This window comes from Streptomyces nojiriensis (assembly GCF_017639205.1).
In the GTDB taxonomy this organism is placed as follows: domain Bacteria; phylum Actinomycetota; class Actinomycetes; order Streptomycetales; family Streptomycetaceae; genus Streptomyces; species Streptomyces nojiriensis.
Window position 1 is genome coordinate 4,357,665 of record NZ_CP071139.1, and the last position, 53,977, is coordinate 4,411,641.

62 protein-coding genes and 1 tRNA gene (2 of these 63 only partly in view) are annotated in these 53,977 nt (G+C 72.0%); 26 read left to right on the forward strand and 37 right to left on the reverse strand.

Translation table 11 applies throughout. The features are described from left to right. The 9 genes from JYK04_RS20195 to JYK04_RS20235 form a co-directional block, all read left to right on the forward strand. Positions 1-147 carry the 3' end of a hypothetical protein gene (locus JYK04_RS20195; protein ID WP_189734947.1) on the forward strand. Its footprint begins 1,968 nt before the window's first position, so 147 of the gene's 2,115 nt are visible here — the last part of the coding sequence; its start codon lies beyond the left edge, outside the window; the stop codon is at positions 145-147. 185 nt (positions 148-332) lie between these two features. Beyond that, positions 333-815 carry a hypothetical protein gene (locus JYK04_RS20200; RefSeq protein WP_373297379.1) on the forward strand — a complete coding sequence of 161 codons (483 nt, stop codon included), beginning with the start codon at positions 333-335 and terminating at the stop codon, positions 813-815. 11 nt (positions 816-826) lie between these two features. Beyond that, on the forward strand, positions 827-1,000 hold the full coding sequence (locus JYK04_RS20205) for a hypothetical protein (protein WP_189734945.1): 174 nt from the start codon (positions 827-829) through the stop codon (positions 998-1,000). Between the two features lie 79 nt (positions 1,001-1,079). Continuing rightward, positions 1,080-1,772: a class I SAM-dependent methyltransferase gene (locus JYK04_RS20210; RefSeq protein ID WP_189734943.1), complete on the forward strand. Its 693-nt coding sequence runs from the start codon at positions 1,080-1,082 to the stop codon at positions 1,770-1,772. Next, positions 1,769-2,407: a DNA cytosine methyltransferase gene (locus JYK04_RS20215; RefSeq protein ID WP_189734941.1), complete on the forward strand. Its 639-nt coding sequence runs from the start codon at positions 1,769-1,771 to the stop codon at positions 2,405-2,407. The genes JYK04_RS20210 and JYK04_RS20215 overlap by 4 nt, the downstream gene beginning before the upstream one ends. Next, entirely contained in the window at positions 2,404-3,330 is a 927-nt protein-coding gene (locus tag JYK04_RS20220; protein WP_189734939.1) for a bifunctional DNA primase/polymerase, read from the forward strand. The genes JYK04_RS20215 and JYK04_RS20220 overlap by 4 nt, the downstream gene beginning before the upstream one ends. A 346-nt stretch (positions 3,331-3,676) precedes the next feature. Continuing rightward, on the forward strand, positions 3,677-4,930 hold the full coding sequence (locus JYK04_RS20225; RefSeq protein ID WP_189734937.1) for a DUF3631 domain-containing protein: 1,254 nt from the start codon (positions 3,677-3,679) through the stop codon (positions 4,928-4,930). Between the two features lie 177 nt (positions 4,931-5,107). Then, the gene (locus JYK04_RS20230) at positions 5,108-5,308 is read left to right on the forward strand and encodes a helix-turn-helix domain-containing protein (RefSeq protein ID WP_030823314.1); all 201 of its coding nucleotides are present in this window, start codon (positions 5,108-5,110) and stop codon (positions 5,306-5,308) included. A 75-nt stretch (positions 5,309-5,383) separates the two neighbouring features. Then, positions 5,384-6,805 carry a tyrosine-type recombinase/integrase gene (locus tag JYK04_RS20235; protein ID WP_189734935.1) on the forward strand — a complete coding sequence of 474 codons (1,422 nt, stop codon included), beginning with the start codon at positions 5,384-5,386 and terminating at the stop codon, positions 6,803-6,805. A gap of 46 nt (positions 6,806-6,851) precedes the next feature. Here the strand turns inward: JYK04_RS20235 and JYK04_RS20240 are convergent. After that, positions 6,852-6,926 (reverse strand) — tRNA-Thr (locus JYK04_RS20240). 124 nt (positions 6,927-7,050) lie between these two features. After that, a complete protein-coding gene (locus JYK04_RS20245; protein ID WP_189734933.1) occupies positions 7,051-7,731 on the reverse strand; it encodes a hypothetical protein in 681 nt (226 codons plus the stop codon). 184 nt (positions 7,732-7,915) lie between these two features. Here JYK04_RS20245 and JYK04_RS20250 point away from each other — a divergent pair, with 184 nt between their 5' ends. From JYK04_RS20250 to JYK04_RS20260, 3 genes are all read left to right on the forward strand, one after another. After that, positions 7,916-9,004 carry an ABC transporter ATP-binding protein gene (locus JYK04_RS20250; RefSeq protein WP_189734931.1) on the forward strand — a complete coding sequence of 363 codons (1,089 nt, stop codon included), beginning with the start codon at positions 7,916-7,918 and terminating at the stop codon, positions 9,002-9,004. A gap of 234 nt (positions 9,005-9,238) precedes the next feature. After that, positions 9,239-9,652, forward strand: a complete 414-nt coding sequence (locus JYK04_RS20255; protein ID WP_189734929.1) for a hypothetical protein — start codon at positions 9,239-9,241, stop codon at positions 9,650-9,652. Positions 9,653-9,680: 28 nt separating this feature from the next. Then, positions 9,681-10,448, forward strand: coding sequence for a nucleotidyltransferase family protein (locus JYK04_RS20260; RefSeq protein WP_189734927.1), 768 nt, complete (start codon positions 9,681-9,683; stop codon positions 10,446-10,448). A 122-nt stretch (positions 10,449-10,570) separates the two neighbouring features. On the opposite strand, the gene JYK04_RS20265 is transcribed toward JYK04_RS20260, so the two are convergent. The 6 genes from JYK04_RS20265 to JYK04_RS20290 form a co-directional block, all read right to left on the reverse strand. Then, positions 10,571-12,097, reverse strand: a complete 1,527-nt coding sequence (locus JYK04_RS20265; RefSeq protein WP_189734925.1) for a DoxX family protein — start codon at positions 12,095-12,097, stop codon at positions 10,571-10,573. Positions 12,098-12,276: 179 nt separating this feature from the next. After that, on the reverse strand, positions 12,277-13,248 hold the full coding sequence (gene rlmB / locus JYK04_RS20270; protein ID WP_189734923.1) for a 23S rRNA (guanosine(2251)-2'-O)-methyltransferase RlmB: 972 nt from the start codon (positions 13,246-13,248) through the stop codon (positions 12,277-12,279). A 95-nt stretch (positions 13,249-13,343) separates the two neighbouring features. Further along, on the reverse strand, positions 13,344-14,750 hold the full coding sequence (gene cysS / locus JYK04_RS20275) for a cysteine--tRNA ligase (RefSeq protein WP_189734921.1): 1,407 nt from the start codon (positions 14,748-14,750) through the stop codon (positions 13,344-13,346). Between the two features lie 94 nt (positions 14,751-14,844). After that, a complete protein-coding gene (gene ispF / locus JYK04_RS20280; RefSeq protein WP_189734919.1) occupies positions 14,845-15,357 on the reverse strand; it encodes a 2-C-methyl-D-erythritol 2,4-cyclodiphosphate synthase in 513 nt (170 codons plus the stop codon). After that, the gene (gene ispD, locus JYK04_RS20285) at positions 15,347-16,093 is read right to left on the reverse strand and encodes a 2-C-methyl-D-erythritol 4-phosphate cytidylyltransferase (protein WP_189734917.1); all 747 of its coding nucleotides are present in this window, start codon (positions 16,091-16,093) and stop codon (positions 15,347-15,349) included. Before ispD ends, ispF begins: the two co-directional genes overlap by 11 nt. A 271-nt stretch (positions 16,094-16,364) precedes the next feature. Then, positions 16,365-16,847, reverse strand: coding sequence for a CarD family transcriptional regulator (locus JYK04_RS20290; protein ID WP_003953493.1), 483 nt, complete (start codon positions 16,845-16,847; stop codon positions 16,365-16,367). A 590-nt stretch (positions 16,848-17,437) separates the two neighbouring features. On the opposite strand from JYK04_RS20290, the gene JYK04_RS20295 reads away from it, so the two are divergent. Further along, positions 17,438-18,130, forward strand: a complete 693-nt coding sequence (locus JYK04_RS20295; protein WP_189734915.1) for a DUF461 domain-containing protein — start codon at positions 17,438-17,440, stop codon at positions 18,128-18,130. Between the two features lie 74 nt (positions 18,131-18,204). On the opposite strand, the gene phoP is transcribed toward JYK04_RS20295, so the two are convergent. Both phoP and phoR read right to left on the reverse strand, forming a co-directional pair. Beyond that, on the reverse strand, positions 18,205-18,876 hold the full coding sequence (gene phoP, locus JYK04_RS20300; protein WP_465270536.1) for a two-component system response regulator PhoP: 672 nt from the start codon (positions 18,874-18,876) through the stop codon (positions 18,205-18,207). 50 nt (positions 18,877-18,926) lie between these two features. Then, a complete protein-coding gene (gene phoR / locus JYK04_RS20305) occupies positions 18,927-20,126 on the reverse strand; it encodes a two-component system sensor histidine kinase PhoR (RefSeq protein WP_189734913.1) in 1,200 nt (399 codons plus the stop codon). A 217-nt stretch (positions 20,127-20,343) separates the two neighbouring features. Here phoR and phoU point away from each other — a divergent pair, with 217 nt between their 5' ends. The 3 genes from phoU (at position 20,344) to JYK04_RS20320 (ending at position 21,969) form a co-directional block, all read left to right on the forward strand. Then, complete coding sequence (gene phoU / locus JYK04_RS20310) at positions 20,344-21,021, forward strand: phosphate signaling complex protein PhoU (RefSeq protein ID WP_030009600.1); 678 nt, start codon at positions 20,344-20,346, stop codon at positions 21,019-21,021. 168 nt (positions 21,022-21,189) lie between these two features. Further along, a complete protein-coding gene (locus tag JYK04_RS20315) occupies positions 21,190-21,339 on the forward strand; it encodes a hypothetical protein (RefSeq protein WP_189734911.1) in 150 nt (49 codons plus the stop codon). A gap of 162 nt (positions 21,340-21,501) precedes the next feature. Beyond that, complete coding sequence (locus tag JYK04_RS20320) at positions 21,502-21,969, forward strand: hypothetical protein (RefSeq protein ID WP_189734909.1); 468 nt, start codon at positions 21,502-21,504, stop codon at positions 21,967-21,969. 196 nt (positions 21,970-22,165) lie between these two features. Here the strand turns inward: JYK04_RS20320 and JYK04_RS20325 are convergent, their stop codons facing one another. Then, positions 22,166-22,723: a TetR/AcrR family transcriptional regulator gene (locus JYK04_RS20325; RefSeq protein ID WP_189734908.1), complete on the reverse strand. Its 558-nt coding sequence runs from the start codon at positions 22,721-22,723 to the stop codon at positions 22,166-22,168. Between the two features lie 96 nt (positions 22,724-22,819). On the opposite strand from JYK04_RS20325, the gene JYK04_RS20330 reads away from it, so the two are divergent. After that, positions 22,820-23,407, forward strand: coding sequence for a DUF2867 domain-containing protein (locus tag JYK04_RS20330; RefSeq protein WP_189734906.1), 588 nt, complete (start codon positions 22,820-22,822; stop codon positions 23,405-23,407). Between the two features lie 300 nt (positions 23,408-23,707). After that, positions 23,708-24,229 carry a hypothetical protein gene (locus JYK04_RS20335; protein WP_189734905.1) on the forward strand — a complete coding sequence of 174 codons (522 nt, stop codon included), beginning with the start codon at positions 23,708-23,710 and terminating at the stop codon, positions 24,227-24,229. Between the two features lie 9 nt (positions 24,230-24,238). Here the strand turns inward: JYK04_RS20335 and JYK04_RS20340 are convergent, their stop codons facing one another. Beyond that, complete coding sequence (locus JYK04_RS20340; RefSeq protein WP_030728436.1) at positions 24,239-25,000, reverse strand: phosphoglyceromutase; 762 nt, start codon at positions 24,998-25,000, stop codon at positions 24,239-24,241. Positions 25,001-25,153: 153 nt separating this feature from the next. Between JYK04_RS20340 and JYK04_RS20345 the strand changes: the two genes are divergently transcribed. Then, complete coding sequence (locus JYK04_RS20345; RefSeq protein ID WP_189734903.1) at positions 25,154-26,452, forward strand: MDR family MFS transporter; 1,299 nt, start codon at positions 25,154-25,156, stop codon at positions 26,450-26,452. Positions 26,453-26,457: 5 nt separating this feature from the next. Here JYK04_RS20345 and JYK04_RS20350 read toward each other — a convergent pair whose 3' ends face one another. The 3 genes from JYK04_RS20350 to mshA all read right to left on the reverse strand — a co-directional run bounded on the left by JYK04_RS20350 (position 26,458) and on the right by mshA (position 29,246). Beyond that, the gene (locus JYK04_RS20350; RefSeq protein ID WP_189734901.1) at positions 26,458-27,291 is read right to left on the reverse strand and encodes a DUF4396 domain-containing protein; all 834 of its coding nucleotides are present in this window, start codon (positions 27,289-27,291) and stop codon (positions 26,458-26,460) included. Positions 27,292-27,364: 73 nt separating this feature from the next. After that, positions 27,365-27,883: a type III secretion system chaperone family protein gene (locus tag JYK04_RS20355; RefSeq protein ID WP_189734899.1), complete on the reverse strand. Its 519-nt coding sequence runs from the start codon at positions 27,881-27,883 to the stop codon at positions 27,365-27,367. After that, positions 27,876-29,246, reverse strand: a complete 1,371-nt coding sequence (mshA, locus tag JYK04_RS20360; RefSeq protein ID WP_189734897.1) for a D-inositol-3-phosphate glycosyltransferase — start codon at positions 29,244-29,246, stop codon at positions 27,876-27,878. The genes JYK04_RS20355 and mshA overlap by 8 nt, the downstream gene beginning before the upstream one ends. Before the next feature lie 230 nt (positions 29,247-29,476). Between mshA and JYK04_RS20365 the strand changes: the two genes are divergently transcribed. The 3 genes from JYK04_RS20365 (at position 29,477) to JYK04_RS20375 (ending at position 33,406) form a co-directional block, all read left to right on the forward strand. Further along, entirely contained in the window at positions 29,477-30,298 is an 822-nt protein-coding gene (locus tag JYK04_RS20365; protein WP_189734895.1) for a class I SAM-dependent methyltransferase, read from the forward strand. Between the two features lie 262 nt (positions 30,299-30,560). Continuing rightward, the gene (locus JYK04_RS20370; RefSeq protein ID WP_229875074.1) at positions 30,561-31,610 is read left to right on the forward strand and encodes a C40 family peptidase; all 1,050 of its coding nucleotides are present in this window, start codon (positions 30,561-30,563) and stop codon (positions 31,608-31,610) included. A gap of 443 nt (positions 31,611-32,053) precedes the next feature. Next, complete coding sequence (locus JYK04_RS20375; protein ID WP_189734891.1) at positions 32,054-33,406, forward strand: PP2C family protein-serine/threonine phosphatase; 1,353 nt, start codon at positions 32,054-32,056, stop codon at positions 33,404-33,406. A 43-nt stretch (positions 33,407-33,449) separates the two neighbouring features. Here the strand turns inward: JYK04_RS20375 and JYK04_RS20380 are convergent, their stop codons facing one another. The 8 genes from JYK04_RS20380 to JYK04_RS20415 form a co-directional block, all read right to left on the reverse strand. Continuing rightward, entirely contained in the window at positions 33,450-33,788 is a 339-nt protein-coding gene (locus JYK04_RS20380) for a DUF2516 family protein (protein WP_189734889.1), read from the reverse strand. 141 nt (positions 33,789-33,929) lie between these two features. Beyond that, a complete protein-coding gene (locus JYK04_RS20385) occupies positions 33,930-34,469 on the reverse strand; it encodes a hypothetical protein (RefSeq protein WP_189734887.1) in 540 nt (179 codons plus the stop codon). 23 nt (positions 34,470-34,492) lie between these two features. Further along, positions 34,493-34,876, reverse strand: coding sequence for a helix-turn-helix domain-containing protein (locus JYK04_RS20390; protein ID WP_189734885.1), 384 nt, complete (start codon positions 34,874-34,876; stop codon positions 34,493-34,495). Between the two features lie 82 nt (positions 34,877-34,958). After that, the gene (locus tag JYK04_RS20395; RefSeq protein WP_189734884.1) at positions 34,959-35,552 is read right to left on the reverse strand and encodes a hypothetical protein; all 594 of its coding nucleotides are present in this window, start codon (positions 35,550-35,552) and stop codon (positions 34,959-34,961) included. Between the two features lie 56 nt (positions 35,553-35,608). After that, positions 35,609-36,049 (reverse strand): hypothetical protein, encoded by a 441-nt coding sequence (locus tag JYK04_RS20400; protein WP_189734882.1) that lies wholly within the window; start codon positions 36,047-36,049, stop codon positions 35,609-35,611. Between the two features lie 20 nt (positions 36,050-36,069). Continuing rightward, on the reverse strand, positions 36,070-36,831 hold the full coding sequence (locus JYK04_RS20405; RefSeq protein WP_229875072.1) for a putative protein N(5)-glutamine methyltransferase: 762 nt from the start codon (positions 36,829-36,831) through the stop codon (positions 36,070-36,072). Positions 36,832-36,909: 78 nt separating this feature from the next. Beyond that, complete coding sequence (locus tag JYK04_RS20410; RefSeq protein WP_189734879.1) at positions 36,910-38,154, reverse strand: GNAT family N-acetyltransferase; 1,245 nt, start codon at positions 38,152-38,154, stop codon at positions 36,910-36,912. 46 nt (positions 38,155-38,200) lie between these two features. After that, the gene (locus JYK04_RS20415; protein ID WP_189734877.1) at positions 38,201-38,776 is read right to left on the reverse strand and encodes an RsiG family protein; all 576 of its coding nucleotides are present in this window, start codon (positions 38,774-38,776) and stop codon (positions 38,201-38,203) included. Between the two features lie 136 nt (positions 38,777-38,912). On the opposite strand from JYK04_RS20415, the gene dtd reads away from it, so the two are divergent. Beyond that, entirely contained in the window at positions 38,913-39,338 is a 426-nt protein-coding gene (gene dtd, locus JYK04_RS20420) for a D-aminoacyl-tRNA deacylase (RefSeq protein ID WP_030011201.1), read from the forward strand. A 5-nt stretch (positions 39,339-39,343) separates the two neighbouring features. Here dtd and ygfZ read toward each other — a convergent pair whose 3' ends face one another. The 13 genes from ygfZ to JYK04_RS20480 all read right to left on the reverse strand — a co-directional run bounded on the left by ygfZ (position 39,344) and on the right by JYK04_RS20480 (position 49,186). Beyond that, entirely contained in the window at positions 39,344-40,318 is a 975-nt protein-coding gene (ygfZ, locus tag JYK04_RS20425) for a CAF17-like 4Fe-4S cluster assembly/insertion protein YgfZ (RefSeq protein WP_189734875.1), read from the reverse strand. 21 nt (positions 40,319-40,339) lie between these two features. After that, a complete protein-coding gene (locus JYK04_RS20430) occupies positions 40,340-40,795 on the reverse strand; it encodes a Fur family transcriptional regulator (RefSeq protein ID WP_229875071.1) in 456 nt (151 codons plus the stop codon). 93 nt (positions 40,796-40,888) lie between these two features. Then, on the reverse strand, positions 40,889-41,461 hold the full coding sequence (locus tag JYK04_RS20435; RefSeq protein WP_030011198.1) for a heme-binding beta-barrel domain-containing protein: 573 nt from the start codon (positions 41,459-41,461) through the stop codon (positions 40,889-40,891). A 295-nt stretch (positions 41,462-41,756) separates the two neighbouring features. Continuing rightward, complete coding sequence (locus tag JYK04_RS20440; protein WP_229875070.1) at positions 41,757-42,767, reverse strand: hypothetical protein; 1,011 nt, start codon at positions 42,765-42,767, stop codon at positions 41,757-41,759. Beyond that, positions 42,764-43,663 (reverse strand): hypothetical protein, encoded by a 900-nt coding sequence (locus tag JYK04_RS20445; RefSeq protein ID WP_229875069.1) that lies wholly within the window; start codon positions 43,661-43,663, stop codon positions 42,764-42,766. The genes JYK04_RS20440 and JYK04_RS20445 overlap by 4 nt, the downstream gene beginning before the upstream one ends. After that, positions 43,660-44,448: a hypothetical protein gene (locus JYK04_RS20450; RefSeq protein ID WP_229875068.1), complete on the reverse strand. Its 789-nt coding sequence runs from the start codon at positions 44,446-44,448 to the stop codon at positions 43,660-43,662. The genes JYK04_RS20445 and JYK04_RS20450 overlap by 4 nt, the downstream gene beginning before the upstream one ends. 113 nt (positions 44,449-44,561) lie before the next feature. Next, on the reverse strand, positions 44,562-44,825 hold the full coding sequence (locus JYK04_RS20455) for a DUF3099 domain-containing protein (RefSeq protein ID WP_030011782.1): 264 nt from the start codon (positions 44,823-44,825) through the stop codon (positions 44,562-44,564). Positions 44,826-44,992: 167 nt separating this feature from the next. Further along, positions 44,993-45,283: a DUF1416 domain-containing protein gene (locus JYK04_RS20460; RefSeq protein WP_030030422.1), complete on the reverse strand. Its 291-nt coding sequence runs from the start codon at positions 45,281-45,283 to the stop codon at positions 44,993-44,995. A gap of 65 nt (positions 45,284-45,348) precedes the next feature. After that, positions 45,349-46,194, reverse strand: coding sequence for a sulfurtransferase (locus JYK04_RS20465; protein WP_189734873.1), 846 nt, complete (start codon positions 46,192-46,194; stop codon positions 45,349-45,351). A 184-nt stretch (positions 46,195-46,378) separates the two neighbouring features. Beyond that, positions 46,379-46,468, reverse strand: a complete 90-nt coding sequence (locus tag JYK04_RS42410; protein ID WP_350875872.1) for an Ms5788A family Cys-rich leader peptide — start codon at positions 46,466-46,468, stop codon at positions 46,379-46,381. Positions 46,469-46,623: 155 nt separating this feature from the next. Beyond that, positions 46,624-47,340: an LmeA family phospholipid-binding protein gene (locus tag JYK04_RS20470; protein ID WP_189734871.1), complete on the reverse strand. Its 717-nt coding sequence runs from the start codon at positions 47,338-47,340 to the stop codon at positions 46,624-46,626. 63 nt (positions 47,341-47,403) lie between these two features. Further along, entirely contained in the window at positions 47,404-48,921 is a 1,518-nt protein-coding gene (locus JYK04_RS20475) for a hypothetical protein (protein WP_229875067.1), read from the reverse strand. Between the two features lie 10 nt (positions 48,922-48,931). Further along, on the reverse strand, positions 48,932-49,186 hold the full coding sequence (locus tag JYK04_RS20480; RefSeq protein WP_030011762.1) for a MoaD/ThiS family protein: 255 nt from the start codon (positions 49,184-49,186) through the stop codon (positions 48,932-48,934). A gap of 460 nt (positions 49,187-49,646) precedes the next feature. On the opposite strand from JYK04_RS20480, the gene JYK04_RS20485 reads away from it, so the two are divergent. Beyond that, positions 49,647-50,432, forward strand: a complete 786-nt coding sequence (locus JYK04_RS20485; protein WP_189734869.1) for a response regulator transcription factor — start codon at positions 49,647-49,649, stop codon at positions 50,430-50,432. 77 nt (positions 50,433-50,509) lie between these two features. Then, complete coding sequence (locus JYK04_RS20490) at positions 50,510-51,532, forward strand: LacI family DNA-binding transcriptional regulator (protein ID WP_189734867.1); 1,023 nt, start codon at positions 50,510-50,512, stop codon at positions 51,530-51,532. Between the two features lie 7 nt (positions 51,533-51,539). On the opposite strand, the gene JYK04_RS20495 is transcribed toward JYK04_RS20490, so the two are convergent. Next, positions 51,540-52,589: a DNA polymerase III subunit beta family protein gene (locus JYK04_RS20495; RefSeq protein WP_189734865.1), complete on the reverse strand. Its 1,050-nt coding sequence runs from the start codon at positions 52,587-52,589 to the stop codon at positions 51,540-51,542. Between the two features lie 141 nt (positions 52,590-52,730). On the opposite strand from JYK04_RS20495, the gene JYK04_RS20500 reads away from it, so the two are divergent. Continuing rightward, positions 52,731-53,977: the 5' portion of a S1C family serine protease gene (locus JYK04_RS20500; RefSeq protein ID WP_189734864.1), read on the forward strand. It continues 25 nt past the right edge of the window; 1,247 of the gene's 1,272 nt are visible here — the first part of the coding sequence; its start codon is at positions 52,731-52,733; its stop codon lies off the right edge, out of view.

Below are 53,977 nucleotides of genomic sequence, written 5' to 3' on the forward strand. Positions count from 1 at the left end.
CTCGACCGGTACGGGACCACCCGACAGACCGTCGCCGGATGGCTCAAGACCTGGACCGAGGACGGCACGGCGGTCCGGATCGGGACCGGCACCAAGACCCGCTACGTCCACCGCCAGCACGCCCCCGACGGCCCCTCCGAGGGCTGACCTTGTCGCTTGTCGCCTGCCCCTGGCAGAAGCCCGCTCCGACTCTTCTGAGGGCTTGGAAACGGCTTCTGACCTGGGAGGCGACAAGCGACAAGACAAGACAAGCGACAAGCCAGACGACAAGCCAGCTAGGACCACACCTAAACGTCCAGGTGTGGTCCTCGCGCTTACCAGGGAGCCCAGTCGTGCATGAGCCCACCCGCACGAGCACCCCCCAGCCCGCCCGCTACGGCGACCCGATCCTCTACCCGACCGCCGTCCAGCAGCCCCAGATGCTGCCCGCCGAACTCCCGCCCGGAGTCGAAATGGTCACCCTCCCCGGCGGCTACCGCACCCTCGCCTACACCCAGCCCACCCCGCCCGCAGCCGGTCCGGCCGTGCAACCGATCCCGGCGTGGGCCAAGACCACCGCACTCCTCGCCCCGACCGTCGGCGGCGGGATCGCCGCAGCCGGATTCGGGATCTCCTACGCCGCCCCGGGACTGATCGCCATGACCGAAGCCCTCTGGGCCGCCCTCACCCTCATCGCCGCCGGCACCCTCGCCCCACTCCTCCTCCGCGCCGGGCGCGGGACCGAACGGAGCACAGTGCCGGTCCAGCACATCACCCAGAACATCAGCGCCTCCGGGATGTTCGGCCGCGCCACCGGCACCCTCAACCACCGCTGAAAGGACCGCCCATGTACCGGAACCTCCTGTCGGAGCGCGTCTCCGACGCCGCCGCACTCCTCACCGGCAAACACACCGTCCGCTGCCCCTACTCGGGATGCGGCGTCTCCGTCCGCTACCGCCACGTCACCCCCGACGAGGCCAAACGGCTGACCGAGCTCGTCATCGACCACTCCCGCCACTGAACACAGCGAGGGCGGCCCCGTCTCGGCAAAGTCCGGGCCGCCCTCATCCAGCAGTTGCACTGAACTGGAGGACTCCAGCATGACCCACACCGCCGACATCCGGCGAGACCACAACCCCGACCGGCCGTTACTCCTGGACGCGTTCTGCTGCCAGGGCGGCGCCGGCATGGGCTACCACCGGGCCGGATTCGACGTGACCGGCGTCGACATTACGGCTCAGCCCCGCTACCCGCTCGGCTTCCACCAGGGCGAGGCGCTCGACTTCATCCGCGCGTTCGGGGAGGGCTTCGACTTCATCCACGCCTCCCCGCCCTGCCAGCGCTACAGCCGGGCCCAGAAGATCCAGGGCCGCCCCCACCCCGACCTCATCGCCCCTCTCCGGGAAGCCCTTCAGGCCACCGGCCGGCCGTGGGTGATCGAGAACGTCGAGGAAGCCGCCCCCGAGCTGCGGAACCCCGTGGCGATGTGCGCGGCAGTCTTCGGGATGCGGACCTACCGCCACCGCCTCTTCGAGACCGGCGGCGGCTTCACCTTCACCCCGCCCGCCCACCAGGCCCACACCGTCCCGCTCACCAAGATGGGCCGCCCGCGCCGGGCCGGAGAGTTCGCCCACTACGTCGGCAACTTCCCCGGCGTCGCCGAAGCCCGCACCGACATGGGCGTCCCCTGGATGAACCGCGACGGGATCCGCGAATGCGTCCCCCCGGCCTACACCCAGCACATCGGCCGCCAGGCCCTCGCCTTCCTCAACACACAGGCGGTGGCCGCATGAGCGCGCCCGCGATGGTGCTGCCGCTGCGGCGGCCGAACGGCCTGCGCGTGCTGGACCTGTGCTGCGGCGCCGGCGGACTGTCCATGGGCTACCACCTCGCCGGATTCGACGTCACCGGCGTCGACAACCGGCCCCAGCCGAACTACCCCTTCACCTTTCACCAAGCCGACGCCCTCACGTTCCCCCTCGACGGCTTCGACCTCATCCACGCCTCCTGGCCCTGCCAGCACTTCGCCCGCGTCACCGCCTGGCGCGGCGACCGCACCCAGCACCCCGACCTCCTCACCCCCGGCCGCGAACGGCTCCAGGCGTCCGGGATCCCATGGGTCATCGAGAACGTCCCCGAAGCACCCCTGCGGCCGGACTACCTGCTGTGCGGGTCGCAGTTCGGCCTCAACGTCCGCCGCCACCGCACCTTCGAAACCTCCTGGGGCGGCGGCGGAGACCTCCTCCCGCCCTGCTGGCACCACAAGAAGCTGCTGGCCTTCGAGCACAAGGGCGAACGCGCCTACGCCGACGCCATGGGCTGCACCTGGATGAACAAGACCGAAGCCCGCCAGGCCGTCCCCCCCGCCTACACCCACTGGATCGCCACCCAGCACCTCACCCACACCCGGCAGGAGGAAGCCGCATGAACGACCTGCCCGGTCTTGATCTGCCCGGTCTCGAACTCCTCGCCCACGCCATCGACACCGCCCAGCACGGCTGGCACGTCTTCCCCCTGCGCCCCCAGGACAAGCGGCCCGCCGGCCACCCCGAACGCTCCTGCCCCGGCACCGGCCGCTGCACCACCGGCCACCGCACCCCCGAGCAGCGGGCAACGACCGACCCGGACCTGATCGCCGCCGCGTGGACCCACGCGCCGTACAACGTCGGGATCGCGACCGGCCCGTCCGGGCTGCTCGTCGTCGACCTCGACATGCTCAAGCCGACAGACAAGGAGGGAACGCCTGACGGCGTAACGGCCTTTGAGGCGCTCTGCGAGCGCGCCGGACAGGCCGTCCCCACCACCTACCGCGTGCGGACCGCCCGTGGCGGGCGGCACCTGTACTTCACCCAGCCCGACGGGGCCCGGCTCGGCAACACCGCCGGACGTCTCGGGAAGCACATCGACACCCGGGGCTGGGGCGGGTACGTCGTCGCCCCCGGCAGCAGCACCCCGGACGGCTCCTACACGGTGCTGGACAGCATCAGCCCCATCCCACTCCCCGGATGGCTCGCCAACGCGCTGACGGCCCGGCCCAAGTCCGTCCGGGACGTTCCGATGCCCCTGAGCGTGAAGGGGTCCCGGTACGCGAAAGCGGCCGTCGACAACGAAGTACGGAACGTCGCCCATGCCGGGGATGGGACCCGCAACGACACGCTGCTCAGGGCCGCGAGGGCTCTGGGACGGTTCGTCGCGTCGGGCGACCTGACCCGCGCGGAGGTTGAGCAGGCTCTTAGAAGCGCAGCGGCGGGCAACGCCACCGAGTCGGAGCGCTACTACGACGACGTCATCACCCGAGGTCTGAACTGGTCGATCGCCAACAACCCCACCAGCGGCCGGCGCGCGGCATGACCGCCCCGCCCCCCGCTCCCTCTAAGAGCCCTCTCGACCAACGTGTCGCTGAGGACGCCAAACAGCCGCCGACACAGCAGGTGGCAGGCGCGCTGAAGGTCGTCGCCGAAGGCGTCCCTTCATCTGTTCGCCCTGACCCGCACACCGACGACGGGCGCCGGCCCGTCGCCTGGCTCCACATCGTCGCTCCCGGTCGCGGCGTCACCCCGTCCGTCCGGTCGTGGTGCGCGTGCGGACGGGACCTGTTCGCCGCAGGGCAGCGCCGTGCGCTCGCCCTGATCGAGGACCACGTCCAGCACCGCTCCCTCTGCCCCTTGCTCATTTCTCAGGAAGGGAAGGCCGCCTGATGAGCGACCACAAGCCCCAGGCCGCACCCATCGACGGAGCCGGTCTGCTCGACGAGGTGGAAGCCTTCCACCGGCGGTTCAACATTTTCCCGCGCGAGGCCGCCTACGTTGCCGTGACGCTGTGGGACGCGCACGCGCACCTGCTCGACGCCTTCGACGCCACCCCCCGCATCGCGTTCCTCTCCCCGGAGCCGGGGTCCGGCAAGAGCCGTGCTCTGGACGTGATCGAGACCCTCGTGCCCAACTCCATGGCAGCGGTGGACGCTTCTCAGTCCGCGCTGTTCCGGTCCGTCGCCGGGATCGAGGGAGAACGGCCCACGATCCTCTTCGACGAGATCGACACCATCTTCGGTCCCAAGGCCGCGGGCGATGAGAACCTGCGGAAGTTCCTCAATGCCGGTCACACCCGGGGCCGGAAGATGTACCGGTGCGTGGGGGACGGCGCGAACCAGACCGTGGAGGGCTTCCCGGCCTACTGCGCCGTCGCCCTCGCGGGTCTCGGCTCCCTGCCCGACACCGTCTTCACCCGCTCCGTCATCATCCGGATGCGCAAGAAGGCCCCCAACGAGAAGTGCGAGCCCTGGCGGGAGCGCATCCACAAGAAGCAGGGTCACGCTCTGCGCGACCGGCTCTTCGCCTGGGCCGAATCCGTCCGAAAGCAGGTCACCGGGTCCTGGCCGACCATGCCCGACGGGATCACCGACCGGCCGGCGGACGTGTGGGAACCGCTCCTCTCCGTCGCCGAAGCCGCGGGCGGTGACTGGCCCGAGCGGGCCCGTGACGCCTGCCTGGAACTGGTCACCGCCGCCAAGGAGAACGACGCCTCCTCCCTCGGTATCCGCCTGCTGACCGACCTGCGCGACCACGTCTTCCGCGGCCAGGAGCGGATGCCGACCGCGACCATCCTCGAATGCCTCCTCCGCATGGACGACGCCCCCTGGGCCGACCTGGACGGCAAGCCCCTCACCTCCCGCGTCCTGTCCCAGATGCTCGGCCAGTACGTCACCGCCGCCAACAAGCCCATCAAGCCCCGCGGGATCCGAGTCGGCTCCGCCACCCCCAAGGGCTACTACGCCGACGACCTGGCCGACGCCTGGGCCCGCTACTGCCCCCCGCACCCCCAGAAGTCCGCAACAGCCGCCACATCCGCCACACCGCAGGTCAGCGGGGGTGAATCTGTGGCGGAACCCCTCCCCGGCATCCGCCACACGCCCCACCAGACCGCCACACCGCAGCCCGCCGGCGTCGCCTGAACCACCCCTGATCGGTGCCGCCACATCCCGCGTGTTGCGGCACCGATCCGCCACAAAAACCGGATCCGCCACAAACCCGCGCCCCTGACCAGCGCTGTTGCGGCGTGGCGGCTGTTGCGGATCCCCAGAAGGGGGCCGGAGTCAGGCCCGCACTCGATCACCAAGGAGATATGAGCAGTGACCACCGCAGCACAGTCCTCCTCCCCCGTCCTCTGCACCGTGAAGGACGCCGTCGTACTGCTCCGGCTCGGCCGCTCCACCATCTACGAGCTGATGGCCTCCGGCGAGCTGCCCTTCATCAAGCTCGGCCGGGCCCGCCGCATCAAGCGGGCGGACATCGACGCGTTCGTCGCCCAACTCCCGCCGCAGTCGGTCTGATCTCAGCCCCGTCCACAGGCGGCCCCGGGAGCTTCCCGGGGCCGCCTGCCGCCTGCAGGGAACATCGAGGAGCCCATGAGCACCCGTAAGCCGAATATGGAGTCGTCCATCTACCTTGGCAGTGACGGGTGGTGGCACGGCCGCGTCACGATGGGCGTGAAGCCCGACGGCGGACCGGACCGCCGGCACCGCCGGGCGAAGACCGAGGCCGCCGTCACCAAGAAGGTCCGCGAGCTGGAGAAGCTGCGCGACGAGGGCCGGGCCGTGAAGGCCGGGCGCAAGCCGACCGTCGCACAGTGGATGGACACGTACCTGACGACGATCGCGAGCCTGAAGCTGAAGCCGCGGTCCCTGGACGACTACTGGTCGAAGACCCGCAACGACATCATCCCCGGGGTCGGCAAGCACCGCCTCGACAAGCTCGCGCCCGAGCATCTGGAGGCCATGTACGCGGTCATGCTCGACGAGGGCCACGCCCCGTCGCACGTGGTCAAGGTGCACCGCATCCTGTCCCGGGCCCTGAAGATCGCCCACCGCCGCCGGATCATCAACGAGAACGTCGCCACCCTCGTGGACCCCCCGTCCGTGGACGAGACGGAGGCGAACCCGTTCTCGCGGGACGAGTCGAAGGCCTTTCTCGCCGCCGCCGCGCAGCGCCCCACGTTCATGCGGTGGGCGATCGGGGTCGGCATGGGATTCCGGCAAGGTGAGGCCCTGGGCCTGCGCTGGTCGTACGTCGACCTGGAGCACGGGCTGTTCCATCCCGCCTGGCAGCTCCAGCGGCTCACCTGGAAGCACGGGTGCCGGGACGCACGCGCCTGCGGAGCCCGGCTCCATCGGTTCGAGCCGTGCCCGCCCGAGTGCTCGACGCACAGGAACTACGTCCGCGGCTGTCCGGCGCCGTGCCCGAAGACCTGCCGCCGGCACGCGAGCGCCTGCCCCGAGCGAAAGGGCGGAGGCCTGGCCTTCACCCGGCCCAAGACGAAGAAGAGCCAGAACCCCGTGCCGATCCCGCCGCCTTTCCTGCCCTATCTCCTGGAGCACAGGGCGAGGCAGGAAGAGCAGCGGCGGAGGGCCGGGGAGCTGTGGGAGGAGTGCGACGCCGTATTTACGCGCGAGGACGGCCGGCCTTTGGATCCGCGGGCGGACTGGGCGGAATTCAAGGAGCTGCTCGCCGAGGCCGGGATCAGCGACCGGCGCCAGCACGACGGGAGCCGTCACACGGCGGGGACGATCCTGAACGAGCTGGGGGTGGACATGCCCACCATCATGGAGATCCTCCGGCACACCCAGATCAGTCAGACGCGCCGGTACGTGAAGGGGCGCTCCGAGCTGTCCCGCGAGGCGATGCGGCGGATGGGCGAGGCCTTCATGCCGGGCCCCGTGCCCGGCCGCGCGGCGACTCCCGAACCTGGCCCCGGACCCCTGTCTGAGACCAGAACTGAGACAGAGAGCACCCGCGCGGCGCGGGCCCGGCGTCGCCGCAAGATTCGCTGAAACGAAAAATCCCAGCTCAGAACAGATCTGGGCTGGGAGTCCGGTGGGCCCCCTGTCGGATTCGAACCGACGACCTACGCATTACAAGTGCGTTGCTCTGGCCGGACTGAGCTAAGGAGGCACGGCATGCCCGCGTGTACTGCGTGCGAAGCCGCCATCACTCTACACAGCACGCGATTCCCCGGGCCATCGCATTGAACCCGCCCGAGTGGGTGCCGGCACGCGCGTTCCGCAGGCCGCTCCGCTCAGCCCCGGGCCGGATATCCGGCCCGGGCCGCGGTCTCCACCACGGCGGACGGTTCCGCCCGCGGGTTCAGGGTCTTGACCACCGCCTCCGTGAGGGGGCGCAGGGCGAACACGTGGCGGACCGCTTCGAGGTCGACGTCGCGCTCGTAGTAGCCCTGGGCGAAGTCCACGTACGCCTCGGGGGTGCCGGCCGCCAGGACCCGGAAGAGGAAGCCCGTGCCGTCGCCGTCGTCGTCGGGGATCTCCACCGGCCCGGCCCGCCATGCGGTGTCGGAGTTCTCCCGCCAGAAGACCACGGTGGCCGTCAGCACGTCGTCGTCGCAGAAGGCCGGCTCCGCGAGCAGCGGCCGGAAGACCTCCGGCAGGGTGTCCACGAGGCCGGGCCACAGGGCCATGTCGTCGTTCGTGTAGGGACTCATCCAGGACTCGTGGTCGAAGCCCCGGCCGAAGACCCCGTCGGGCGTGAAGAGGATCGTGTACTCGTCGCCGGCACCGTTGGTCATCAGCGCGGCCTCGACGCCCGGCCCCCATGCGGGGTCGTAGTCGAAGTAGCTGCCGCCCCGGCGGCCCATCACGGCGTCCAGGGCCGCCAGAGCCCGGCAGCGGTCGCGCAGGACCGGGACGTCTGGGAGCACCGTGATCAGTTCGTGTACGTCGCGGGGATCATGCGTGGCGTTCATGCACGCCATCCAAGCAGTGGGTTCCGACAGATCGCACAGACTTCGATGTCACCTCCGTGCGGTGCTGACAGGAGCCGTCCGGGCGGGTAGCGTCGGGCGGAAAGTCCACTCGGTGGACTAGACCCATTCTTCCTTCCACTCGGATCGTCCGGCACGTTCCTGCCGGTAGAAGGGATTCATCACCATGGCTTCTGTCACTTTCGACAAGGCGACCCGGCTGTACCCCGGCGGCGACAAGCCCGCCGTCGACCAGCTCGAGCTGGAGATCCAGGACGGCGAGTTCCTCGTCCTCGTCGGCCCGTCCGGCTGCGGCAAGTCCACCTCGCTGCGCATGCTGGCCGGCCTGGAGGACGTCAACGGCGGCGCCATCCGCATCGGTGACCGCGACGTCACGCACCTGCCGCCCAAGGACCGGGACATCGCGATGGTGTTCCAGAACTACGCGCTCTACCCGCACATGTCCGTCGCCGACAACATGGGCTTCGCGCTCAAGATCGCCGGCGAGGACAAGGCCACCATCCGCAAGAAGGTGGAGGACGCGGCGAAGATGCTCGACCTCACCCAGTACCTCGACCGGAAGCCGAAGGCGCTCTCCGGCGGTCAGCGCCAGCGCGTCGCCATGGGCCGCGCCATCGTGCGCAAGCCGCAGGTGTTCCTCATGGACGAGCCGCTGTCGAACCTCGACGCCAAGCTCCGCGTCTCCACCCGCACGCAGATCGCCGCGCTCCAGCGCGACCTCGGCATCACCACGGTCTACGTCACCCACGACCAGGTCGAGGCCATGACGATGGGCGACCGCGTGGCCGTTCTGAAGGACGGGCTGCTCCAGCAGGTCGACACCCCGCGCAACATGTACGACCGCCCCGCGAACCTCTTCGTCGCCGGCTTCATCGGCTCGCCGGCCATGAACCTGGTCGAGGTCCCGATCACCGACGGCGGTGTGAAGTTCGGCGACAGCGTCGTCCCGGTGTCCCGCGAGGCGCTGTCCGCGGCGGCCGACGCGGGCGACCGCACCGTCACGGTCGGCGTCCGCCCGGAGCACTTCGACGTCGCCGAGACGGGCGGTCTGACCATGGTCGTGAACGTCGTCGAGGAGCTCGGCGCCGACGGCTACGTCTACGGCTCCACGACCTCCGCCGGGGGCTCTCAGGACCTCGTGGTCCGCGTGGGCGGCCGCCAGGTCCCGGAGAAGGGCTCCAGCCTCCACGTGGTGCCCCGCGCGGACGAGATCCACGTCTTCTCGACCTCCTCCGGCGAGCGGCTGTCCGACTAGCGGGTCCCGCAGTTCCCGTAGGTTTCGCGGTCGTTGGAGGGGCGTCCCGTCAAGGGGCGCCCCTTCGGCGTCCGTTGCCCGTGCGCCGCCCGTCCGGGACCGCGGACGGAACTCCGGCAGACCGGGCCATTCGGCCCCAACCGTCAACCCTTAATTCGAAAAACCACGTCGAACCATCCCCCGACAGGGTGACTAAATGTCGCCAAATCTTCACCGAGCGCTACTCTCGCCCTCGTGACCCACACTGCCCGCCGTATCGGCCGTTCCCTCGCCCTGGTCCTGCCCGTCGTCCTGGTCCTGTCCGGGACCCTCGCGGTCACCATGGTCCCCTGGGCGGACACTTCGTCCTCCCAGATCCTGACCGCCTCCGCCGAGGACGTCTCCGTCCCCGCGAAGCCGCGTGCCGCGCACGAGGTGTTGCGCGATCAGCTCGTCGGCGAGCTGCAGCAGGGCGGGCGGCCGGACGACGTCCTGACCCACCTCCAGCAGGAGGTCGACCGGCGGCCGTCGCTCGCCGAGCACTGCGTGGGGATCGCGCGGGCGGTGGGGCGGGCCGCCGTGGACGCGTACGGCCCGACGAAGGCCCAGTCCTTCGCCCGGCCCGTCTGCGACACCTCGTACGCCTCCGGCGTCGCCTCCATGGGCTGACGCACGCCACGTCCCTACGCTGGCCGTCATGACCGACGACCGCCGATCCGCTCCGCCCGCTCCCTCCGCAGCCGCGTTCCCCGCCGCCCCCACCCAGGCCGTCGTCCTGGCGGGCGGCCAGGGTTCGCGGCTGCGTCCGTACACCGACGACCGCCCGAAGCCGATGGTCGAGATCCCGGGGACGGGGGTGCCGATCATCGGGCACCAGCTGGCCTGGCTGGCCTCCGAGGGGGTCACGGACGCCGTGGTCTCCTGCGGGCACCTGGCCGAGGTGCTCCAGGAGTGGCTCGCCGGGGCCCGGTTGCCGCTGCGCGTGACCACCGTGGTCGAGGAGGAGCCGCTGGGGCGCGGCGGCGGTCTCAAGTACGCCGCCCGGCACCTCCCGCATCCCGCCGAGGCCTGGTACGCGACCAACGGCGACATCTGGACCCGGTTCTCGCTCCGCGAGATGGCCGCCTTCCACGCGGAGCGGGACGCCGTTGCCACCCTCGCGCTGGCCCGGCCGCGGATCCCGTGGGGGGTCGTGGAGACCAACGAGTTCGGGCAGGTGCTGGACTTCATCGAGGCCCCGCCATCGCCCTATCCGGTCAACGCCGGCGTGTACGTCTTCAGTGCCGAATTCACCGCGCTGCTCCCGGACTTGGGGGACCACGAGCGCACGACGTTCCCGCGCCTGGCCCGTGAGCGGCGCCTCGCCGGCTTCCCGCTGCCGCAGGGGGCCTACTGGCGGGCGATCGACACCGCGAAGGACCTCACCGAGGCCGCACGGGAGTTGGCGGCGCAGAAGGCCCTCTGAGGCCCTTCGCGGGGCCGACAGGTGCCCGTACGCCCGGTACGTACGCGGCTTCGCGCGCCCGGCACACGCACGGGGGCCCGGCACGCTCGTGCGTGCCGGGCCCCGGTTTCCCTGTGCCGGTGTCAGCCGATGAGCCCGCCGATCAGGCCCGGCTGCTTCGGGGCCGGAGCCCCGCCGCCCGTGCTGCTCCCCGCGGAGGAGGACGGCTGCTTCGGTGCGGAGGACTGGCGGGGGGTGCTGCGCGGGGTCTGCTGCTTGCCGGTGGTGCCGCGCGTCGCGGCGGGCGACTCGGAGCGGGTCCCCGAGGTGCCCTTGGAGGGGGTGCCGGAAGCGGTCTTCCCGGACTTGGCCGCGGGCTCGGTCGCGGTGGCCGAGGGCGAGGCGGACTTGGCCGGCGGCTTCGTGGGCTGCTGCTGTACGGGCTGCTGGCTGGCCGGTGCCTGCGGCAGCGGCCGGCCGGGCAGGTAGTTGCTGGGGGCCTCGCCCGGCCCGGGGACGGTGACGACGGTGGAGGAGCGGACGGCGCCGCCGAGGAGCGAGCCGACGAGCAGGGTGAGCCCGCACACGACGGCGGCCATGACGGCTCCGCGGCGCAGTACGCGCCGCCGCAGCCGCCAGACCTCGGAGCGCGGGCCGAGGGTCCGCCACGCCTCGCCGGCGAGGCGTCCGTCGAGGGAGTAGACCGGGGCACCCGCGATGATCAGCGGGCTCCAGGCGGCGAGGTAGATGATGTCGGGCGCGTCGTAGGCCGGGACGGTCTTCCAGCTCACCGTCATCAGCAGCGCGGCGGACAGCAGCGCCCCGAAGCAGGCGGCGAACCGCTGCCACAGGCCGAACACCGTCAGCACGCCCACGATGACCTGGAGGAAGGCCACGCTCAGGCCCGCGCCCACCGGGTGCGCGAGCGCGAAGTCGCGCAGCGGCTCGGCGAGGGCCCAGGGGGTGAGCGTGTGCAGCCAGGTGACCATCGAGCCGCGTTCGCCGCCGTCGAAGTAGACGGGGTCGCAGAGCTTGCCCATGCCGGCGTAGATGGAGATGAAACCGAGGAAGACGCGCAGCGGGAGCAGCACGACGCCGAGGTTCATCCGGCGGCCGGGGTAGTAGGAGGCCTGGCCGCGGGTGTCGGGTCCGGCCCGGCGGGAGTCGGCCCCGGGGCCGGAGCCGGGCGGCTCCTGCTGGTACGGAAGGTCGCGTACGGCGGCCAGGGGGCGGGTCTCGGTGGGGTCCCCGTAGCTGCGCTGGCCGATGACGGTCGGCGTGGCGACGGTGTCCTCGGCGAGGTCGTGGGCCAGGTCGACGCGGGGGATGACCTGGGTGGCGCCGCCGTCGTACTCGTCGTGTCCGCGGCCGGCCTCGCGGACGGCCTGGAGCAGGCCGCCCATGGCTGCGGCGTCGCCGGCGTCGGACTTGCCGCTCCAGACCACGGGGGCCCGGCGGCGGGTGGCCCCGGCGGCTGCCACCACGGCGCCACCCAGCACGGGTGCGCGGCCGGGGGCCCTCGCGGGCTTGGAACGCGCGCTCGGGCTCGGTGCGAGCCGCACGCGGAAGCTGGCGTGGTTGACGATGACCTGTGCGGGGTCGCACGGCACCTTGACCATGCTCAGCGCGGGCTGGTCGTCGAACCCTGACGTTCTGGTGTCCACACTCATCTAACCGAGTGATCAGTGGTTAGGACACTGCCTTGACGTCAGGGATGTGTCCGAGACCCGTCAAGATCAAGCCACCCCGCCCGAATCGGGCGGGGTGACACGCTCACGGGTCATGTTCCGTGAGCCAAGTGGATCAGTTGCGCGAGGGATCCGGCGTGCGGGGACCCGTCGCGCGGCGATCAGACGCGGCCGCGGTCGGCGCGGCGGCGGGCCGCCTCGTAGAGGACCACACCGGCAGCGACGCCCGCGTTGAGGGACTCGGCGCCGCCCGGCATCGGGATGCGGACGAGGTAGTCGCAGTTCTCGCCGACGAGGCGGCCGAGGCCCTTGCCCTCGGAGCCGACGACGATGACGACCGGGCCCGCCAGCTCGGCGAGGTCGTTGACCGTGTGCGTGCCTTCGGCCGCGAGGCCGACGATGGTGATGCCGGCCTTCTTGTAGTCCTGGAGGGCGCGGGTCAGGTTGGTGACGCGCGAGACCGGGGTGCGGGCGGCGGTGCCGGCCGAGGTCTTCCAGGCGCCGGCGGTCATGCCGGCGGCGCGGCGCTCGGGGATGACCACGCCGTGGCCGCCGAAGGCGGAGACGGAGCGGACGATCGCGCCGAGGTTGCGCGGGTCGGTGACGCCGTCGAGGGCGACGATGAGCGGGTCGTCGCCGTTGTCGTAGGCGGCCGCCGTGAGGTCCTCGGGGTGCGCGTACTCGTACGGCGGGACCTGGAGGACCAGGCCCTGGTGGTTGAGCCCGTTGGTCATGCGGTCGAGCTCGGGGCGCGGGGCTTCCATCAGGTTGATGTTGCCGCGCTCGGCGGCGAGCTGGAGGGCCTCGCGCACGCGCTCGTCGTTGTCGATGAACTGCTGGACGTAGAGGGTGGTGGCGGGGACGCCGTCGCGCAGCGCCTCGAAGACCGGGTTGCGGCCGACGACCATCTCGCTGGTGCCCTTGGGGCCGCCGCGGCGCGGGGCGGGGCGGCGCTTGGCGGCCTGGCGGGCCATGGCGCCCGCGATGCGGTTCGCCTTGTGCTTCTTGCGGTCCTCGGCCTTGGGCGTGGGGCCCTTGCCTTCCAGGCCCTTGCGCCGCTGGCCACCGCTGCCGACCGTGGCGCCCTTCTTGTTGGACGTGCGGCGGTTCCTGCGCTGGCTGTTCCCGGCCATGACCTCTACCTGTTTTCGTTGGTGCTGCGATATGTACGTATGAAGAGTGTGCCGCCCGGAGCGCCGGGCAGCACACCAAGCTCAGCTGCCCGGGCTCAGCGGGGGCCGAGCGTCCAGCGCGGACCCGTGGGGCTGTCCTCGATGACCAGCCCGGACTGCTGGAGCTGGTCGCGGATCGCGTCGGCGGTCGCCCAGTCCTTACGGCCCCGGGCGGACTCGCGCTGCTCCAGGACGAGCCGTACGAGGGTGTCCACGGCGCCGTGGAGCTCCTCGCCGCGGTCGGAGGCGTTCCCGGCGTCCCAGTGGGGGTCGAGCGGGTCCAGGCCGAGGACGCCCAGCATGGCCCGTACCTCGGACAGGCGCGCGATGGCCGCGTCCTTGTCGTCGGCGGCGAGCGCGCTGTTGCCCTGGCGGACGGTGGTGTGGACGATCGCGAGCGCCTGGGGGACGCCCAGGTCGTCGTCCATGGCCTCGGCGAAGGCGGGCGGGACCTCGCGCGCCGGCTCGACGGGTCCGCCGGCCTTCTCGATGACGCGCTGGTAGAAGCCCTCGATCCGGGCGAAGGCCGACTCGGCCTCGCGCAGGGCCTCCTCGCTGTACTCGATCATCGACCGGTAGTGCGGGGTGCCGAGGTAGTAGCGCAGGACGATCGGGCGCCACTGCTTGACCATCTCGGAGACGAGGACGGAGTTGCCCAGCGACTTGGACATCTTCTCGCCGGACATGGTGACCCAGGCGTTGTGGACCCAGTACTTGGCGAACTCGTCGCCGAAGGCCTGGGCCTGGGCGATCTCGTTCTCGTGGTGCGGGAAGATCAGGTCGAGCCCGCCGCCGTGGATGTCGAAGGCCTCGCCGAGGTACTTGTGCGCCATGGCGGAGCACTCCAGGTGCCAGCCGGGACGGCCGCGGCCCCACGGGGTCTCCCAGGAGGGCTCGCCGGGCTTGGCGGACTTCCACATGGCGAAGTCGCGCGGGTCGCGCTTGCCGGTCTCGCCGGTGCTCTCCGGCTGGCGGATGTTGTCGAGCTCCTGGCGGGAGAGCGAGAGGTAGCCGGGGAAGGACTTCACGTCGAAGTAGACGTTGCCCTCGGACTCGTACGCGTGACCGCGCTCGATGAGCCCGCGCATCATCTCGATCATCTCCGGGACGTGCCCGGTGGCGCGCGGCTCGTAGGTGGGCCGCAGGCAGCCGAGCGCGTCGTAGCCGGAGTTGAAGGCCAGTTCGTTCTCGTAGCCGATGGACCACCAGGGGCGGCCCTGTTCGGCCGCCTTGGCGATGATCTTGTCGTCGATGTCGGTGACGTTGCGGATGAAGGTCACGTCGTAGCCGCGGTACGCGAACCAGCGGCGCATGACGTCGAAGTTCAGGTACGAGCGGACGTGCCCGATGTGCGGGGCGGCCTGCACCGTGGCGCCACACAGGTAGATCGAGACACAGCCCGCGGTGAGCGGGGTGAAGTCGCGGATCTGCCGGGCGCTGGTGTCGTACAGGCGAATAGTCACGGCATCCAGGGTAGTGGGCCTGTAGCAGTGCCCCGCGACCCTTTCGGGACCCGGGGCACCTTTGTTGCCGAAGATGTACGGCCGCTACGGGGGATCAGGCCCGGTTCGTCCGGTACACGAGGGCCGTGGCGATGGCGGCGAGGCCCTCGGCGCGGCCGGTGAGCCCCAGCCCGTCGGTGGTGGTGCCGGACACGGAGACGGGGGCGCCGGCGGCGGCCGCGAGCGCCTTCTGCGCTTCTTCGCGCCGCTTGCCGATCTTCGGGCGCACGCCGATCACCTGGATGGCGATGTTCCCGATCTCGAAGCCCTCGGCGCGGACGATACGGGCCGCCTCCGCCAGAAGGGTGACGCCTGCGGCGCCGGACCACTCGGGGCGGGAGGTGCCGAAGTGCGCGCCGAGGTCGCCGACGCCGGCGGCGGAGAAGAGCGCGTCGCAGGCGGCGTGGGCGGCGACGTCACCGTCGGAGTGCCCGGCGAGGCCGTCCTCGCCCTCCCAGAGCAGGCCGGCGCACCACAGCTCGCGGCCGGCCTCGAAGGCGTGCACGTCGGTGCCGATGCCGACGAGCGGGATCAGGGGGGCGGTGTGCGTGGTCGGCTCAGTAGCCATCGGTGGCCCTCCTGCGGGCGAGTACGGCCTCTGCGAGGACCAGGTCGAGCGGGCGGGTGACCTTGAAGGCCTCTTCGTGGCCGGGGATCACGACGACGGTGACACCGAGCCGTTCCACCATTCCGGCGTCGTCGGTGGCGCCCTCGCCGTCGACGGCGATCGCGGCGTGCGCGCGCAGCAGGGTGGCGAGGTCGAAGCCCTGCGGGGTCTGGACGGCGCGCAGCCGGGCCCGCTCGGGCGTGCCGAGGACCGGCTCCGCCTCGCCGGGCTTGCCGGGCTCGACCTCCTTGACCGTGTCGGCCAGGGGCAGCGCGGGCACCACGGCGGGCGCTCCGTCGCGTACGGCCTCGATGACCGAGTCCACGGTGTCCACGGGGACGAGCGGGCGGGCCGCGTCGTGGATGAGTACGGAGGTGATGTCCGCGGGCAGCGCGTCCAGGCCCGCGCGGACGGACTCCTGGCGGGTCTCCCCGCCGGGGACGACCAGCAGCTCGGTGCGTTCGGGCAGCGCGTGCTCGCCCAGCAGCAGGCGCACTTCGGCGGCCTCGGCGGGCGGGGCCACGACCACCACGAGGGAGACCGCGCGGGAGCGGGCCATCGCGCGGACGGCGTGGATGAGCATCGGGGTGCCGCCGAGGGCCCGCAGGGCCTTGGGGGCACCGGGACCGAGGCGTACCCCCCGGCCGGCGGCCGGGATCACCGCGGCGGTGCGGTGGGGACGCGTTACGTCAGACATCAGTAGCTCCGAGCCAGGTTTGTGACTTCGGCCGACATGGGTATGGCCTCAAGGGTGCCGGGTGCGACGCCTCTCGCCCCTTCCGTGGACGACCGGTCGAGCGGGCCGCCCGGACCCGGCACGCCATCGCGACGGTGGCGGTGGCGTGGCGGTGAGGCAATAGGTACGGATACAGACATGCCGCAGCGCCCGGCAACAGGCCTCTCGTGGAGAGACCTTGTCATCGGGCACCGCGGCAAGCTGTGCACCACATGGCGCACGGGAACTCGCGTCAGGACGCGAGCACCTCGTCGAGGAGGGCCTCGGCCTTGTCCTCGTTCGTGTTCTCAGCGAGCGCGAGCTCGCTCACCAAGATCTGGCGTGCCTTCGCGAGCATGCGCTTCTCACCCGCGGAAAGCCCGCGCTCACGCTCACGACGCCACAGGTCACGCACCACTTCGGCGACCTTGATGACATCGCCAGAAGCGAGCTTCTCCAGATTTGCCTTGTAGCGCCGGGACCAGTTCGTCGGCTCTTCTGCATACGGTGCGCGAAGCACCTCGAAGACCCGGTCCAGCCCGTCCTGGCCGACTACGTCGCGAACGCCGACGAACTCCGCATTGTCCGCAGGCACACGAACCGTCAGGTCGCCCTGGGCGACCTTGAGCACCAAGTAGGTCTTGTCCACGCCTTTGATCTGACGAGTCTCAATGGCCTCGATCAGCGCGGCCCCGTGATGGGGATAGACCACGGTGTCGCCAACCTTGAACGTCATGTGACAGGTACCCCTTCCGTGGCTATCCAGGGTAACACGAGAACTGACTGTTATGAATGGCGTTTTCGCAGGTCAGGGCACATCTCGGGGCTTGACAACAGCAACACGAACGTGCTGCGGAGAGCTTCCGGAAGGGGGTATTCGCAGGTCGGGGGCGCTGCGCGGACCGGGCGAAAGGGCCACGCTACACCTGCCCGGCACCCCCATCAGTGTGACGTACATCCCGTTTTGCCGGGTTCCGAGTCGAGAAACCGAACTACTCCGTCCGACTGGCGGCCGCCCTCACCGGGCGGGTTCCGGCCCAATCCCGAATTGATCACTCGGCGGTGTTCGAGGGAATCCGGAAATTGATCAACCGGGGTCGGGCGCACGATATGCGAGCGCCACAAGATCGGCGCGGTGAACGGCACCGCGGAATGCAAGATCGCGGGGCGCGCCCAGGGCGGGGGCCGCGCTGCGGAGGGTCGGGTGCGGGGGCGGGGCGGCGGCTCGGTAACCTAAGCGCGCTGACACACCCTTAGAGCGGCTTTACCTCGGCCGTTCCGAGCGTCCACCCGCCCCTTCCGTTCGTCCAAGGAGTTGCCGCCGCCGTGAGCCGCAGCCTTCGACGCGGCGCCCTCGCCGCCACTGCCGTCGTGTTCTCGATCGCCTCGCTGGCCGCATGCGGTGCGGGCCGGGACGCGCAGACCCTCCAGATCAAGCCGGACAACGCCGCCGCCGCCAAGGGCCAGATCGAGGTCCAGAACGCGCTGGTGATCACCCAGGGCCAGAAGGGCGAGAAGGGCCCCGCGGTCGTCTCCGCGACGGTCTTCAACAACGGCACCAAGGCGGAGACCCTTGACGGCATCACCCTCCCGGGTGGCAAGGGCAAGGTCACGCTGAAGCCGGCCGAAGGCTCCGGCAAGGTCACCGTGCCGGCCCTCGGCTACGTGGTGATCGGCGGCAAGGGCAACGCCTCGGCCGTGATCGAGGACGGCGCCGCGACCGTCCGGGACGGCGAAGTGCAGAAGGTCGCCTTCCAGCTGAGCAGCACGGGTGGCATCGAGCTGGAGGCCTTCGTGGTCCCGGCCACCGGCCCGTACGCACCGTTCGGCCCGACCGCGGGCGCCAGCCCGTCCGGCTCCCCCTCGGGCACGCCGTCCGGCTCTCCCTCGGGCTCCCCGTCCGGCTCCCCGTCGGCCGGAGCCTCCGGTGCGGCCGCGGGTGCCACCCCGTCCGGCTCCGCCTCGGGCAGCGCCACCGGCACGCCGTCGGGTTCCCCCTCGCACGGCGCCGGCCACTGACGCAGGCCCCGTACGCGCACGGAAAGGGCCCCCATCCGCCTCGGCGGGTGGGGGCCCTTTCCGTTACGTCCGGCCTACGGCTCGAACTTGTAGCCGAGGCCGCGGACCGTGACCAGGTAGCGCGGCGCGCCCGGGTCCGGCTCGATTTTGGCCCGCAGGCGCTTGACGTGGACGTCCAGCGTCTTGGTGTCGCCGACGTAGTCGGCGCCCCAGACCCGGTCGATGAGCTGCATCCGGGTCAGTACGCGGCCCGCGTTGCGCAGCAGCATCTCCAGCAGGTCGAACTCCTTCAGCGGGAGGTCCACCTTGCCGCCGGAGACCGTGACCACGTGGCGGTCGACGTCCATCCGTACGGGGCCGGCCTCCAGGGCCGCCGGGGTGACCTCCTCCGGCTCGCCGCGGCGGCGCAGGACCGCGCGGATGCGGGCGACGAGCTCGCGGGAGGAGAAGGGCTTCGTGACGTAGTCATCTGCTCCTATCTCCAGCCCGACGACCTTGTCGATCTCGCTGTCCTTGGCGGTCACCATGATCACGGGGACGTTGGAGCGGCCGCGCAGCTGCCGGCAGACCTCCGTGCCGGGCAGGCCGGGCAGCATCAGGTCGAGGAGGACGAGGTCGGCGCCGTTTCGCTCGAACTCGTCGAGCCCGTCGGGCCCGGTCGCGGCGATGGCGACCTCGAAGCCCTCCTTGCGGAGCATGTAGGACAGGGCGTCGCTGAAGGATTCCTCATCCTCGACGACGAGCACTCGGGTCACGGAAGGACCTCCGGGGCAGGAATGGCTGGAGCGGTTCTGGGTCAGGCAGGGGTCGGGTGGGTGCGGGGGGCCGCCGCCGGGGCCGGGGCGGCTGCTTCGGGGAGTCGCAGGGTGAACGTGGAACCCTGGCCCTCCGAGCTCCATACCGACACCTCCCCGCCGTGCGAGGCGGCCACGTGCTTCACGATCGCAAGGCCGAGGCCCGTTCCTCCCGTGGCTCGGGAGCGGGCCGGGTCCACGCGGTAGAAGCGCTCGAAGATGCGCTCGCGGTCCTTTTCCGGGATGCCGATGCCCTGGTCGGTCACGGCGATCTCGATCAAGTCTCCCCCAGGTGCCGTCACCCTGCGTCCGGCGATGCCGACGCGGGTACGGGCGGGGCTGTAGTTGACGGCGTTCTCGACCAGATTTCCGAGGGCGGCCGCGAGCTGTCCGCGGTTGCCCCATACGCGCAGGTCGGCGGTGCCGCCCGCGGCCATGGTGATCTGCTTCGAGGACGCCGTGTGGCGGCAGCGGTCGATGGCCTCGGCGACCAGCGTGTCCACGCGTACGGGCTCGGCGTCCTCCAGCGGGTCGTCGTTCTGTACCCGGGAGAGGTCGATGAGCTCCTGCACGAGGTTGATCAGCCGGGTGGACTCGATCTGCATGCGGCCCGCGAAGCGGCTGACCGCCTCGGGGTCGTCCGCGGCGTCCATGACGGCCTCGGACAGCAGGGAGATCGCTCCGACCGGGGTCTTCAGCTCGTGGGACACGTTGGCCACGAAGTCGCGGCGTACGGCCTCGATGCGGCGGGCCTCGGTGAGGTCCTCGACCAGGAGGAGCACCAGGCGGGAGCCGAGCGGGGCGACGCGCGCCGAGACCGCGAGGGCCTCTCCCCGGCCGGTGCCGCGCCGGGGCAGGTCCAGTTCCACCTGGCGTATCTCCCCGTCGCGGCGGGTGTCGCGGGCCATGTGGAGCATCGGCTCGACGGCGAGCTTGCCGCCGCGGACCAGGCCGAGGGCGTACGCCGCCGAGCTGGCCTTGACCACCGCGTCTCCCTCGTCCAGTACGACCGCCGAGGAGCGCAGCACGGAGAGGACGGTGTCCACGCCGGGCGGCAGCACCGCGTTGAGGTCGGGGCGGATGGAGCTCCGGGTGGGGCGGGCCTGGTCGCGCTCGCTCCAGCGGAACGCCAGCATCGCGATCACACCGGTGCAAAGACCGGCGATCGCTGCAGCTGCGGCGACCGCCGCGTTCACGTCCATGGATCCAGGTTAAGCAGGCACAACGACACTTCCACAGCCGTTCGGGTGGCACCTCGAACAGTCGTCGCCCAGAGTTCACCCTGACGACGGGGTTGATTCACTTGTGGTGCCGGAGTCGGACGCGTTTGCGGCTCACCGTGTCAACGTGGGGCCGCTGGCCGCCCCGGCCCGCCCACGGGCAGTACCGCAGTAGTAGGTCGAGAGAGGGACACGAGACATGCGCGACGCGTACCACGAGGAACTGGACTCGATCGGAGAAGGCCTGGTCGAGATGGCCCGGCTCGTCGGCTCCGCGATCGGGCGGGCCACGACGTCCATGCTCGACGCCGACCTGAAGCTCGCCGAGAGCGTCATCGCCGCCGACCAGAAGGTGGACGACCTCCAGCACGACCTGGAGGCCCGCGCCATCGCCCTGCTGGCCCGCCAGCAGCCGGTCGCCACCGACCTGCGCATCGTCGTGACCTCGCTGCGGATGAGCGCCGACCTGGAGCGCAGCGGTGACCTCGCCCAGCACGTGGCGAAGCTCGCCCGGCTGCGGTTCCCGGACCGGGCCGTGCCGCGGGACCTGCACGCCACCATCCTGGAGATGGGGCAGCTGGCGCAGCGCCTGATGGCGAAGGCCGCCGAGGTGATCATCACGAAGGACGTCGACCTCGCCCTCCAGCTGGAGCAAGACGACGACGAGATGGACCAGCTGCACCGCACGCTGTTCCAGCACCTGATGGACGACCGCTGGAAGCACGGCATCGAGACGGCCGTGGACGTGACCCTGCTGGGCCGCTACTACGAGCGCTTCGCGGACCACGCGGTGTCGGTGGCCAAGCGCGTGGTCTACCTGGTCACGGGTGAGCACGCGGACGACCTGCAGCAGCCGACCCAGGTCGAGGGCGTCTGACCCCGGCACCGGAAGCGGGGGATCCGGACGGGGCACCCGGAGCGCGGGCCGCACCGAGCCCCAATGCGCCGTTGACGCGCCGGTACCGCTGGGCATGAATGAGGGCGAGGGCGGTCGTCGTACGAAGTCCCGTATGCCGCGGGGCACCGCCTTCTCCGAGGAGGAACCATGCCCGATTCCCCCGTCCCCATCACCCCCGAGCAGGAGCAGGCGCCGAAGCCGGAGCCGCTGCGGCTACCGCTGCTCGCGGCCTGCGGGTGCGGCTCCGGCTGCGGCTGCGGCTGCCAGTCCGGTGCCCCCTGCCAGTGCGGCGGCTGACGCCTCCGCCGGCTCCACGCGCACGACGGGCCCCGTCCGAGTTCCCTCGGTCGGGGCCTTTCGCGTGCGTACGCGCGGAACCGTCGCGTGCATCTGCCCGTCCTAGATTCTGAACGTGTTCGAATCGATCTTGGGGGCAGCGTGCCGCGGAAAACGAAATGGATGATCGCCCTGGCGGTCCTCTTCGTGGCCGTGGTGGAGGTGCCCGCCCTGGTCTGGTTCTGCGGGCTCCTCTACGCGATCGACCACGCGGGCGAAACGGAGACGCGCGCCACGGGGTGCGGGAGGGCCATGACGGCGGTCGGCTGGAAGCTGCCGCCCCGCGCGGAGCGCCAGGAATGCCTGGAGATCGACGACGCGGCCTGGCCCAGCCAGTGGTCGGGAACGTTCCGCATGCCCCGCTCCGAGGTCGCGGCCTGGATCGACTCCCACCCCGCACCGCGCTACCGGAACGCGCCGACCGCCGCCGGCTACGGCCGGGCGACCGGGGACGCGTACGGGCTCCACCTCGACCTCGATCACCCGCGCTCGCCCAACTTCGGGAACGGCGGGATCGACAAGGTGACCGTCGAGGTGCTGTGGGAGGGCGCGGACAGCGCCGCCGTCACGTTCAAGACCTTCAACGACTAGGCCGTGTCCGCAAAGTAGCGCCGGCCGCCCGGAGGGCGGGCCCCGCGGCGTCTGGTGCCGTGCATCGCAAGGCGGAGGGCCGCCCGTGTACTGGACGTACTCGGGCGGCCCGACAACGCGGCGAGGTGCGGTGCCAGGCGTCGCGGGGCAGGCGGGACTTTGCGGACACGGCCTAGGTCGTCCGGCGCACCGGCGCCTACCTCAGGAGCCAGTTCCGGGTCAGCTCCATGACCTCCGCGTGCGTGCGACCGCCGTGGTCGACGTGGATGAAGTGCTCGCCGATCCGCAGCGAGTAGGCCAGCAGGCAGCGGACCTCGACGTCGTCCTCGTCGGTGCAGATGGCGCGGAACAGCGAACGCAGGTACTCCATGCGCCGGTTGTCGGTACGCCGCAGCCGCCGCGCGACGTCCTCGTCGCGCCGGGCCCAGTCACGGATCGCGAGGTCGGCCGTGGTGCCCCGGACCGGCCCGTCGGCCGTCGAGGCGATCGCGAACAGCCGCTCCAGCCTGGCCCGCGCGTCTCCCCCGCCGCTCTCGACCTGCTCGATCACGGCCTCGGCGACCTCGTGCTCCCAGGTGTCGAGCATCTCGGCCAGCAGGGCGCCCCGGCTGCCGAAGTACCCGTAGAAGCCGCCCTTGCTGACGCCGAGCGCCTGCGCCAGCGCCTCGACGCGGACCGCCTCGGGGCCGCCGGCGGCGAGCGCCCGCAGCCCTTCCTCGATCCACTTTGCGCGCGGTGTGCGGGTCGCGCCCATGCTGTGCTCCTCCTCACGCGGCCCCCATCTATACGGTGCCGTATAGATGAGTGCTAGCCTCGATCTATACGGCATCGTATAGATAGGGGCCGACCGATGAGACTCCCCAAGACCGCGCACACCTCCCGCCCCTGGCGGGTCCACGAGATCGCCGGCGACTTCCGGGTCGAGGACGTATGGGCGCTACCGACCCCGGGCGGGCCCGACGACCTCGCACGCCTGGTGCGCCAGTTCGCGGACGGCAACGGGGATCCCGTCCCCTCCCCCGTGGCGCGCGCCCTCTTCGCGATCCGCTGGAAGCTCGGCGCGCTGCTCGGCTGGGACCGGCCCGACGACGGGGTCGGCACCCGGGTCCCGACCCTGCGCGACCGCCTGCCGGCCGACCTCCGCGAGGGCGAGCGGGGCCCCGACCTGCGGGCGGTCCCCTTCACCTCCGTCTACCAGACCCACGACGAGTGGGTGGCGGAGAGCGCGAACCGGACCATGCACGGCCTGCTGCACATCGGCTGGGTCCCGGACGGGAAGGGCGGCTACCACGGCCTGATGACGGTCCTGGTGAAGCCGAACGGGCGCCTGGGCGCCCTCTACATGCTGGCCATCAAGCCCTTCCGGTACCTCGGGGTCTACCCGGCCCTGCTGCGCTCGATCGGCCGCGAATGGCGCGAGAACGGCCCCGGGGCATGAAAAACGCCTCCCGCCCGCGCCGTACGCACGGACGGGAGGCATGATCACAAAGGTAACCCCTCCGGCCGACGACACCCTGTGCGTCACCTCGGAAGAACGCCAGTGAACCGGAGGCAGGGCGTGCGTTTCCCCTGGCCCGGCTCGTTGTCCGTCGCCCTCGGAGGGCCCAGAGTTGCCCCAGTGCAAGAAGTAGTCCAGGGAGGGGGCGGGTCCGGCCGGACGGGGGGTTGGGCGGGGCTGAACGGGGGGACCGGCGGGGTGGGGAGGTAACCGGGGGAACGGGCGGGGCGTTCCCCGCGCATGAAGCTGAATCGAACCTCGCTCGTCGGCGCTCTCGCCGGCGCCGTCCTGCTCCTCGGCGGTGCGCCCGCCCAGGCCGCCGACAACCCGCTGCTCTCGCTCCTCGACAACCTCAACATCTCCGACATCTCGGAGGTCGTGCACGTGCCGGTCGAGCGCGTCCTGAACCCCAACGTCGTCCTGTCCAACGGCAACGTCGCCGCGCTCCAGGACACGGCGGAGTCCCTGCTGGCCAAGCCCGCCGCACCGGCCGCCGCACCGGCCGTCGCCCCGGCCAAGCCCGCCGCCAAGCCCGCCGCCCCCTGCCCCCCCCCCCGCCACGCGAGAGGGCCGTTACCCCGACCACGGCGGCCGTCACGCCGCCGGGTCAGCACGAGGGGCCCTGCCCGGAGTCTCCGGACAGGGCCCTGCTCCGCGCACGCGCTCCGGTCAGCCGCCGCACTGGCACGGCGCGGGCCCCGGGTGGACCCGGGGCATGAGAATGCCTCCCACCGGCGCCGCATGCGCAGGTGGGAGGCATGATCGCGCGAGTTACTTCTTCTTGCCCTGGTTCTTGACGGCCTCGATGGCGGCCGCCGCGGCGTCCGGGTCGAGGTAGGTGCCGCCCGGGTTCAGGGGCTTGAAGTCGGCGTCCAGTTCGTAGACGAGCGGGATGCCGGTCGGGATGTTCAGGCCCGTGATGTCGGCGTCGGAGATGCCGTCGAGGTGCTTGACCAGGCCGCGCAGGGAGTTGCCGTGCGCGGCGACCAGGACCGTGCGACCGGCCAGCAGGTCCGGGACGATGCCGTCGTACCAGTACGGCAGCATGCGCTCGACGACGTCCTTGAGGCACTCCGTGCGCGGGCGCAGCTCGTTCGGGATCGACGCGTAGCGCGGGTCCGCGGACTGCGAGAACTCCGTGCCGTCCTCCAGGACCGGCGGCGGGGTGTCGTACGAGCGGCGCCACAGCATGAACTGCTCCTCGCCGAACTCCGCGAGGGTCTGCGCCTTGTCCTTGCCCTGGAGCGCACCGTAGTGGCGCTCGTTCAGGCGCCAGGAGCGGTGCACCGGGATCCAGTGGCGGTCGGCGGCCTCCAGCGCGAGCTGCGCCGTGCGGATGGCGCGCTTCTGGAGGGAGGTGTGCAGCACGTCGGGCAGCAGGCCGGCGTCCTTGAGCAGCTCACCGCCCCGGACCGCCTCCTTCTCGCCCTTTTCGGTGAGGTTGACGTCCACCCAGCCGGTGAACAGGTTCTTCGCGTTCCAGTCGCTCTCGCCGTGGCGGAGGAGGATCAGCTTGTACGGTGCGTCGGCCATGCGTACGAGCCTAGTGGACGCCCGGGGGCGCTCGCGCGCGGCGCCGGGTCCCGCCGGATTGACGGTGCGCGTCAATCCGGTGGCGCCCGGAGGCCTGCCGCTCGTAATGTGCACGCCGTACGAGTGATGCTTACACCACCGGGGGGATCCCTTATGTCAGCTGCCCGTTTGGCACAGGCCGCCCGGGGGAGCGTCTCCGGGCTCCCCCGGGCCTTCTGGTGGCTCTGGACGAGCACGCTGGTGAACCGGCTCGGAGCCTTCGTCGCCACCTTCATGGCCTTGTACCTGACCCTGGACCGGGGCTACTCGGCCTCCTTCGCGGGACTCGTGGTGGCGCTCCACGGACTCGGCGGCGTCGTCTCCTCGCTCGTCGCGGGCGTGATGACCGACCGCCTCGGGCGCCGGCCCACGCTGCTGGCGGCCCAGACGTCGACCGCCTTCTCGGTGGCGCTGCTCGGGTTCATGGAGCACCCGGCTGCGATCGCGGCCGTGGCGCTGCTGGTCGGCATGACCTCGAACGCCTCCCGGCCGGCGGTCGCGGCGATGATGGCGGACATCGTCCGCCCCGAGGACCGCGTACGGGCCTTCGCGCTCAACTACTGGGCCATCAACCTCGGCTTCGCCGTCAGCGCGACGGCGGCCGGGCTGATCGCGGAGTACAGCTACCTGGCCGGCTTCCTCGGCGAGGCCGCGCTGACGCTGCTCTGCGCGGTGCTGGTCTTCGTCAAGCTGCCCGAGTCGCGGCCGGACCGGCCCGCCCGGCCCGAGGGCGCGTCGGCCGCCGCCGCCGGCGAGGAGGAGCCCGCGATCGGGCTCGGGACCGTGCTGCGGGACGGGCGGTTCATGGGCGTGGTCGGGCTGTCGTTCCTGATCTCGCTGATCTTCACGCAGGGCTCGGTCGGCCTGCCGGTCGCGATGGGCTCCGCGGGCTTCTCGCCCAGGGACTACGGGCTGGTCATCGCCGTGAACGGGCTGCTGATCGTGCTGCTGCAGATCCCGGTCACGGCGTTCATCGAGCGGCGCGACCCGCAGAAGCTGCTGGTGGTCTCGGCGCTGCTGGCCGGGTACGGGTTCGCACTGACGGCCTTCGCCGGACCGGTGTGGGCGTACGCGCTGACGGTCTGCGTGTGGACGCTGGCCGAGATCGTGAACTCGCCGACCCAGATGAGCCTGGTCGTACGGCTCTCGCCGGTCCACGGGCGCGGCCGCTACCAGGGTGTCTACAACCTGTCCTGGGCGGTGGCCGCGCTGGTGGCGCCGCTGATGGCGGGCTTCCTGATCGACCGGTACGGGGCCGACTGGCTGTGGGGGGCCACCGGTGTCCTCGGCACGGTCGCGGCGGCCGGCTACTGGCTGCTGATGCGGGGTCTGTCCGAGGGCGACGCGGGTACGGGCACGCCCGTGGCCGGTGGTGCTCCCGCACCGGCGGCCGAGCCGCTGCCCGCGGGCTGACCGCGTCAGGCCAGGTGGCCGAAGATCGCGGCCAGCAGGACCCCGGCCGCGAGGAGGAGGACCGTCAGCACCGCCATGGCCGTCTTCTGCTCCGCCGTCACCTCCGCCTCCGGCACGGCCGTGCCGGAGGCACCCGCGTGGGCGGCGGCCGGGAGCGGCTCGCCGCCCTCGCCCAGCGCCCGTACCGTCCCCATCCCGTGCTTGAGGTGGTTGGCGACCAGCCACACGTTGACCGGGTACGCGAAGGCCAGGCCGGCCAGCACCGCCAGCGAGAAGGTCGCCCAGAAGCGCACGTCGCCGACGTCCCGCGCCCCCGGCACCTGGCTGCGCACGATCACGTTCACCGCGACCATGGCGCCCATCACGCAGTTCATCGAGAGCCACTCGGCGTACACCGTCGAGCGGACGGCCCGCACGTAGCTGCCGCCGAGCATGTCGCGCATGAACAGGGCCTGGAAGACCAGCAGCCCGAAGCCGAAGCCCACCGCGTACTCGAACAGGGCGTCGGCCCACGGCGGGAGGCCGAGCAGCGAGGCGACGACGGCCGCGACCATGATGCCGGTCGCGTCGCCGGCCACGCAGTGGATGGTCGAGCCGAGCGCCTGCTTCCACAGCGGCGCCACGAACCGCTCGTGGGTCCCCGGACGCGGCTCCTTGCAGGACAGCACGTAGAGCGCGGCGCCCACCGGGCCGATGTAGAGGGTCACCAGCACCCAGCCCCACTTCATCACCGTGAGCTCGGGGTTCTTGGTGAACGCGTCGTGGGCGACGTAGCCGGTGGACAGGAGGGCCAGGGCGAACCAGGTGTACATGAGTGCTTCGGCTGTGGTCCCGCTCATCCCGTCACGGTGCGGGCGTCCGGGCCCGGCCGGGCGGGCCGACACGCCTTCCCGCGCCGTTCGGTGCCGCGTGTCAGCCGATCGGAGTGCCGGGGCCGGCCGGTTCGCCCTGCGGGCGCGTCAGGTGCTTGAACGCGTCGAGGTTGAAGGTCGGCTCGCCGCGCGAGACCCGCCACTCGTACTCGCGCCGGATCGCGCTCGCGAAGCCCAGCTCCAGCAGCGTGTTGAAGGAGCCGTCCGCGGCCTCCAGGACCGTGCCGAGCAGCCGGTCCAGCTCCTCCGGGTCGACGACCGACAGCGGGAGCCGGGCCGTCAGGTAGATGTCGCCGAGGCGGTCCACCGCGTACGCCATGCCGTACAGCTTGAGGTTGCGCTCCAGCAGCCAGCGGTGGACGCCCGCCTCGTTCTCGTCGGGGTGCCGGATCACGAAGGCGTTGACCGACAGCGAGTGCCGGCCGACCTTCAGCGAGCAGGTGGTGCTCAGCTTGCGGGTGCCGGGGAGCTGGACGACGTAGGACCCCGGCTCGGGGCTCTCCCAGCTCAGCTCCGCGGCGGTGAGCGCGCTCTCGATGATCTCGGCGGTGTCAGCCATGGTGGGAGCGTACGCGACGGCGGTGATCATGCATGGCCGCGGTGTAGACGTCGGCCGTGCCGCCGGCCGCGGTGTCCCAGCCGAAGAACTGCGCGTGCCGCGCCGCCTGGGCGCCCATCCGGTCCGCGAGCGCCGGCTCGTCCACGAAGCGCCGCAGCTCGCGCGCGTAGTCCACCGGGTCGTGCCCGGGTACGAGGATCCCCGTGACCCCGTCGTTGACGGCGACGGGCAGCCCGCCGACCTCGGCGGCGAGCACCGGCGTGCCGGCGGCCTGTGCCTCTATCGCGACGAGCCCGAAGGACTCGCTGTAGGAGGGCATGACCAGCACGGACGCCGCCCGGAACCAGTCCGCGAGGCCGTCCTGGGCGACCGGCGGGTGGAAGTGCACGAGGTCGGCGATGCCGAGCTTCGCGGCGAGCTTGTGCAGGCCTTCCGGCTTGGCGAGGCCGCTGCCGCTGGGCCCGCCGACGACGGGTACGAAGAGGCGGCGGCGCAGCGAGGGGTCCCGGTCGACCATGACGGCGACGGCGCGCAGCAGGATGTCGGGGGCCTTCAGCGGCTGGATCCGCCCGGCGAAGAGGGGGATGACGGCGTCCTGCGGGAGGCCGAGGCGGGCGCGGGCGGCGGCCCGGCCGTCGCCGACGGTGAACCGGTCGAGGTTCACGCCGGGGTGGACGACGGCCACCTTGGCGGGGTCGGCCTCGTAGTGCCGGACGAGCTCGTCGGCCTCCTCGGCGGTGTTCGCGATGAGCCGGTCGGCGGCGGCCACGATCTGGGTCTCGCCTATGACGCGGGCGGCGGGCTCGGGGGTGTCCCCCTCGGCCAGTGCCGCGTTCTTGACCTTCGCCATGGTGTGCATGGCGTGCACGAGCGGGACGCCCCAGCGTTCGGCGGCGAGCCAGCCCACGTGGCCGGAAAGCCAGTAGTGGGAGTGGACGAGGTCGTAGTAGCCGGGGCGGTGGCCGGCCCAGGCCTGCATGACGCCGTGGGTGAAGGCGCACAGCTGGGCGGGGAGCTCTTCCTTGGCGAGGCCTTCGTAGGGGCCCGCGTCCACGTGCCGTACGAGGACGCCGGGGGCCAGGTCGACCACGGGGGGCAGCCCGCCGGTGGTGGCCCGGGTGAAGATCTCGACCTCGATGTTGATCGCGGCGAGCCGCTTGGCCAGCTCGACGATGTAGACGTTCATGCCGCCCGCGTCGCCGGTGCCGGGCTGGTGCAGTGGTGAGGTGTGCACGCTGAGCATGGCCACGCGGCGCGGCTTGCGGTGGTGGCCGACGGCCGGAAGGCGCAGGCGGGGCGGCTCGTGGCGGGTGGCACGGGCGGCGGCGAGGCGGCCACTGAGGCGGGACACGTACTGGCTCAAAGGACCAGTCCTCTCGGCTCGGACGGCGCACGCACGACGCTCGGACGGCATGACGGACCGCATGCCGGACGGCATGACGGCGAGGGCGCGGAAGACGCCCTGCAAGGAGTGCAACCCGGATGGCCGTCCCGCGCATTCCGGGGTGTCCGGTTTTCCTGGAGGTTTCCTCGTCTTCAGTGCTGCGCAGCGGGATTTTCATGGTGTGCGGGCCCTCCGCTTACCCTCGGCTCATGGCCTCCCGCAGTACCCCGCCCTCCAGCCGCGCGCCCGGCCGCCCCGTGGGCTCGGTGACGCGCGGGACGACCAATCCGAACCGGTTGCGCCGGATGGACCGCTGGATCGCGGCCACCCACGGGGCCGCGCTGCGGCGCGCGGAGGCGCCGGTCGCCGTGGACCTGGGCTACGGGGCCGCGCCCTGGACGGCGGTCGAGCTGCTGGCGCGGCTGCGGGACGCGGCGCCGCGGGTACGGGTGGTCGGCATCGAGATCGAGCCGGCGCGGGTGGCGGGGGCGAAGCCGTACGAGCGGGAGGGGCTGAGCTTCCGGCACGGCGGTTTCGAGGTGCCGCTGGACGGCGGGGCCCGCCCGGCGCTGATCCGCGCGGCGAACGTATTGCGCCAGTACGACGAGGAGCAGGTGGCCGAGGTCTGGGCGCGGCTGTGCGGGCGGCTGGCCCCAGACGGGCTGCTGGTGGAGGGGACCTGCGACGAGATCGGGCGGCGGCACGTGTGGGTGGCGCTGGGCCCGGAGGGGGCGCGCACGGTGACGTTCGCGACCCGGCTGGGCTCCCTGGAGCGCCCCTCCGACCTGGCGGAGCGGCTGCCCAAGGCGCTGATCCACCGGAACGTTCCGGGCGAGCCGGTGCACGCGTTCCTGCGCGACTTCGACCGGGCGTGGGCGGCGGCGGCCCCGTACGCCTCGTACGGGGCGCGGCAGCGCTGGATCCGGACGGCGCGGGCGCTGGCCGGCGACTGGCCGCTGGTGGACGGGCCGCGGCGGTGGCGGCAGGGGGAACTGACCCTGCCCTGGGAAGCGTTGCGCCCGGTGGGGTGAACGCGGCCTGCGGGGGAACCGGGGGCGGGGGCGTTCCGTTGAACCGTGCGGGGGTGGGAATGGCGTCCGTTGGGGCGGACAAGATCGGATCGCCATCCACAAGGGTGTTGGAATTCATCGACACGTGGCACCATCCCGATGGCAGCGAGAAGTTACTGATGAATAGTCAGATCTGAGACCGGGTCTGACTCGGGTGCCTGGGGGGACCATGGGAGCCGCAAGGCAACGGCGAGGCGCAAGTTCTCTCGTGCTGCTGTGCACGATGGCGATACTGACGGCGCCGGGCCTCGCGACGGGCATGGCGTACGCGGCTCCGGCCGCCCCGGTGGCCCCCGCGTCTCCGGCGGCCCCGGCCGCACCCCTCCCCGAACCGGGCGGCAAGTCCCTGGAACAGGTCCGCAAGGAGATCGAGGAGCTGTACCGGCAGGCGGGCACCGCCACAGACGCCTACAACCTCGCCGAGGCCGAGACCAAGGCCCAGTCGGACAAGATCGTCGAGATCGCCAATCTCGTCGTCGCCGGCAAGGAGAAGATCACCGCCCTGAAGAACCGGGCGGGCGCCGCCGCCCGCGCCCAGTACCGCACGGGCGGGATGCCGCCGGGCGCGCAGCTGGCGCTGAGCGACGACCCGAACCACTACCTCGACGGGGCGGGCCGGCTGCGCCAGGGCGAGAAGGCCACCTCGGGCATGCTCTCCGAACTGGACCGGACCCAGGCCGACTTGCAGCGCTACGCCGAGGAGGCGAGCCAGCGCTGGGCCACCCTGGAGGCCAACCGGGTCAAGTCGGAGGAGTCCAAGAAGCAGATCGAGGAGAAGATCAAGGCCGCGGAGGAGCTGGAGAGCAAGCTGGAGGCCGAGGAGAAGGCCCGGCTGATCCAGCTGGAGCAGGAGGCCCAGTACAAGGCGCAGACGGCCTGGCTGTCGACGGGCGCGATGAAGGACGTCAACGGCGCGGCCACGGAGGCCGGCAAGCGGGCCGTGCAGTTCGCCACCGCCCAGATCGGCAAGCCGTACAAATGGGGCGCCGTGGGCCCGGCGTCCTTCGACTGCTCCGGGCTGACCTCCCAGGCCTGGCTGGCGGCGGGCCGGGGCATCCCGCGCACCTCGCAGGAGCAGCTGCGGCTGCTGCCGAAGGTGGCGGTGAAGGACATGCGCCCGGGCGACCTGATCATCTACTTCGACGACGCGACCCACGTCGGCATGTACGTCGGCGACGGCGCGATGGTCCACGCCCCGCGCCCCGGCCGGAACGTGACGCTGGCGGGCGCGGGCTCGATGCCGATCAAGGCAGTGGTCCGCCCTGACGCGTAGGCCGTCTCTTTCGGATCTTGTCGGCCGAGCCCGCGGCGTCCGGTGCCGTACATGGCAAGGCGGAGGAGCGCATCGTGTACTGGACGTACTCGGGCGCCCCGACAACACGGCCAGGTGCGGTGCCGGGCGTCGCGGGCCCGGCAAGATCCGAAAGAGACGGCCTAGCCCCTGCGGGGTCGCTCGGCGGCGGGTCCGGGGCTCGGCGGCGCCGGGGCGGCGGATCGTGTGACGCAGGCAACCCGGCGGGGCTCGGACACGTCTCGCTGAACGGGACGGAACGCGGCCCCGCCGTGACCTTTGTCATCCAGTGAGGCCGATTTTCCCCCGCGATAACCGCATATGACGGAGGCCCTCACCGAGGACGGCATTCCGTTTGCCGGGCCGGGACCGCTAGGGTCTGCCGGACGAGCGCACCCTCGGGGGGAGGGAAGGAACCGGAGACGATGCCCGTACCCGTACCGCGGCAGAGGGACACCTCGGCCACGGAGAGCGGTCAGGCCGTTCTGCTGACCGCCGCCCCGGCCACAGCCGCCACGGGCGTCGCGCAAGCGACCCCTCAAGCGACCCCCCACACGACCCCGCTGACCCTCCTGGTCATCGAGGACGACCCGGCCGGCGGCCTCACCGTCCCCGAGATCCTCGACGCCGACGGCCACCGCATCCGGCTCCGCACCGCCCGCAACCTCACCGAGGCCGAGCGGCTTCTCACCCCCGACGTGCACTGCATCCTGCTCGACCTGTCCCTCCCGGACGCCAGCGCCCGTACGCCGGGAGCGGCGGCCAACGGCTCGGCCAACGGGACCGCCACCGCCACGGCCGTGGACGAGCTGGTCGCCCTCCGCCAGGTGCTGCGCCTCGCCCCGCGCCACGCCGTCCTCGTCCTCACCGGCGAGGACGACGCCGAGCGCGCCGCCGAGGCCGTACGGGTCGGCGCCCAGGACTTCCTCTTCCGGGACGAGCTGGACGGCCGGCTGCTGAGCCGCGCCATCCGCTACGCCGTGGAGAGAAAAAGGGCGGACATCGCCCAGTACAAGCTCGCAGAATCGAAACTGCGCGCCCAGGAGAACGCCCGTCTGGAACGCGGCCTGCTCCCCACGCCCCTGCTGGAGGGCTCCGACCTCCGCTTCGCCGCCCGCTACCGCCCCGGCCGCAGCCGGGCCCTGCTCGGCGGCGACTTCTACGACACCGTCCGCACCCCCGACGGCACCGTCCACGCCATGATCGGCGACGTCTGCGGCCACGGCCCCGACGAGGCCGCACTCGGCGTCGAGCTCCGCATCGCCTGGCGCGCCCTGACCCTGGCCGGCCTCTGCGGCGACGACCTGCTGTCGACCCTCCAGGAGGTCCTGGAGGTGGAGCGGCCGTGCGAGGAGATATTCGCGACGCTGTGCACGGTCGACATCGCCCCGGACGGACGCCGCGCCGGTCTGTGCCTGGCCGGCCATCCGGCCCCGCTGATCTCGCGGCCGGGCCGCCGCGCGCGGCTGCTCCCGTACGAGAACAGCGGCCCGGCCCTCGGGCTGCTGCCCCGGGCCCGCTGGCCGCGCCGCCAGGTGGAGCTCGGCGGCACCTGGAGCCTGATGCTCTACACCGACGGCCTGATCGAGGGCCACATCGGCGAGGGCAAGGAACGTCTGGGCCAGGACGGCATGGTCGACATGATCAACCGCCATCTGGACCGCGGGCTGAGCGGTGAGGGCCTGCTGGAGGCCTCCGTCACCGAGGCCCGCCGGCTCAACGGCGGCGAGCTGACCGACGACGTGGCCGTGGTCCTGCTCTCCCGCGCCGAGGGCTGAGCCCGCCGGGCCCCGGCTACGGCTTCCGGCCGCAGGGCGCCGCCTACCGTCCGCCGTTGTAGGGCCCGTACGGCCCGTCGCTGCTACTGCCGCCGCGCCGGCCGCCACCGCCCGAGACCTGCTTGAGGGCCGGGCGCACGTCGACGAAGAACACGATGGTCGCGACGAGACCGGCGATCTGCAGGAACAGCATGCCCAGGAAGAAGTCCACGGCCACGGTGACGCCGAGGATGACCAGCCAGAAGGTCTTGCTCTGCTTGTCGGCCGCCCGGTACGCGTCCTCCCGCGCCACCAGGGCGAACACGAAGGCCACGACGGCGAGCACCAGCATGACGAGCCCGAGGAACGGGATCACGCCTCGATCGAACCCTTCCATCAACATCGCTTCGACCGCCTTCTCAGCTTCTGCTTCGCACTTCCGATGCCGCCCGACTCCACGCTACCGGCACAGGCCCCTCCATGAACCACAACGGGCCGGGCACCTGAAGGGTGCCCGGCCCGCCGTCGCTCATGCGGCTGCGCTTCAGCTCGCGTCGCCCGCCGTGACCGCGGCCTTCTTGGCCGTGCTCTTGCGCGCGGTGGTCTTCTTCGCGGCGGGCTGCTCCCCGTCGGCGGCGTCGGCCACCGGCTCGGCCGTCGCCGGCTCCGCCTCGGGCTCGACGGCCACGGCGATGTCGACGATCTCGGCGGAGACCTCGCCCCGCCAGGTCCGCACGGCCTGCTCGCCGTGCACGGCGACCTTGTCGTACGTCTCCTTGGCGCGCACCGCGTACTCGGCGGCCACGCCGACACCGCGCAGCGCCAGGTCCTGGGCGGTCTCCCCGAGCTTCTTCGGGTCGATCGCGCCGAGCACCTCGGCGAACTTGGCGGTGACCGCCTCCTGCACAGCCTTCGGGTCCGTGTTCTTCACGGCCTCGATGCGCGCGGGGGCCTCTGCGCGCAGCTGCTCGATCAGGTCGGGCACCTTCTTGGCCTGCTGCACGGCCAGGTCGGCGGTGCCGGCGGCGAAGTAGAGGGGAGTGGGGTCGGTGAGGGTCTTCTTCAGGTCATCGGCGATGGCCATGTGCTGGTCCTCCCGGATCAACTTCAGTTCGTCTTCGACGGCATCTCGTCGGTGGGCACTTCGAGCGCGTTCTCCTTGCGGAACGACTCGTAGATCTGGAGCAGCACCTGCTTCTGCCGCTCGTTGATGGAGGGGTCGGCGAGTATGACGGCTCGCGTCTCCACCTCGTCCGGGTCCCGCTCGTCCAGGATCCCGGCCTGCACGTACAGCGTCTCCGCGGAGATCCGCAGCGCCTTGGCCAGCTGCTGCAGGATGTCCGCGCTCGGCTTGCGCAGCCCACGCTCGATCTGGCTCAGGTACGGATTCGACACCCCCGCCTGCTCGGCCAGCTGCCGCAGCGAAAGCTGAGCCTGCCGACGCTGCTCACGGAGGTACTCGCCGAGATTTCCGACGTTGAGCGATGCCATGCTCAGATCCTGCCCGACCTTGCTAACTATTGCAAGCGACATGCTTGCAGCATCTCCCACCCGGCGGCGGGCGGCGATCCGTTCAGTCGCCGAACTCGAGCCCGGGCCGGGTCCACAGGGTGAGGTCGCTGCTGGTGGCGACCGCCAGGGTGCGGCCGGAGGGGGAGAACCCGGCTGCGCGGAGCTCCGAGTAATCGGAGTGGAAGACGTGCCACCAGCTCCCTCCCGGCGGGCCTTCGTGGGCCCCGCCGTCGACGGAGAGGACGACGCGGTCGCGGGGCCACTCGGGGCTGACCACGTCCAGGGTCCAGCCGTCCGGTGTGGTGCGGTGCAGGCCGCCGCCGAAGAGCCCGGCGATGCGTACCGGGGCGCCGGCGATCGGGCCGAGCCCCGGGCAGGCGAGGTCCGGGTGCGCGTCGGGGGTGCTCGTGTCGAAGTCCGGGTCCCGGTCGCGGGCGATCCTCTCGCCGGTGACCGCGTCGAAGAGTCCGTGGCCGGCGCTGGACACGACCATGACGAGGTCGTGCCCACGGTCGGGGTGGACGGCGAAGCCGATCCCGAGCAGGCCCCCGATGGGCGTCCGGCGGTCCGGCACCGGCCGCCAGGGCTCCGGGGCCGGCAGCACGGGAGCGGCGACGTAGCGCTCGCGCAGCCTCTGCTGGTACTCCGTGATCAACTCGTCTCCTCGGTTCCCGAACCACGCGTACGTCTTCTTGCGCCGGACCCGCTCGCCTACGGGATCGAGAGCCGCACCTCCGGCAGGTAGCCCGTCGGAGGTCCCGGCCGCGGCAGGCTCACGCCGGGGTGCGGGCCCGGCCCGAGGGCCTCCAGGACCTCGGCGGCCGGGTACCCGAACAGGTCGACGCCGTGGAGGACCACCGGGACGGCGGACGGCCCGGCCGGTTCCGGCCCGCACCGGCCGAGGTGGACGGCCGCCAGACCGTGGCGGTCGTGGCCGGTGCGGCCGAGGCGGTCCGGGCAGTCCCCGTAGGCGAGCAGTTCCAGGCCTTCACAGCGGGCGGTGAAGGCCCAGCCCGTCCCGCAGACCCAGGTGTCCCGCACGTCCGCCAGGGTCGCGACGGCCCACCGGGCCGCCCGCCCGGACATGCCGAACCGCAGGACGCCCGCCCGGTGCGGCAGGGCCAGACCCGTGCGCGGCAGCACCTCGAACACCGCCGGGCCGCCGCGCGGCGTCAGGCCGTGCCGATGACCACCGTCGCGTACAGCTCCTCCGAGGTCACCGCCCGGACCGCGAAGCCCGCCGAGGTCAGGGCCGAGGCCGTCGACGGGGACTGGCGGGCGCTCGTCTCGATCAGCAGGTGGCCCCCCGGGGCCAGCCAGGGCAGGGCCCCCGCCGCCACCCGGCGGTGGATGTCCAGGCCGTCGGCCCCGCCGTCCAGGGAGACCAGCGGCTCGTGGTCGCGTGCCTCCGACGGCATGAGGACGATCTCCTCCGTCGGCACGTACGGGGCGTTGACCACCAGCACGTCCACCCGGCCGCGCAGCGAGGGCGGGAGCGCCGCGTACAGGTCGCCCTCCCACACCCGGCCGCCGTACGGGGCCACGTTGCGCCGCGCGTACACCAGCGCCGCCGGGTCGATGTCCGCCGCGTGCAGCTCCACGCCGCCCGGCAGTTGCGCGGCCACCGCCGCGCCCAACGCGCCGACCCCGCAGCACAGGTCCAGTACCACCGCGCCGGGCCGGGCCAGTGCCACCGCCTCCCGCACCAGGAACTCGGTGCGCCGGCGCGGCACGAAGGCCCCCGCGCCGACCTCCATGCGCAGCCCGCAGAACTCCGCCCAGCCGACGACGTGTTCCAGCGGTTCGCCGCCCACCCGGCGGGCCAGCAGCTCCGCCAGGTGGTCCGCGCCGGTGGCGGCCCCGGTCAGGAGCTCCGCCTCCTCCTCCGCGAAGACGCAGCCCGCCGCGCGCAGGGATTCCACAAGTGATGTCACAGAGATCGTTCCTCGGTCCTCGGTACTCGGTACTCGGTACTCGGTACTCGGCAATCGGTACGCAGCCCCCGAAGGCGGTCAGAAGACGTCCGGGCACCACGGGCGGCGCGCGGTGCGGAAGACCGCGTCCGCCAGCGCGGCCGCACCCGGCCGTTCCTCCGTGACCCGTCCCAGTGCGGCCAGCCGCACCGCGGACGCGTCCCCCAGGTACAAGGAGCCCAGCTCGGCCACGTCCAGCCGCAGGTCCGCCGCCTCCTCGGTCCGCTCGCACACGCCGGTGCCCGCGTCCAGCCGGTAGCGGCCGGCGGCCGGCCCCGTCCCGTCCACGACCTCCAGGACGAGCACCCCGGGCACCTCGTACGTCCGCGCGCCCAGCGCCCGTACGACGTCCAGGACCCGCACCCACAGGAAGTCGGCGGTCGTGACGACACGGGCGGCACGCGGGTCGGGCAGCAGGTTCGGGAGGAGGTCGTCGGGGGCCCGGTGGCCGGTGCGGACCTTCAGCACCCAGTCGATGGAGCACAGGAAGTGCCACAGCGCCCGCTCCGCCTGCGGGGTGAGCGCCAGCAGGTCCTGCACCTGCACGGTGTTCTGCGGGACCTTCGCGTCCGTCCAGTGGTCGTCGGCGGTGTAGACGGCCACGCCGGCCACCTCGCCCTCCGCCGTCCGGTACACGGCGTGGAACTTCTCCTTGTAGGGCCGGTGCGACATCTCCTCCAGCCCGGTCGCCAGGTTCCACCAGCGCTCGTTCCGGTTCACGGCCCCCGGCACGGCCGCCCGCACCTTGTCGTGGAGCCCGGGGCCGAACCGCCGGAACTCGGCGGCGTCCACCAGGTCGATCCGCCCGCCGTCCTCGGGCGTCGACCACCGCCGGTCCAGCCCGGCGCGCGGTACGTCGATCTCCCATTCCGTGAGGGTGGTGGCGGGCCCGAACCCGTACCGCCCGTAGATCGGGTACTCGGCGGCGATCAGCGTCGCCAGGGCGTCGCCGCGCTCCCCGGCCGCGGCGAACTCGGCGGCCATCATCCGGGTCAGCAGACCCTGGCGGCGGTGGGTGGGCAGCACGCCCACGTTGGAGACGGCGGAGACGGGGACGGCGGCCCCGCCTGGCACGGTCAACTCCTGCGCGAAGGAACGGAAGGCACCCACGCAGCGGCCGGTGTCGGAGTCGAACGCGCCCTGGGTGCGGGCGAAATCGTTGCCCTTGGCGCGCTGGGCGACATCGGAGTCGGTCACCCGGGTCGCGGTCAGGAAACCGGTGTGAACGGCGCGCAGCCAGTCGTGGAGTTCGGATTCGGCGATCGGCCGGACGTCAGCACTCATAGCGGCCCACGCTAATCGCCCGACCGGCGCGGGTCGCCCGAATTTTCTACGCCAGCAGGTCGTCCACCTGCGCCTCGCCCTCCCGGTACCGCCGGGTGATCTCCGCGGTGCAGTCGTCCACCGTGCGCTGGAGCTGCTGGCGGCGCCGCGAGACCTGCTGCTCGTAGCGCACCAGCCGCCCCATCCCGTCGTGCAGTTCGTCGTCCGTACGGGCGCCGAGGTCCGAGAGCTCCACGTCGGCCAGCATCTCCGCGGCCAGCAGCCGGTACTCCTCGCTGTGCGGGGTGCCGAGCGTGACGTGCCGGGCGGAGGCGCTGCGGCTGGAGGGGGCGTCGGCGAGGATCACCGAGAGCCGGTCCACCACCGGCGCCTCGGGGTCCGTCCGCCGGGCCAGCTCCGCCCGCAGGATGTCGATGCGGCCCTGGAGCAGTCTGCGTACGTAGCTCAGATCGGCCTCGTCGCGCTGCGCGTCACGGCGCAGCGCGCGCAGTTCCGGCAGCCCGAGCGAGGTGGCCGCGCCCGGCGGCCCCTGCGTCTCGGCCGTGCGCTGCGCGGGCGGTCGTACCGCGGCAGCTGCGACGGAAGCGGGTGATGCAGGTACGGAGGTACCAGATGTATTCATACGAACGGGTCCGTCCCCTCGACCGGTGCGGCGCACCCGCACCGCCTGCGTGCATCGTGCCACTCCCCGTGGCCCGGGTGCAGTCCCACTCCACCCGATCGGCCCCGGACGGGTGCAAGCCTGGTACACAGGTGGTATGCGAGCAGTGGTGCAGAGGGTGGACGGCGCGAGCGTCGTCGTGGGCGGCGAGACCGTGGGCGAGATCGTCGGCGAGGGATTGTGCGTGCTGGTGGGGGTGACCCACGACGACACCCCGGAGAAGGCGGAGCTGCTGGCCCGCAAACTGTGGTCCGTACGGATCCTGGAGGGCGAGAAGTCCTGCAGCGACAACGGCGCACCGCTGCTGGTGATCTCCCAGTTCACGCTCTACGGCGACGCCCGCAAGGGCCGCCGCCCCACCTGGAACGCGGCCGCTCCCGGCCCGGTGGCCGAGCCGCTGGTCGACGAGGTCGTGGCGCAGTTGCGCGCGCTGGGTGCGACGGTGGAGACGGGCCGGTTCGGCGCGGACATGCGGGTCTCGCTGACCAATCACGGCCCGTTCACCATCGTCATCGACATCTGAGGCGGTCAGGGCGCTACGACGACCTCCTGCGCGGCGGCCGTCTTCCCGGCCAGCAGCGGCGCGTCGACCGGCACGTTCCGCTTGACCAGCGCGAGCGCGATCGGACCCAGCTCGTGGTGGCGGACGGCCGTGGTCACGAAGCCCAGCTGACGGCCCTCCTCCCCGTCCGAGGCGAGTCGCACGGGGGTGCCGTGTGCCGGGAGCAGCACCTCCGAGCCGTCCAGGTGCAGGAAGACCAGGCGGCGCGGGGGCTTCCCCAGGTTGTGGACGCGGGCGACCGTCTCCTGGCCGCGGTAGCAGCCCTTCTGCAGGTGCACGGCGGTGCCGATCCAGCCCAGCTCGTGCGGGATGGTGCGGTGGTCGGTCTCCTGGCCGAGCCGCGGCCGGTGCGCCTCGACGCGCAGGGCCTCGTACGCGAGCAGGCCCGCGGCCGGGCCGTGCCCGGCGGCGAAGGACTCCAGCTCGCCGCGGGGCAGGAAGACGTCCCGGCCGTACGCGGTCTCCCGGACGATGTGCTCCTTGTCCCGGGTGACCTCGGCGATGGAGCCGGCCGGCAGGTGCACGACCGCGAACTCCTCGGTGCGGTCGGCTACTTCGACGCGGTAGAAGAACTTCATGGACTCCAGGTAGGCGATCAGCTCGCCCTGGGTGCCCGGCTCCACGTGCGCCCACGTGGTCTCGCCGTCGTCGACGAGGTAGAGCGCGTGCTCGATGTGCCCGTTCGCGGAGAGGATCAGCGCCTCGGTGGCCTGCCCGGCCGGCAGCTCGGTGAGGTGCTGGGTGAGCAGCAGGTGCAGCCAGCTCAGGCGCTCCGGCCCGCTGACGGTGACGACTCCGCGGTGCGAGAGGTCGACGAAGCCGCGCCCCTCCGCGAGGGCGCGCTGTTCGCCGTACAGCTCGCCGTAGTGGGCGGCGACGCCCTCGTCACGGCCTTCGGCCGGTACGGCGCCGGGGAGATGGAGCAAGGGGCTGCTGGTCATGGGACCAAGCGTACGACCCTGCTACGGCTGAGCGGCACGCTGCTTGGCAGCGCACTTGCGGCACAGACCGAAGATCGCGAAGTGCTTCATGTCGGTCTCGAAGCCGAAGGCGGTACGGAGCTTCGCCGTGAACTCGGCGGCGATGTCCACGTCCGCCTCGATGACCTCGCCGCAGTCCCGGCAGACCAGGTGGATGTGGTGGTGCCGGTCGGCGAGGTGGTAGGTGGGGGCCCCGTGCCCCAGGTGGGCGTGCGAGACCAGCTTGAGCTCCTCCAGGAGCTCCAGGGTGCGGTAGACGGTGGAGATGTTGACCCCGGAGGCGGTCTTGCGCACCTCGACGAGGATCTCGTCCGGCGTGGCGTGCTCCAGGGAGTCGACCGCTTCGAGCACGAGCTGGCGCTGCGGTGTCAGCCGGTATCCGCGCTGCCGCAGGTCGCTCTTCCAGTCAGAGCTTTCGGTGTCCACGCCGCTCCCCACCCGGCCAGTGTATGCGCGCGAAGGGGACCGCGGGCGATCCCGCGGTCCCCTTTCGCACAGCCTTGCGTACAGCGCCGTGTACAGCCGGTGGGCTCAGCGGAAGAAGGCGATGCCGTCGTCCGGCATGTCCGGGAGGTTGCGCGCCATCTCGGCGACCTCCTCGGGCGTGACGACCTTCTTCAGCTGGGCCGACATGTACGGGCGCAGCTCGACGTCCGGGGTGGCCTTCTCGCCGACCCACATGAGGTCGCTCTTGACGTAGCCGTAGAGCCGCTTGCCGCCGCTGTACGGACCGGAGGCCGCGGTGCGGGCGACCGCGTCGGTCACGAGGTCGATCTGGGGCTTCTGGTCGGCGAGCTCGCCGTACCAGACCTCGACGACGCCCTGGTCACGGACCATGACGATCTCGACCTTGCGGTCCTTGTCGATGCGCCAGTAGCCCGACTCGGACTCCAGCGGGCGCACCTTCTTGCCCTCGGCGTCGAGGACCCAGGTGTGGGAGGTGTACTCCAGGAAGTCCCGGCCGTCGTGGCTGAAGACGACTTCCTGGCCGAAGTTGCACTTCTCCTCGCCGGGGAAGTCGAAGACTCCCGCACCCTCCCAGTTGCCGAGGAGGAAGGCGAGGGGGACGAGGCCCGGGTTCAGGTCGGACGGGATCTGGATCATGAATGGCTGCTCAGGCGATCTGTCGGAGGGGTTCCGGGGCGGTCTGCTGGGCGGACGCTCAGCGCTGACCCTGGTACAGCTTCTTGACGGCCAGGCCGGTGAAGGCCATGACGCCGACGCAGACCAGGACCAGCAGGGAGGTGAAGACTGCCTCAAGCACGGGGTGCTCCTCGGAATTCGTTCGGGGGGTACGGGCCGGTTCCCAAGCCTACTGTCCCGGGGCCGGGCGCACGGTGTGAGGTGGCCCGTAGCCCCGGGCCGGCCGGGGGCTCGGCCCGGGGGCCGGCCCGGCGGGTCAGCTCAGCAGCTGGCTCTGCAGGATCACCGACTGGTGGAAGGTGACGGGGGCCACCTCGCCCTTGCGGGTCTGGATGACCATGCCCAGGACATCACCCGTCCGGAGGCACCCGATCTTGGTCTGCTCGTCCCCGAGGACGGGCTTCACTTCCTGGTAGATGCTGAGTTCGGTGCCGTCGAAGTTGGCCGCCCCCGGGAAGTCCAGCGTGGTGCTGTTCATCTGGGTGTTCTTGGCCTTGCTCCAGACGTCGTCCAGGTCCAGGGCCGAGACACCGTTCAGCTGGGCGTTGCTGTCGCAGCCCTTGAACGCGTCCACGAAGCCCGAGGAGTGGAAGCGCAGCAGGTACACGTGCGTCCGCGTGCCGTCCGCCGTCGTCCAGCCCCGACCGGTGATCTGCCGCAGCCCGTCCCATTCGAGGGACTGCTTCAGCTTCTCGCGGGCCTCGGGCGTGTACTCCTCCAGGAAGGCGTCGGGCGACACCGCCCCGTCCTTGTCCACCTTGACCGTGTCGTCGGCCTTGGCGCCCAGGGGAGCGGGCAGCAGCAGGCCGTTGAGCTGCGCGTAGTGCGTCCCGTCCTTGTTGTCCGGACCCTGGGGCACCGGGGCGCCGGCGGGCAGCGCGGGCCGGGACAGCTCCGGGAACGTCCAGCGGCCGTCGTCCTCGGTGGACAGGCCCGGGACGTCAGTGCGCTCGGGCACCGTGATCCCGTACGCGACCCCCGTACCGACGGCGGCGAAGACGGCGACGGCTGCGGTCCAGCGCAGGGCGGCGAACAGGGCCCGCCGGTCCTTGGGCGGGGCGGGCGCGGCCGCCCAGGGGTTGGCCTCGGTCACGGCCTCGGGCGCGGGCTCGGCCCAGGGGTTGGCCCCGGTCACGGCTCCGGGGGCAGCCGCGGGCGCGGCCTCGGGGGCGGCGGTGGCCTCGGGGGCCTGCGGGGCGGGCGCGGGCACGGCGGCGGGCGCGGGCACAGCCTCCCCCTCGGTGCCGGTGGTGGTCTGCTCGCTCACGCGGACTCTCCGGGGGACTTGAGGTGGTCGAGTTGCTGCTTGAACAGGCCCGCGGCGTCCTTCACCGCGAATCCCTTGCTCCCGTACATGCGGAAGGTCACGAGGACGTCCCCTTCGACGGCCACGCAGTCGAGGGCGTCGATCTTCTCCTTGCCGTCCTTCCCGCCCTTGAGCGAGTCGTCCAGCCCGCACTTGGCCTGCGGATGGCCCTCGACCTGGGGCGCCTTGCCCTCGGCAGCGGTGAACTCGATGAGCTTCTTGGCGAACTCACCGAACTTGACGAGCTGCTGCGGATCGGCCTGGACGAGCCGGATCTCGGCGACCGCACCGCCGTAGCCTTCGCCGCGGGCATAGCTGCGCCCGGCCATGCCCTTGAGCTTCATGTCCGCCAGCACCTTGTCCCGCTCGGTGCGCTCGCTGCTGGAGAGGCCCGTACGGGCGTCCTTGAAGCTCTGCAGCGCCTTGTCGCTCGGGAGGTAGTAGAAGTTGCCCTCTGGGTCGAGGTCGGGGCCGGGCCAGTAGTCGGCGGGCATCGGCATCAGCTTGCCCGTCAGATCGTTGGGGGGCACGGACGGCACCGGGGCCGCCGAGCCGCCGGTCGTGTGGTTCTCGGGCACCCAGTACCGCGTCGGCGAGGTCCGGTCGGCGTCCGCGAGCGCGGCCGCGCCGGCGACACCGGCGCCCGCGAGGACGACGACGCCCACGGCCGCCGAGACCAGTGCGAGCGTCCTGCGGTTCGTCTTGCGCGCGGGCGCGGCTTCGGGCGCGGCTTCGGGCGCGGCCGCCTCGGCCGCCGCGATCACGGGCCGGGCCGCGGGCTCGGCCGCCGCGGGCGCGGGCTCGGTGTGCTGCGCGGGCTCCGGCACGGCGCCGGTTGCGTTCTGCTGCTCGCTCACAGCCGCTCCATCTGTCGCTTGGCCAGCTCGGCCAGGGTCTTCTCGTCGATCTCGCCGCGGTTGTTCGTGTACTCGATGCTCGCCACGATGTCGCCGCGGCGGATCAGGGCACGGCCCTGCCGGATCGGGTGGTAACCCGGCTCCTCATGCGCCTTGGAGTCGATCCACATGTGCCCGAAGTCCGCCGGAGCGCCCGGGAGATCCTTGCCCGTGTTGCCCGCGAAGTCCTTGTTGGGCATGTACTTCACGATGTCCGTGTAGAAGTCCTCGGCGCCGAGGCGGTCCCGGAACTGGATCAGGTTGATCTCGATGAAGTTCCGGTCGTCCTCGGCCCACCGGGCGGTGGCGAGGCGCTTGGCGTGCCGGACGACCGAGCCGACCCCCTCGGACGGCTCGAGGAAGTAGCTCGCGGAGAAGGTGTCCGGGGACACGGGTCCCGAGAAGCTGTCCTGCACGCCGCCGGGGACGTCCACCAGCTTCTTGGCCAGGTCGTCGTCCGCCTTGTGCCAGCGGTTGGCGTTGATCGAGCGCCGGCTCGTCGCGTCGTTCATGGCGGCCGGCGCCGGCTCGGCCATCTTCTGCTGGGCCAGCGGCGGCAGCGGGGTGGGCTCGCGGTGGTACTGGACCGCGTAGCCGGTGATCGTCCCGGCGAGGACGCCGAGCGCTGCCGCGCCCGCGATCAGGAGAGCCGTGCGCCCCACCCGGCGGCGCGGGACCGAAGTGTCCGACTCCGGTGCGGTCTCCCCCTCTTTCCGCGTCTCCGGGATGGTCTGTTCGTGTTCCAAAGGGGTCCCCCACAGGACTGCAGGCGCGAGTTGGTTACCCGCGCGTACCCCTTGACCCGCACCACGACGGAGCAGTTGTACGAAGGAAGATCACATTCTCGTCTCGCGAGGTTTCAATCCTCGTGACGCCGCTTTCCGTCCAGTTCGTCCCACCACTCGTCGGACTTCGGATCGCCCGAGGGGTCGTCCCACCAGCGGTCGTCCGGGCCGCGCCGGTTGGCGATCATCGCGGCGACCGGCGGGATGACCATCGCGACCACGCACATGGCCACCGCCGCCTCCACCGACAGCAGGCGCACGAAGGTCCAGGCGGAGACGAAGAGGACCAGGCATCCGCCCATGAGCAGGAAGTAGGCGCGCCGGCGCCGGGCGTACATGACTCCAGCGTAGATCCGGCGCCCCCGCGCGCAAGGGCGCGGACGGACACGGACGGACACGGACGGACACGGACGGCACGAAGGGCCGCACCCCGTTCCAGTGGCGTCCAACCCCCGGGGGTGCGGCCCTTCGGCCGTTCGATCAGGCGATCACCTGTGTGCGGTGCTCAGACCGCGATCGCCACGTCCGTCACGCCGCCGGCCTCGGCGACGACCACGGCACGGTCCGCCTGGGCACCCGGGACGAGCGCCCGCAGCGTCCAGGAGCCGGTGGCGGCGTAGAAGCGGAACTGGCCGGTCGCCGAGGTCGGGACCTCCGCGGTGAACTCGCCGGTCGAGTCCAGCAGGCGGACGTAGCCGGACACCGGCTCGCCGTCCTTGGTGACCTGGCCCTGGATGGCGGTCTCACCGGGCTTCAGCGTCGCGAGGTCGGGCCCGCCGATCTGTGCTCCACACATGTTCTCTGTCCTGTCCTAGAGAGGTCGTACTACGAGGGCGTCGCGTGCCCGGTCGTCCGTCTGGATTACTTGTTGGCGCCGAGCTCGATCGGCACGCCGACGAGCGAGCCGTACTCGGTCCACGAACCGTCGTAGTTCTTGACGTTCTCCTGGCCCAGGAGCTCGTGCAGAACGAACCACGTGAGCGCGGAGCGCTCACCGATGCGGCAGTAGGCGATGGTGTCCTTCGCCAGGTCGACCTGCTCCGCCTGGTAGAGGGCGGTCAGCTCGTCGTCCGACTTGAAGGTGCCGTCGTCGTTGGCGTTCTTCGACCACGGGATGTTGCGGGCGCTCGGCACGTGGCCGGGGCGCTGCGACTGCTCCTGCGGGAGGTGCGCCGGGGCGAGCAGCTTGCCGGAGAACTCGTCGGGCGAACGGACGTCGACCAGGTTCAGGGAGCCGATCGCGGCCACGACGTCGTCGCGGAAGGCGCGGATGGAGGTGTCCTGGGCCTTGGCCTTGTACTCGGTGGCCGGGCGGTTCGGGACGTCCTTGCCGTCGACCAGGTCGCGGGAGTCGAGCTCCCACTTCTTGCGGCCGCCGTCGAGGAGCTTCACGTCCTGGTGGCCGTAGAGCTTGAAGTACCAGTAGGCGTAGGACGCGAACCAGTTGTTGTTGCCGCCGTAGAGGACGACGGTGTCGTCGTTGGAGATGCCCTTGGCGGAGAGGAGCTTCTCGAAGCCCTCCTGGTCCACGAAGTCGCGGCGGACCGGGTCCTGGAGGTCGCTCTTCCAGTCGATCCGGACGGCGTTGGTGATGTGGTTCTTGTCGTACGCGGACGTGTCCTCGTCCACCTCGACGATGACGACATTGGCGTCGTTCAGGTGGGCCTCGACCCAGTCGGCGTCTACGAGGACGTCGCTGCGGCTCATGGTGTTCTCCTCCGGGGCAGTGTGCGGCGGGGCTGTGCTGGTAACGCGGTAACGCGTGCTGCGTGCCTGCGGGTGCGCTCGAGGTCCTGCGCGGGGAGGCGTCAGGGGATCAGGAGGCTGGTGCGGTCACGCGGGAAAGGCCGTGGGGCCGTCGTCCGGTCGATGGAGCGGATGCGCTCACAGTTCACATGGATCGACAGAGCATGGCGGCGACGCGACACAGGTCTACTGCCCGTCGCTTCGTGAGGTCCGCCTGCTGATGCTTCATAGCCATGGATCGTAGGGACGAATCAGCCGCCCTGTCACCGGCGTGTCATATAGCGAGACAGGATCGTCCGAATATTGGGATAAGAGGCCCCCGGGCGGCCGCCGCGCCGCCCCCGGGGCCTGCCGTACGGCCCGTCCTTCTGCGGATCGGACCGCACCGTCTCACGATCCGGCCACCACCACGTTCGTACCGCCCAGCGTGAGGTGCACACCGGCCTCGTCCGAGGTCAGGGACGAGAGCTGGAGCCCGGCCGGCAGGCCGCTGCCGAGATCGCGGTCGAAGTCGGTCCTCTTGCGGATCTCCTTCTCGACCACCGGAACGCCCCCGCCGGGCACCTCGTCGGCGCGCACGCGGACGATCTTCCGGCCCTTTCCGCCCGGTGCGTCCTCCAGGGTGACGGTCGACACCACGCTGTGCGTCAGCACCTTGCCGAGGACGTTCACGGACGCCGTGACCTTCACCTTGCCCGGCGCGCCGCCGTAGGAAAGGGTCGCGCCGGTCTGCGAGGCGGTCGTCAGGTCGGCGTACGTGATGAGGGCGCTGCCCTCGGCCCGGTCGGCGGTGCCGCCGCTGTAGTCACCGTTCAGCTTCACGCCCCGGAAGCTCGCGTCCAGCTCCGACAGCCGCGTCTTGCGGTCCTCGGCGGTGATCTCGACGCCCCGCAGCTTCAGGTCGACCCGGTCGAGGTCGCGGCTGAGCACCTGGGTCAGGAAGGGGAAGCCGTGGACCTCCACCTCCGAGGAACCGGCCAGGCCCTGCCGCGCCTGTATTCGGTCGGCCAGCCGGTTCTCGACGTAACTCGCGGCCCAGCGGTCCACCCCTACGAACAGGGCCCCCAGAACCACTCCGACGATCACAACGACACGCAGGAAACGCACGTTCCCTCCCCCTACTAATCGGTACGTGCGTTCTAGTTGACCATGCCCGTCGTCGGGCAGGGATCAGCTCACCACCCGGCCGATCAGGTACACGGCGGGGGCGGCCGCCGCGAGCGGCAGGGCCACACCGGCCGTCATGTGCACGAACTTCGACGGGTAGTCGTACGCCGCCACGCGCAGCCCGACCAGCGCGCACACCCCGGCGGCGAGGCCGATCAGCGCCCCGCCCGCACCGACCGGGGTCAGCCCGCCGACCGCGATACCGGCACCGGCGGCCGCGGCCAGCGAGACGCCGACCGAGGGGGCGGTGGGCAGCGGCAGCGCGCGGGCGAAGACGGCGACCGCGACGGCGGCCGCGCCGACCGTGGCGGCGGCGGAATCGGCCGCGAGATAGCCGGCGCAGATGATGGCGAGCGCGGCCGAGGCCACCGAGGCCATCAGCCCGTACATCCGCTCGTCGGGATCGGCGTGGCTGCGCAGCTGCAGGACGAGCGTGAGCAGCACCCAGGCGCCGAGGGTCCCGACGATCGCACCGGGTCCGTTGGTGGGGTCGACGGCGAGCACGGCCACGTCGGCGACGACGGCTCCGGCGAAGGCGAGGGCGATGCCCTGGCGGGCGGGCCACATGCCGTTGAGGCGGAACCAGCCGGCCGCCGTGAGGCCCTGCAGGGCGATCAGCGGCAGGAGCAGTGCGTACTGCCCGAGGGCGGCGGCCACGGCGAGCAGCAGCCCGAGGACGGCGGTGAGTATGGCCGACTGCGGACCGGGGTCGATGATCGGCGACCGGCCCTCGGCGCGCGCCTGGGCGGGGTCGACGGCGCGCAGGGTGTTGCCGGCCAGGGTGGGCGGGGACCAGGAGGTGATCTCCAGCGGCTCACCGGTGGCCCCGGCCGGTTCCTCGTCCGGGGCGGACGCCTCCACCACCGGCGGCAAGTACGCGGTCTCCTCGACCGGCGGCGACTGCCGGGGCTGCTGCCGGGGCTGCTGCCGGGGCATGTACTGCCCGTCGTGCTCGGGGCCCGGGTAGGGCGGCAGGTAGGCCGTCTCGGCAGCCTGCGGCCAGCCCTGCCCCGGAGCCGCGGCGGGCGCCGGATCCTGGGACCCGTCCCGGTACCAGCCCTCCGGAGCCACCGCCTGCTGGGGCTGCTGGGGCTGCTGGTCGTGCTCGGGGCCCGGGTAGGGCGGCAGGTAGGCCGTCTCGGCGGCTTGCGGCCAGCCCTGCCCCGGAGCCGCGGCGGGCGCCGGGTCCTGGGACCCGTCCCGGTACCAGCCCTCCGGAGCCACCTGCTGCGGGTACGGCTCCGGGGCCGGGGCCGGGGCGTAGCCGCCGGCGGCGGAGCCGTCCGGCCAGGGGCCCGGGGCGGCCGGGGCCGCCTGCGCCTCGTCGCGGAACCAGCCCTCGGGCGCCGCCGGCTGCCCGGGCACCGCGCCCAGCGGCGGATGGACCGGCTGGTAGCTGGTGTCCCAGGTGTCGGACTGCCAGGTCTGGGTCCCGTACGGGTCCTCCTGCTGCTGGTGCTGCTGGTCCTGCTGGTGCTGCTGCGCGTACTGCCGGCGCTGCTGTTCTTCAGGCGTACTCATCGGCTCCCGCTCACCCGCCCGCGAACGGCGGGAGCACCTCGACGGTGCCCCCCTCGGTCAGCGGGACGGAATCATGCGGGCGCTTGCCCACAGGCTCGTCGTTCACGAGGAAGGAGCAGCGCAGCAGCACCCGGGTCAGCTCACCCGGGTGGCGCTCCCGCACGGCGTCGAGCGCCTCGGCCAGTGTGCGCGCCGAGTACGGCTCCTCCGCCGTCTTGGCCGCGGCCTTGGCCGCCGCCCAGTAGCGGATGGTTCCGGTTGCCACTGCTGCTCCTATCGTCGGCTCTCTACCGTCGGCCTCCATGATGGCCCCTCCCACCGCTGACCCCGGCGTGCCCCGACGCGCCGGGTGTGCGCCGGGGCGGCCGGAGGTACCGCACGGCGGGCCCCCGTTCCGGTGAAACCCGGGCTTACGCAGGGCGGGAGCGTGGCATGAACCACAGAAGTGGAAGCGGAAGAGGCCTCGGCCACGCATCGACGGGTGGGCTATTCTGCTTGGCGAGAGGATCCGGGCAACGTTGCCCCCGGGTCCTTTTGTGCTTTCAGCACGTTGAACGAACCGAGAACAGTGGTATCCATGCGGACCCCAGGGCGCGGGGAGCGCGGGGACGCCGGGCAAGACGTACGAAGCAGTACCACGCATGTCCTCGACGGGACCGAGGAGGAACCGACGTGATGGACCAGCGAACCGTGCACCACCGTCCGACCCGGGCAGGTGGTCGGTCGTGAGCTCTCTCCTGCTGCTCACCAACGCCCTGCAGCCGTCGACCGAGGTGCTGCCCGCCCTCGGCCTGCTGCTGCACAACGTCCGGGTCGCCCCGGCCGAGGGCCCTGCCCTGGTGGACACCCCGGGAGCCGATGTCATCCTCGTGGACGGCCGCCGCGACCTGCCGCAGGTGCGGTCGCTGTGCCAGCTGCTCCGCTCCACCGGACCCGGCTGTCCGCTGATCCTGGTCGTCACCGAGGGCGGCCTGGCGGCCGTCACCGCCGACTGGGGCATCGACGACGTCCTCCTGGACACCGCGGGTCCCGCCGAGGTCGAGGCGCGGCTGCGGCTGGCCACCGGCCGTCAGCAGCTGGGCTCGGACGACTCCCCGATGGAGATCCGCAACGGCGACCTGTCGGTGGACGAGGCCACGTACTCCGCCAAGCTCAAGGGGCGGGTGCTGGACCTCACCTTCAAGGAGTTCGAGCTGCTCAAGTACCTCGCCCAGCACCCGGGCCGGGTCTTCACCCGCGCCCAGCTGCTGCAGGAGGTGTGGGGCTACGACTACTTCGGCGGCACCCGGACCGTCGACGTGCACGTACGGCGGCTGCGCGCCAAGCTCGGCCCCGAGCACGAGTCCCTGATCGGCACGGTCCGCAACGTCGGCTACCGCTTCGTCACGCCGGAGAAGGTCGAGCGGGCGGCGGCGGAGGCCGCGGCCCAGGCGGCGGCCAAGGCCGCCGCGCAGACGGCCTCGCAGGCGGCCGCACCGGCTGCCGCGCAGTCGGCTCCGGCCGTCACCTGATCGGCCCAGACGGTGTGAGCATCCACTCGGCAGGACGCCCTGCCCAGAGGTAGGTCACCCCGCGTAGACTGCCGCGCGTGGCCAAGGTGACGCGGGATGACGTTGCACGACTTGCGGGTACGTCGACCGCCGTCGTGAGCTACGTCATCAACAACGGACCCCGGCCGGTCGCCCCGGCCACGCGCGAGCGTGTCCTCGCCGCGATCAAGGAGCTGGGCTACCGCCCGGACCGGGTCGCCCAGGCGATGGCCTCGCGGCGCACCGACCTCATAGGCATGATCGTCCCGGACGCCCGGCAGCCGTTCTTCGCGGAGATGGCGCACGCGGTCGAGCAGGCCGCAGCCGAGCGCGGAAAGATGGTGCTGGTCGGCAACTCCGACTACCGCACCGAGCGCGAGGTCCACTACCTGCGGGCCTTCCTCGGCATGCGGGTGTCGGGGCTGATCCTGGTCAGCCAGGGCATGAGCGAGCAGGCCGCGTCGGAGATCGAGGCCTGGGACGCGCGGGTGGTCCTCCTCCACGAGCGCCCCGAGGCGATAGACGACGTCGCCGTCGTCACCGACGACATCGGCGGCGCCCAGCTCGCCACCCGCCACCTGCTGGAGCACGGGCACGAGTACGTGGCCTGCATCGGCGGCATCGAGAACACCCCGTCCGTCGGCGACCCGGTCGCCGACCACGTCGAGGGCTGGCGCCGGGCCATGCAGGAGGCCGGCCGCTCGATCGAGGGCCGGCTCATCGAAGCCCCGTACAACCGCTACGACGCGTACACGGTCGCCCTGGAGGTCCTGGCGCGGCCCGACCGGCCGACGGCCATCTTCTGCGCCACGGACGACCAGGCGATCGGTGTGCTGCGCGCCGCACGCGAGCTGCGCATCGACGTGCCCGGGGATCTGGCCGTCGCGGGCTTCGACGACGTCAAGGAAGCCGCCCTCACCGACCCGCCGCTGACCACGATCGCCTCGGACCGCCCGGCGATGGCCCGCGCGGCCGTGGACCTGGTCCTGGACGACGGCCTGCGCGTGGCCGGCTCCCGACGGGAACGCCTGAAGCAGTTCCCGTCGGCGCTGGTGGTCCGCCGGTCCTGCGGCTGCCGCTGAGCGCGGGTCACGCGTCCAGCGTGCACGGCATCAGCAGGGAGAAGGCGTCCTCGGTGCCGGCGCGCAGGAGCACCAGCGGGGCCTTGGGGCCGACGTACTCCAGCAGCATGTCGTCGCCCACGGCGAGCGCGTCGAGGAGGAAGGCGGGGTTGACCCCGACCCGGTCCCCGGCGGAGGCGGCGCCGCTCCCGTAGGTGTCGTCGGCGTCGGCGACGGCCACGGTGTCCGTCAGGACGAGGGCGCACCTTTCGCCGCCCTGCCCGGCCAGGGCCTGCCGCAGCGCCGGCACGTCCAGCGGGATGCGGCGGCCCTCGGGGAGCCGCATCAGGCGGCGGTGGTCGGGGAACTCCTCGCCCAGGCCCTGCCCGGCGACCCGGCGGCCCTGCGTCTCCAGCTCGACCGCGTCCCCGTCCACGGTGAGCAGGGCCGGGCCGTCGTCGGTCAGCAGGGCCCGCATGGCGTCCACGAGCGGGGCGGGCACGGTCAGCTGGACCCGCTCGCCGCCGTGGCCGGTGGTGGACGCCCGGGCCACGGCCATCCGGTAGCGGTCGGTGGCCACGACGTGCAGGTCCGCCCCCTCCACGTCGAAGTGGATCCCACCGAGCACCGGCAGCTCGGGATCGGTCCCGACGGCGAAGCGTACGGAGTCCAGCGCGGCCGCGAACTGCGTGGCGGGCACGGTCAGCCGGGCGGTGCGGGTGGTGGTGGTCATGGTGCTCTCCTTGTGTCCGAGGCGTGCGCGTACCGCGGAGAGCGCGCCGCGCGCGTCGGCGAGCTCGCGTTCGAGCCGTCGCAGGTGCCCGTCCAGCAGCCGGGGCACCAGGCCGGTGTCCCCGCCGGACCAGGCCGCCAGGACCAGCCGGATGTCCGCGAGCGGCATCCCCGCCTGCCGGAGCCGGGCCAGCAGCCGGGCCTCGTCGAGCTGTTCGGGCGCGTACCAGCGGTATCCGGTCGCCGGGTCCACCCGGGCGGGCGGCAGGACGCCCGCCCGGTCGTAGAAGCGCAGCGCGCTCACGCCCAGCCCGCTGTCGCGGCCCATCTCGCCAATGCTGTGCATCTCGCTCTCCACGCTTGTGACTCTGGGACCTCCACCAGGTCGAGGGTCAAGGCCGGTTCTCATGTCGGTCGCGGGCGGTTCTGTCGGGCTTCTCAGGCCCGACTCAGGAAGCTCTCATGATCCGCGGTCAGAGTCGGTGCCATGACCGACAGCTTTCGCCGCGAAGGCGAGTACCCGCAGGAGAACAGCCCGGCCCAGCACGCGCCGTTCGGCGAGGACTGGCAGCGCGGGCACGACAGGCTGACGCAGGAGGCCGGAGCCGGGGCCGGGACCGGGACCGGAGCGGGGGCCGGGGCCTACCCGCCGCCGCCCCCGTACCCGCCGGCCGCGCCCGGCTGGCACGAGGCGCACCTGCCGCCGGTCATCCGGGGCGAGACGGTCCCGGCGTCCGCGGCCGCGGACGGCGGCGGCGGCGGGGGCGAGGGGAGCGGCGAGGGCGGCGGCCCCGGCCGGCCCGCCCACGCCGCGGCGCCCGCACCCCGTGCCAAGCGGCCGGTCGCGCTGCTGGCCGCCGTCGCGCTCGCCGCGGCCCTGGTCGGCGGCGGCACGGCGGCAGCCGTCCAGCAGCTGATGGACCGGCAGGCCGGCAGCACCGGCGGGGTCAACGGCACCAACGTCTCGCAGTCCAGCTCCGGCACCGTCGCCGGAGTCGCCGAGCAGGTCAGCCCCTCGGTCGTCCGGATCGACGTCCGCACCGGCTCCGGCCAGGGGACCGGCTCCGGCATCGTCCTCAGCGCCGACGGCGAGATCGTCACCAACAACCACGTGGTGAGCGGCGCCGCCCAGGTCCAGGTGACGATGAGCGACGGCAAGAAGTACCCGGCCAAGATCGTGGGCACCGACCCCGACAAGGACCTGGCCCTGATCAAGCTCCAGGGCGCCTCCGGGCTCAAGCCCGCCGCCCTCGGCGACTCCGGCGGCGTCAAGGTCGGTGACCAGGTCGTCGCCATCGGCTCGCCCGACGGCCTCACCGGCACCGTCACCAGCGGCATCGTCTCCGCGCTGAACCGCGAGGTGAAGGTGCCCAAGTCCGAGCAGCAGTCACCGCAGGGCCGGCAGCAGGGCGAGGACAGCTGGCCGTTCTCCTTCGGCGGCCGCCAGTTCAACGGGGACACCGGCTCCGACACCACCTCGTACAAGGCCCTCCAGACGGACGCCTCCCTCAACCCCGGCAACTCCGGCGGCGCCCTCGTCGACATGAACGGCCGGATCGTGGGCATGCCGTCGGCGATCTACTCCCCCGCCTCCGGCAACTCCGCCGCCGGCAGCGTCGGCCTCGGCTTCGCGATCCCCGTCGACACGATCAAGGCCGACCTGGACTCCCTGCGCAAGGGCGGCCCCGGCGGCGCGGGCTCCTCCGACACGGGCACCGGCTCCGGCTCCGCCGC

Excerpts from the sequence above, each read along its gene's own strand:
- phoR (WP_189734913.1), bottom strand. The coding sequence starts at position 20,126 with ATGGACGTGAACGCGGCGGTCGCCGCAGCTGCAGCGATCGCCGGTCTT.
- JYK04_RS20370 (WP_229875074.1), top strand. The coding sequence starts at position 30,561 with ATGGCGATACTGACGGCGCCGGGCCTCGCGACGGGCATGGCGTACGCG.
- dtd (WP_030011201.1), top strand. The coding sequence starts at position 38,913 with ATGCGAGCAGTGGTGCAGAGGGTGGACGGCGCGAGCGTCGTCGTGGGC.
- JYK04_RS42410 (WP_350875872.1), bottom strand. The coding sequence starts at position 46,468 with ATGGCTATGAAGCATCAGCAGGCGGACCTCACGAAGCGACGGGCAGTA.
- rlmB (WP_189734923.1), bottom strand. The coding sequence starts at position 13,248 with ATGGCCGGGAACAGCCAGCGCAGGAACCGCCGCACGTCCAACAAGAAG.
- JYK04_RS20455 (WP_030011782.1), bottom strand. The coding sequence starts at position 44,825 with ATGTACGCCCGGCGCCGGCGCGCCTACTTCCTGCTCATGGGCGGATGC.
- JYK04_RS20390 (WP_189734885.1), bottom strand. The coding sequence starts at position 34,876 with ATGGCATCGCTCAACGTCGGAAATCTCGGCGAGTACCTCCGTGAGCAG.
- JYK04_RS20340 (WP_030728436.1), bottom strand. The coding sequence starts at position 25,000 with ATGGCCGACGCACCGTACAAGCTGATCCTCCTCCGCCACGGCGAGAGC.
- JYK04_RS20365 (WP_189734895.1), top strand. The coding sequence starts at position 29,477 with ATGGCCTCCCGCAGTACCCCGCCCTCCAGCCGCGCGCCCGGCCGCCCC.
- JYK04_RS20355 (WP_189734899.1), bottom strand. The coding sequence starts at position 27,883 with ATGGCTGACACCGCCGAGATCATCGAGAGCGCGCTCACCGCCGCGGAG.
- JYK04_RS20350 (WP_189734901.1), bottom strand. The coding sequence starts at position 27,291 with ATGAGCGGGACCACAGCCGAAGCACTCATGTACACCTGGTTCGCCCTG.
- JYK04_RS20315 (WP_189734911.1), top strand. The coding sequence starts at position 21,190 with ATGCCCGATTCCCCCGTCCCCATCACCCCCGAGCAGGAGCAGGCGCCG.
- JYK04_RS20495 (WP_189734865.1), bottom strand. The coding sequence starts at position 52,589 with ATGCACAGCATTGGCGAGATGGGCCGCGACAGCGGGCTGGGCGTGAGC.
- JYK04_RS20475 (WP_229875067.1), bottom strand. The coding sequence starts at position 48,921 with ATGAGTACGCCTGAAGAACAGCAGCGCCGGCAGTACGCGCAGCAGCAC.
- JYK04_RS20345 (WP_189734903.1), top strand. The coding sequence starts at position 25,154 with ATGTCAGCTGCCCGTTTGGCACAGGCCGCCCGGGGGAGCGTCTCCGGG.
- JYK04_RS20380 (WP_189734889.1), bottom strand. The coding sequence starts at position 33,788 with ATGTTGATGGAAGGGTTCGATCGAGGCGTGATCCCGTTCCTCGGGCTC.
- JYK04_RS20215 (WP_189734941.1), top strand. The coding sequence starts at position 1,769 with ATGAGCGCGCCCGCGATGGTGCTGCCGCTGCGGCGGCCGAACGGCCTG.
- JYK04_RS20435 (WP_030011198.1), bottom strand. The coding sequence starts at position 41,461 with ATGATCCAGATCCCGTCCGACCTGAACCCGGGCCTCGTCCCCCTCGCC.
- JYK04_RS20330 (WP_189734906.1), top strand. The coding sequence starts at position 22,820 with ATGAGACTCCCCAAGACCGCGCACACCTCCCGCCCCTGGCGGGTCCAC.
- JYK04_RS20410 (WP_189734879.1), bottom strand. The coding sequence starts at position 38,154 with ATGAGTGCTGACGTCCGGCCGATCGCCGAATCCGAACTCCACGACTGG.
- JYK04_RS20460 (WP_030030422.1), bottom strand. The coding sequence starts at position 45,283 with ATGTGTGGAGCACAGATCGGCGGGCCCGACCTCGCGACGCTGAAGCCC.
- JYK04_RS20245 (WP_189734933.1), bottom strand. The coding sequence starts at position 7,731 with ATGAACGCCACGCATGATCCCCGCGACGTACACGAACTGATCACGGTG.
- JYK04_RS20290 (WP_003953493.1), bottom strand. The coding sequence starts at position 16,847 with ATGACGTTCAAGGTTGGCGACACCGTGGTCTATCCCCATCACGGGGCC.
- JYK04_RS20205 (WP_189734945.1), top strand. The coding sequence starts at position 827 with ATGTACCGGAACCTCCTGTCGGAGCGCGTCTCCGACGCCGCCGCACTC.
- ispD (WP_189734917.1), bottom strand. The coding sequence starts at position 16,093 with ATGTCTGACGTAACGCGTCCCCACCGCACCGCCGCGGTGATCCCGGCC.
- JYK04_RS20325 (WP_189734908.1), bottom strand. The coding sequence starts at position 22,723 with ATGGGCGCGACCCGCACACCGCGCGCAAAGTGGATCGAGGAAGGGCTG.
- JYK04_RS20465 (WP_189734873.1), bottom strand. The coding sequence starts at position 46,194 with ATGAGCCGCAGCGACGTCCTCGTAGACGCCGACTGGGTCGAGGCCCAC.
- JYK04_RS20235 (WP_189734935.1), top strand. The coding sequence starts at position 5,384 with ATGAGCACCCGTAAGCCGAATATGGAGTCGTCCATCTACCTTGGCAGT.
- JYK04_RS20210 (WP_189734943.1), top strand. The coding sequence starts at position 1,080 with ATGACCCACACCGCCGACATCCGGCGAGACCACAACCCCGACCGGCCG.
- phoU (WP_030009600.1), top strand. The coding sequence starts at position 20,344 with ATGCGCGACGCGTACCACGAGGAACTGGACTCGATCGGAGAAGGCCTG.
- JYK04_RS20225 (WP_189734937.1), top strand. The coding sequence starts at position 3,677 with ATGAGCGACCACAAGCCCCAGGCCGCACCCATCGACGGAGCCGGTCTG.
- JYK04_RS20415 (WP_189734877.1), bottom strand. The coding sequence starts at position 38,776 with ATGAATACATCTGGTACCTCCGTACCTGCATCACCCGCTTCCGTCGCA.
- JYK04_RS20385 (WP_189734887.1), bottom strand. The coding sequence starts at position 34,469 with ATGGCCATCGCCGATGACCTGAAGAAGACCCTCACCGACCCCACTCCC.
- ispF (WP_189734919.1), bottom strand. The coding sequence starts at position 15,357 with ATGGCTACTGAGCCGACCACGCACACCGCCCCCCTGATCCCGCTCGTC.
- JYK04_RS20265 (WP_189734925.1), bottom strand. The coding sequence starts at position 12,097 with ATGAGTGTGGACACCAGAACGTCAGGGTTCGACGACCAGCCCGCGCTG.
- JYK04_RS20250 (WP_189734931.1), top strand. The coding sequence starts at position 7,916 with ATGGCTTCTGTCACTTTCGACAAGGCGACCCGGCTGTACCCCGGCGGC.
- JYK04_RS20320 (WP_189734909.1), top strand. The coding sequence starts at position 21,502 with ATGATCGCCCTGGCGGTCCTCTTCGTGGCCGTGGTGGAGGTGCCCGCC.
- JYK04_RS20220 (WP_189734939.1), top strand. The coding sequence starts at position 2,404 with ATGAACGACCTGCCCGGTCTTGATCTGCCCGGTCTCGAACTCCTCGCC.
- JYK04_RS20375 (WP_189734891.1), top strand. The coding sequence starts at position 32,054 with ATGCCCGTACCCGTACCGCGGCAGAGGGACACCTCGGCCACGGAGAGC.
- ygfZ (WP_189734875.1), bottom strand. The coding sequence starts at position 40,318 with ATGACCAGCAGCCCCTTGCTCCATCTCCCCGGCGCCGTACCGGCCGAA.
- JYK04_RS20260 (WP_189734927.1), top strand. The coding sequence starts at position 9,681 with ATGACCGACGACCGCCGATCCGCTCCGCCCGCTCCCTCCGCAGCCGCG.
- JYK04_RS20335 (WP_189734905.1), top strand. The coding sequence starts at position 23,708 with ATGAAGCTGAATCGAACCTCGCTCGTCGGCGCTCTCGCCGGCGCCGTC.